This is a genomic window from Streptomyces sp. NRRL F-5727, from assembly GCF_000719555.1.
Lineage (GTDB): Bacteria > Actinomycetota > Actinomycetes > Streptomycetales > Streptomycetaceae > Streptomyces.
In genome coordinates this window covers 1-55,274 of the sequence record NZ_JOGX01000026.1, presented here as the reverse complement: position 1 = coordinate 55,274, position 55,274 = coordinate 1, and the positions used below count along the sequence as shown (strand labels likewise).

Below are 55,274 nucleotides of genomic sequence, written 5' to 3'. Positions count from 1 at the left end.
CCCAGGCCGGCCTGCGGGCCCGTTTCGGCGAGACCCAGCTCATGGCCACGGCCGTGACCCGTGTCCTGCGTGACGAGGGCCTGGTCGCGCTCGACGGGTTTCCCGGTGTGCGGGCCCTCGAGCCCGCAGGCCGGCCGCAGCGCCGCACCAGCACCGCGACCGACCTGGTCGTGGAGGCGATCCGGCGGCGGCTCACCGACCACACCTACCAGCCCGGCGAGCGAATGCCGTCCCAGCAGTCCCTCGCCATCGAGTTCGACACGTCACGGACGACGGTTCAGGTGGCCTTGGTCCAGCTGAGGCTGGAGGGCCTGCTGCGCCCGAACCAGACGTTCGAGACGCCCGGGACGTACGTCCTCGACCCTTCGCGGGAGGCCCGGGAGGCTCTTCTCCTGGCCGACCTGCGGGCAGCGATGCGCCGGGGCGGGTGGACGCGGGCGGAGTACCCCGACGTCGTCGAGCGCGCGCTGCACGTTCTCGTCGGCTCCGCCGGACGAACGGGGGGCGAGCCGTGACCGACGCCTTCACCGTGGTCGTCGCCCTGCTGCCGCTCGGCCTGACCGGGCTGAGCGTCCGGCTCAGGCAGAAGAAGCCCGCGGCGGCCGGACCCCGACGAGACCGCCGGCTTCCTCGTCTACCGCGCCGCCTCCCCGTTCTCGACTTCGGAGTGACCGTGCCTCTTCTCCCTCTCCGCCGCCCGGCGGACCCGGCCGTCGCACGGACGGCGACCATGCTGACAGCCGACATCGACGCGCTACGGCCGGTGACCGGCCGGCGCACCGACTGGCCGGTGGAAGCCATCGAGGGTGCCTTCCACCGCGTCTACGCCTCGACGCAGCCGTGGCTCAGCCTCGCCCGGACCCGGCGCGACACGACGGACTCGCCGGCCGACCGGGCCCGGTGGGACGTGTGGATCGCGGCGCTCACCCCTCCCGAGCAGTCGGTCCGGGGCACCTACGCCCAGGCGTGCGTCCTCGTCGGCCAGGGCCGGGAGATGCTGCGGGCGCTGCGCGAGACGCTCGCCCCCTGCCCCTCGGTCGGGTCGGTCGCCAAGGAGATCGAACAGCTCATCCAGACAGGGGCGCTGAAGCCCGCCGCCCGGATTCCCCGCCGACCGCTGGCCAGGCGTCTTCGGGTGCCGGCCGCGTACGTCGACCTGGCGCTCGCGGACCTGGCCGAAAGGAAGCTGGTGGAGCTCCGCGCCAGCGGAAGCGCCGTCGCACTGGACACCGGCGCCCGCGCGAGTGCTCCCGGTCTCCAGCAGAGCCCCGCTGTAGATGAGACCGCGGCGGGAGCGGCATGACCGCCCTCACGCCCTCGCTCGTCACGGCTTCCTTGCCTCCCCTGGAACGGCAGGTCCTGGAGCTGATCGCCGACGGCCACAGGGACCCGGAGGTGGCGGCCCGGCTCGGGCTGGGAACCGTCGCGCGCGTGCGGTACCGCCTCGACCAGATCGCCCGGTGCTTCGGTCTGGAGACCGTGGTCCGGCCGCATCTCGTCCACCACGGCTACGCCTGCGGCGCTGTGCCACCTCCCCCTCTGCTCCACCCGCTCCTCCTGGACGCGGACGGGTTCGACGTGGTCCGTGCGCTCGCCGCCGGCAAGACCCTCACCGCCTACGCACGCCGGCGGGCAATGACCTCCTACCAGGCGACCTACCTGCTGGAGAAGACCTCCGCCAGGCTCAAGGCCACGACGCGGCCCTCGCTGATCCGGCACGCCTGGCAGCGGCAGATCCTCGGCAACGTCCCGTTCGCCGCCGACCTCGCCGCCCTGCACGCCCAGCGTTCGCGCCTGCCAGAGACCGGGCGGGGGCTGATCGTGCCCCTGCTCAGCGGCTACCGCCTGGCGGCCCCGGCCACCGGGCGCTCCCCCACCCGGCACCTCGACATCGCCGACGGCGAGGAAGCGCTCGTCGCCGCCCGCTTCCTCGCCGACCGCGAGGGCTACGCCCCCCTGTGGGTCACGAAGCCCTCGCAGCCCGGCCGACCGTACCGCGTGAGCTGGGGCTGGCGGGACGCGGCGTTCCAGCCGCGGCACGGCTTTGCCGCCGACCCGATCCTCGGCCCTGATCGTCGCCGGTCCGCCTGATCCCCGGCCGCTTCCGGCCTCGCCCGCCTCTGTCCTCTTCCCTGCTCCTTCTCGCTCAAGGACTGCCGCATGTGCCAGCACCAACCCGCCTGCCCCACCGCCGACTCCGCCGACCGGGAGGCGGCCCGCCCGACCGCGTCCCACCCCGAGCAGGGCTGGACCCTGCTGTGCAACGGCGTGCTGCTCTTCGAGGACACCGGCGAGCTGCTGCCCGACGGCCGGATCATCGCCCCGCACCGCCCCACGACGGCGGTGGCCGCGTGACTGCCCTGCCCTACATCCCCCGCCAGCACACCGCCGGCCCCACGCTCGCCGCCGGTCCGCGGATCGAGGACCACGGGCTGCTGGGCGACCAGAAGGGCAGCGCCTTGGTCCGCCGGGACGGCTCCGTCGTCTGGCTGTGCATGCCGCGCTTCGACTCCCCCGCCGTCTTGGCAAGCCTCCTGGGCACCGAGGACCACGGCTTCTGGCAGATCGCGCCCGCCTGCCTCATGGACGCCACCGCCGTCCCGGGCTCGAGCCGCCGGTACGTGGGCGACTCCCTTGTCCTTGAGACCACATGGGTCTGCGACACCGGCACGGCTGCCGTCCGCGACTTCATGGTGCCCGGCGGCGGGTCCCCGCGCCTGGTGCGGATCGTGACCGGCGTGACCGGCAAGGTGACCATGCGGTCGCTGCTGCGGGCCCGCCCGGACTACGGACGCACCGCGCCCCGGATCACTGCCTTCGACCACCGGCACGCCATCGACCTCCCCCAGGGCGAAGACGCCCGGCTGTGGCTCGACGCCGACGCCCGCGTACGCATCGAAGGCTCCGATCTCGTCGCGGACTTCACCGTCGCGGAAGGTGAGACGGTCGCCTTCGGGCTCTCCTGGCGGGAGGGCGTGGACAGTCCGCCGCCCGTCCCCGTCGACGACGCCCTGCTGCAGTTCACGCTCGACTTCTGGGAGGCGTGGGCGGCCCGCTGCACCTACACCGGTCCGGACCGCGAGGCGGTCGTCCGCTCCCTGCTCACCCTGGGCGCCCTGATCTACGCCCCGACGGGCGCGATCGTGGCCGCCCCGACCACCTCCCTGCCGGAGGAGATCGGCGGCACCCGCAACTTCGACTACCGCTACGGCTGGCTGCGCGACGACGCCTTCGCCGCCGGCACCCTTCGCCGGTACGGATACCTGCGCGAGGCGCTCTCCTGGGCGATGTGGGCGGCGCAGGCCATCAGCGGCGCCGGTCGCCTGCAGATCATGTTCGGTGTCGGCGGCGAGACGGAGCTTCCCGAGCGGGAGCTGGACTGGCTGCCGGGGTACGAGGGATCGAAGCCGGTCCGTATCGGCAACGCCGCCGCGGGCCAGCTCCAGATCGACGTCTACGGCGAACTCTCCATGGAGCTCCACGAGCTCGCCCTGGCAGACGGCAGCTGGGCCCGGCGTCTCGGCGCTCTCGTCGTCGCGCTCGCCACGGAACTGGAGCAGGTCTGGGGCCGGCCGGATTCGGGCATCTGGGAGATGCGCGGGCCCGAACGGCACTTCACCCACTCCAAGATGATGGCCTGGGCGACCGTCGACCGGGCCGTCCTCACCATCGAGGCCGGCCACGCCGACGGCCCCCTGGACCGGCTCCGGGCGCTGCGCGAGAAGATCCACGCCGAGGTGTGCGAGCACGGATACAACTCCGACCTCAACGCCTTCACCCAGTCCTACGGGTCGCGGGAGCTGGACGCCTCGCTCCTGCACGGCCTGCTCGCCGGCTTCCTGCCCGCCGACGACAAGCGCTTCATCGGCACCGTCGAGGCGGTCCAGCGCGAGCTGGGCACCGACGACGGATTCCTCCTGCGCTACCGGACCCACGCCGGCGAGGTCGGGGCCGATGGCTTCGCCGGTGAAGAGGGGCGGTTCCTCGTCTGCACCGGGTGGCTGTCCGAGGCCCTCGCCGCGATCGGCCGGCCCGACGACGCCCGCATCGCCCTGGCCAGCCTGCTCGCCATCCGCAACGGGCTCGGCCTGCTCGCCGAGGAGTACGACCCCGCCACCGGCCGCCAGCTCGGCAACTTCCCGCAGGCGTTCAGCCACATCGCCCACCTCGACGCGACCGCCAAGACCGCAAGCCCCGAAGCCTGCGGCATCCCCGAGCCGGCGGGAGCGGAGTCGTGACGACCAGGACCCGACCGCGTCCGGCCCTGAGCCGCTGGGACATGCCGCACTGGATGCCGGACAGCAGCCAGACCCTGCCCGCCCGCTGCGGCGAGGACTTCACCGCGATCCGCGTCCCAGCCGACCTCGCCCGCCCGGCACTGACCGCGCTGGGGCCGCGCACCGGCCCCGTCCTCGCCAACCGCACGACGCGGGCCTGGCACTTCCTCCTGCCGTCCGGCTCCGTCCTCCCGGAGGACTGGCCCCACGGCGTGCGGGTCATGCCGAAGGGCCGGTCCATAGGCATCCCCCCGCTGACCACGACCGGCGGCCTGGACGTCCACTGGGCCGTGCCCCCCGGCCTGGGCTCCACCTCGCCCGCCGACCTGCACCGCGTGCTGCACGACCCCCGGCTCCTGACCGCCCGCGATGCTCCCTCGCCGGCCGAACCGCCGGGCACCGCGGCGGCGCTGGTCCGCGCAGCCGCCACAGTCACGCCGCGCCCGCTCACCCCGGCCCAGCGGGACGTCGGGCGGCTGCTGCTCACCGGGGCGTCGGATGCGCAGATCGCCGAGGAGCTGAGCCTGCCTGTCGGGATCGTCCGTCGGCACCTGACCTGGATCGGCCGCCGCTTCGGCGCCCCGACCGCCGCCCGCAGGGCCGCCGCCCTGCTCGCGGGCGGCCACGTCTCTCCGCCTCCGGTGTCGATGCTCGCCCCTGACCTCGCCAAGGCCGACCCCACCGTCCTGCGCGTCCTCGCCGGTCTCGCCACGGAGGACGACCTTCCCGAAGACCTTCGGCCCGCCGGCCCGTTCCTCGACCGCGTCGGCGAGCTGCGTGAGCGGTGCGGCGCCCGCAGCGACACGCACCTCATCGCCCTGGCCGCCGTCTGGGAACTCCTTCCCGGCCTCGTCCACCCCGCTCCCGAAAAGGAGCAACTTCCGTGATCCGCAAGGCACGCTTACCCGTTCCCGCCTTCAGAGGCGGGTGGTCCGCCCTCGATCTCCTCGAAACCGTGCCCGGTCTCATGCTCCTCGGCGTGAATGCCGCTGGTCTCGCCCTGACCGGAAGCCTGGTCGCCGACGAGTTCGACAGGGTCCGCGGCCTCGCCGCCGCGTCCGTGCCGGACCTGGAGCCGCACGCCGAAGAGCAGCCGCACGACGCGGCCAACGCCACGGCAGGCACCAGCACCCGCACCTACCGCTACGCGCCCGACGCGCCGGGGCCCGCCCACCAAGACGTTCCGCTGACCGACGGCGCCGTCCGCGGGGAGGGCTGGTCGTGACCCCTGATCCGTTCGCCCCCTACATCGGCGACCGGCCGCCCACGCTGGAGGAGCTGGACCGGGAGCTGGCGAAGACCGCCGCCGAGCACCCGGCCGTCTGCACCCTCCGCGAGATCGGCCGCTCCCGCGCCGACCGCGCCATGACCATGTTGACCCTGCCCGGCGGCCCCAAGCAGGTCCTCGTCATCGGCGCCCCGCACCCGAACGAGCCGATCGGGCTCGCGGCGATCCCGGCGCTCGCCAGGTACATCGCCGAGCACCCCCAGGCCCGGGAGGAGGTCTCCTGGCACCTCGTGGGCTGCGCCGACCCCGACGGCGTCGCCGCCAACCAGGACTGGTGGTCGACGACCTGGCCGCCGACGCTGGAGTCGTACCACCGCGGCATGTACCGGCCCGTGGCCGCCGCTCAGCCCGAGTGGACCTTCCCCTCCCCCGCCTTCGACGCGACTCTGCCGGAGACCCGCGCCCTCATGAGTGTGATCGACGACCTGCGGCCGGCACTGACCGTCTCGCTGCACGGCAGCGACTCCGGCGGCGTGTGGGCGATGGCCTCCCGCGCCGAGCCCGCCCTCCCCCAGACCATGGCGGATCTGGCGGCACGGTACGGCCTGCGTGTCGAGGAGACCCCGTCGGACTGCATCGGTCTGCCCTCCTTCGGAGCAGGCGCATTCCTCTTGGCGCCGCCGGCCGTCACCGAGACGGACGGTCCTCGCGGCGGGGGCGACGACCGCGAGTGGGAACCTGCCGGATCCAGCAGCGCCCACTACACCGCCCGGCACGGCGGCTTCGGTCTCTTCCCGGAGGTCCCGATGTGGGCCTCCGCCCCCATCAGGCTTTCCCCCCAGGAGACCATCGGGATTCTCGAGGACGCCCGCTGCGTACTCGGCGACCTCATCGCCGAACTCATGGCGGCTTCGGACCAGGAAACCGTGTTCCTGGCCTCCGCGAAGGAGATCTGCTCGATCACTCGCCTGATGGTCCGGCAGATCCAGGAGACCCCTGAGGCCAGTCGGGAGCAGGACCTCGTCCTCCTCATTCCGGCGCGCGCCGCGGGCATGCTCCTGCGGCACGCTGACCAGTTCCTCGCCGCCGCTCCGGACTGCGAACAGCGCCAGGCTCTGCGAGCGAAGAGCGAGGCCGTCCTTCTCTCCTGGTGCCACCGGGCGGAGAAGTCCCTCAGGCCCCGGCCCATGCCGCTGTCGCGTACGGCCGGCTACCAGGCCGAGATGGTCCTGGCCACGGCGGGACTGCTCTCAGCAGTGCCTCCTGGCGTCCCTGGACCGGAGGGCTGGGCGTGACCCGCCGCACCGTGATGGCCATCGGCGTGCTTGTCCTCTTGCCACCCCCGGGGATGCTGTGGCGCGCGCTCGCCCGGCGCCTGCTGGGAAGGGGCGTTGGGGGTATCGCAGCCGTTCAGCGAAGCTCAGTGAACGGCTGGTGCACCGGGCAGCGCGTGCTGCCACTGGGCTGGTTCCATCGCGGTGGCGGCGTCCGCGAGGCTGCGGGCGGAGTCGGTCTTCAACGCGGCGTGACACCTTTCGATCTTGCCGTCGGTGCGGTATCCGATCGCCCGGTACTCCAAGGCGCGATAGAGGCAGTCCAGTTTGTCGGCGTCACGGGCACACCTGGCTTCGAGGGTCTCCCCGGCTTCGAACTCCTCGACGGCCGCTGTCACAGCGTCTCCGAAGGCCGGGTGGGCCCCGGCCACTTGGTCGGCTGTCACCTTCCGGGGGTCGGCGGTCGTGACGTAGCGGCGGGTGACCGGCGTCTGGTCGCCGATGCGGGTCTCATGAAGGTCGTGGAGCGTGCACAGCAGGGCGGTGCGGGCGGGGTCGGCGCCTTCCATCGTGGCCAGTGCGACGCCGATGACGGTGGTGCGGTGGCTGTGCTCGGCGACGGTCTCGGTGGCGGAGAGGGGGACGCCGTCGTAGGGCCAGCCGGTGCGCGGCTGGTTGCGCAGGGCTCCGGCCTCGAAAAGAAGGGCGGCTGTTGCGGCGGTCTCGGCGTCGGTGGGTGCGGGTTCGGGCACGTCGTGGCTCCTGGCGGTGCGTCAGTTCGTCTGCTGGAGACGGTAGTGGACCGCTTCGACGTCGTGGCGCGATACCGGCGACAGGACCCTGGCGTCGAGCAGTTCGACGGCGCGGTCACTCAGGTGCCGGGCGGAGGCGGGATCGGCGAGCGGAAGCCAGGGGTGGAGGCGGAGCAGGGTGTGGAGGGAGTGCACGTACAGGTCGACGGTGCCGGGTGCGTCGTGGAGCGAGCCGGTCAGCTGCTGGAACAGGTGGGGCGGATTCCACGCGGTCGGGTCCGGTCGGTGGAGGAAGTCGTCGTCCGGCTGGGTGGGTGGCATGGAGCCCAGCCAGTAGGCCCAGTAGGCGAGGTTGGCGAGCTCGCTGTGCTGGTCGGCGGCCAGGGCGTCGACGAAGTCGTACAGGGGCACGGGGTCGCCCCGGCGGGCGGCGACCGTCGCGGCGGTGCGGGCCTCGATCCACCGTGGCGTGTAGTCGCGCAGTGCCAGGGCCGGGCGCATGGTGCGCAGCGCCTGCTCGGCCCAGTCCTCGGCGTCGGGGGCGGGGTCGTAGGAGGCGAGGTAGAGGCTCTGGCGGCGCAGGAGCAGTCCTCGTTCCCCTGCTCGACCGGCGCTTTCCGCGGTCCGGCGAAGCTGGGCGAAGAAGTCCGCCCGGTCGGCGGCCGAGAGCTGGGGGCCGGCAGGAGCCGGGCCGCGGCGCCGGCGGTTGGCGTGCGGCTGCAGGGCGGGCGGGATGATGCCACGTACCGCCCAGGCGACCAGGTGCGCCGTCTCGCGGGACTGAACCCAGCCCGCCAGCGGGTGGTCGGCGGGGTCTGCCGAGGGGTGCAGCACGGCGGTGAGGATCCGGTCGGCGTCCATCGCGGCGTCCAGCCAACAGAGCAGGGATCCGTCGGCGCCCAGGGGCGCCAAGGTCCGGCGCAGCTGCAACAGGTCCATCGCGCGGACGTTACCGAGCGGCCGGCGCCCGCTCTCCCAGCCCTGGACGGTACCGAGGTCGATACCCAGACGCTCGGCCAGAACGGTCTGCGGAAGGGGGATGCTCTCGCGCAGCATCCGAAGGACGAACCCCGAGACCACGCCGATGCCGGTCCGACCCCCGCTCCCCATGGCGGTCCTTTCCGATCGCCCCGGCTGTACCCGCAAGGGCAAACCCGTACCGGGAGTGAGTCTTTTTCAAATTGCGCTCTTCCTAGGCTAGTTCGGCGAGCCGGACCGCCGTAGCGGTTCGAAGCATCGGCCGATGCGCGCAGCGCGATGCCGACCCCGTTCGATGCCCGGTCGTCCGGGTGCCGTTACCCGATTCCCTGTTCCTGCTTCCGGTCCGTCGTGCCCGTACGGGCAATGACCGGAGCGATCGTTCGAGAGGAGATCGACGTGCAGTCTCCGTTGGACCAGGCGAACTCCGCGCCGCCCGTCCCCGCCAGGCCCAGTGGGCCGACCTGGCTGGTGACTCCCGGTATCGCGCCCGCGCGTTTCGACACGGCAGTCGGATCCGGCGCCGAAGTGGTGCTGCTCGACCTGGAGGACTCGGTGCCGGCCGGGTCCAAGGCCGATGCCCGGGCGGCCGTGCTGGCGTTCGCCGGTGCCCGGACGCGGAGGTCCGACGGGCCGCTACTGGGCGTACGGATCAACGCGGTGGGCGGCGCCGAGGGCCTGCGGGACCTTGCCGCCATGGACGAGGAGAGGCGGTGGCCGGACCTCATCGTGGTGCCCAAGGTTGAGTCGGGCCGCGAGATCAAGGCCGTCGTGCAGGCCACGCGCGGGGCGCCAGCGCCGCCGAAGGTCTGGGCGCTGATCGAGTCCCCGCAGGGGGTCGTCAGACTTCCCGGCATCGTGCACGCCCAGGGCCTGGCGGGCGTGCTCTTCGGCGCGGCCGACTACGCGGCGGCGGCCGGATGCCAGCTCACGTCCCGGGCGATGTGGTACCCGCGCGCTCAGCTCGTCACTGAGGCAGCTGCCGCCGGGATTCCTGCCGTGGACTCCCCCTTCTTCTCCCTCGACGACCAGGACGGGCTGCGTCGGGACGCCCTGGAGGCGGTCGAACTGGGCTTCACGGGCAAGGTCGCGGTCCACCCGCGCCAGCTGAGCGTCATTGCGCAGGCATTCGCTCCGAGCCCGCGCGAGCTGCAGGCCGCTCGTGCAGTGCTCGCCGCCGCCGCCTCGGCGGCGAAGGCGGGTGGCGCCGTCACCACGGCGGACGGCGTGATGGTGGGGCCGCCGCTCGTCGAGGCCGCCCTCGCCGTCGTCCGCCGAGCCGGTCACCGCCCCGCCGTCACCACCACCTCTGTCACGAAAGTGAGCTGATGATGCAGAAGCAGCAGCCCTCGTTGCCCGTCCCGGCCGGGTTCCGCCAGGTGGAGGACGGCCGCCTCCGGGAGGTCGTCGGCCTGGGCCTGGACGACCTCGTCCCCGGCCTGGTCATCGAGCACCGGCCGGCCAGGACGGTGACCGAGGCCGAGCACGTCCAGGTCCTCGCGCTGATGGGCAACGAAGCGCCCATCCACTCCGACATCGAATACTGCCACAGCACCGGCCACCCGCGGGTTCTGGTGTGCGGGATGCTCACCCTCAGCATCGTGCTCGGCATGACGGTCCGCACGACCAGCGGCATGACCACCGGCAACCTCGCCCTGGACGAGGTCAGGTGGATGGTGCCCGTCCACGTCGGCGACACCCTGTCCGCGCGCAGCACCGTCCTGTCCGCCCGCCGCTCGAACAGCCGCCCCGACCAGGGCATCGTCACCTGCCGGGTCGACGGGTTCAACCAGCGAGGCGAGCTGGTCGTCACCGGCACCCGCACCTTCTTCGTCCCCGCCGACCCGGACGTCGTCCGCGACGCCACCGGCTACTAGAAGAAGAGGAGAGCCACCATGGACGTGGAGTTCACCGCGGCCGACGAGGCCCAGTGGGAGGAGTACAACGCTCTGGCCCGCCGCGCATACGGCCAGGCGGTGCCCGACGTCACCCGTCTGGGGCCGTACGCGGACCGACGGGTGGCGCTGCGCGGCGGCCGGGTCGTCGCCGGGGGCATGGGCATGCTCGTGCCGCAGTGGTTCGGCGGCCGGCCGGTGCCCGCCGCGAGCATGGGCTGCGGCTGCGTCGCCCCGGAGGAACGAGGCGACCGCCTCGCCGCCCGCCTCGCTCAGGAGCGGATGCGCGCCCTGCGGGACCAGGGCGCGGTCCTCGCCACGCTGTGGACGGCCTCCAACGGCTACGTACGGCGGCTGGGCTGGGAGGCCCCGGCGCAGGTGTTCTCCTGGACGGTGCCCACCGCCGCCCTCAAGCAGGCCGCCGCCGACACGATGGAGATCACCCACGGCGACACCGCGCAGCTCGCGGAGCTGCGGGACCGGCTGGCCGGGCGGTGGAACGGGCCGTGGCAGCGCCCCGCGTGGTGGGGCGCCTGGCAGCAGGAGCGGCATCCGGACCTGGAGACCTACGCGTTCGCCGGGCACGGGCGGGAGCCGAGCGGTGTCCTGGCGACGGCGACGCAGCGCACCCCGGGCGGCCGGCAGCTGGTCGTGCACGAGTTCTGGGCCGCCGACGCGCCGACCGCCGACGCGATGCTCGCCTTCCTCGGACGGCACCACGGCCGCACCGCCACCGTGATGTTCGAGCGCACCGGCCTGCCGCCCGGCCCGGTGCTGCAGCAGCGCCTCCCGAGCGTCGGCACGGCGACGGCCAGAGCCTGGCATCCGTGGATGCTGCGCGTCCTCGACCCCGCCCGCGCCGTCGAGCTGCGCGGCTGGCCCGGGCACCTGGACGACGAGATCGTGCTCGACCTCGCCGACCTGGACGGCGCCGGATTCAGCCGCCACACCTTGAGCATCAGCGCAGGCAGCGCCCGCCTCACTCCCGGCGGCGCGCAGCGCGGCCGTACCGCCGACGTCACCCTGACCATGGGGCAGTTCGCGCTCTGGTACGCCAGCGGCTACCGCAGTCCGGCCGGCGCCGCGCTGGCGGGCCTGCGCGGGGAGGAGGCCGTCCTCGCTCGCCTGCTGGCCGCCACCGTCGACCGGGAGCCGTGGCTCGCCGACTACTTCTGACCCTCGCACCCCGCCCGGCATCCGGCCGTTGAACCGGCAGGAACCGCCGCACGCCCCGCACACCCGCGTGTACGGCCCCACCGAATCCACCCGCTCCACGCCCGTTCGGAGACCGCACTTCATGACGACCGCCAAGCCCACCAAGCCCTTCCCGTCCGAGCTGCGCGACTGGGTCGCCGGCCACCTGCCCGGCCTGGACGCGAACGAGGACCGTTCCTGGCCGCGCAGCACCTCCCTCGTGTGGCGCGTGAGCGCGGCCGGCCGGGACGCCTATGTGAAGATCAGCCCCAGCGACCTCGACTTCGAGCGCGAGGTCGCCGGATACGCCTTCACCGCGGCGCACCTGGGCGAGACGGAGGCGCCGCGGCTGCTGGCCTGCGACCGGGGCCTGCGCGCGATCCTCAGCACGCCGCTGCCCGGCCGTGTCGTACGGGACCTGCCGCTGGAGGCCGGCGCCGAGCTGCGCCTGTACGAGGATGCCGGGCGGCTGCTGCGCCGCTGGCACGACGCGTCCGAGCCCGGTACGGACGCGGACCGCGCGGCGGTGCGGTCCGACATGGAGGCCAAGGCCCGGGAGGCCGCCGACTGCCTGGAGGAGGTCGCGCCGTACCTGGCCGCCGACCGGCTCGCCCTGGTCGAGGCCGCGTCGAAGGAACTTCCCGGACTCGCCGAGCAGCTGCCGCTGGTCTACCGGCACGGCGACTACGAGACCCGGAACTGGCTGTACGACGAGGACAGCGGCCATCACGGCCTGATCGATTTCGCGATGGCCGCGCACGGCGTCGCCGCGTCCGAGTTCGTGTGGCTGTGCGGCGCGGTCTGGTCCGTCCGCCCGGAGCTGCGTGAGGCGTACTTCGCGGGCTACGGCCGGCCGCTGACGGCCGAGGAGGACCGCCTGCTGCGTCTGCTGACCGTCCGCCTCGGCGTGTCCTACCTGCGCAACGGCCTGGCCAAGGGCCGCGATGAGCTCGTGGCGCGCGGCCACCTCGTCCTGGACCGGATGGCCGCACCCCGGCCGTAGTCCGCACGGCGCGCGGACCCGGCACCCGCCCGGGTTCGGGTCCGCGCTCTTTCTTCCTCTGTCTCGCAGCGATCCGGATCAGGAGGTGCTTGGTGAATCTCGTCCCCGGCCTGCCCGCTCACGCCGCGTCTGCCGTGTGGGGCGGCGTCCCGCAGCCGCTGCGCGCCGCCGTCGAGTCCGCTGCCGGACCCGTCCTCAGCGCCGTCGAGGCTCCCGCGGGCAGGACCGCCTGGCTGCGCCTGTCCCTGGATGTCCCCGGGCGCCGGCTGTTCCTCAAGGCCACTCCGCTGTTCCACCGCCACGCGCCCACTCTGGACACCGAGGCGTGCCTCGCACCCGCCGTCCGCGCGCTCGCGCCCCAGCTGCTGCACCATGGCATCGCCGGCGCCTGGCGGTGGCTGCTGTTCGAGCACGTCCCCGGCCGGGCCGCCGACCTGTCCCCGGGCTCGGCGGACCGCGACGCCGCCGCCGGCACCCTGCGACGCCTCGCGGCCCTGTCGGCCCCCGCCGCCGCCACGCTGCGGGTTGAGGACCGCTGGGCGCACCTCGGCGCGGGCCTGGACCTCGGTCTGCTGGCCGGTGACCGGCTCGTGCACACCGACCTGAACGAGGGGAACATCCTCGTTCAAGGCGGCAGTGCCGTCCTGCTGGACTGGGCATGGCCCGGCCGGGGAGCCGGGTGGCTGAGCGCCGGGTTCCTGCTCGCGCAGCTGATCGACGCCGGTACCCCCGCGGCGGACGCCGAGGCGTGGGCCCGCCAGGCGCTGCCCGGCTGGGCCGCCGCCCCCACCGACGCCGCCGACACCTTCGTCACCGCGCTCGTCCGGCGCCGGGCCGAGCAGGTCGCCACCTGTCCTCCGGCTCGCCGCGCCGAGCGGGAGGGACAGCTGCGCTCCGCCGTGACCTGGCACCGCTCCCGCACCTGAACCGCTCCCCTTCTCCCGCCCCGTCGAACGGAGAACCATGTCCCACACCCCCGTCCGCAGGCCCGCCGCCGAACCGGCGAACGTGCAGGTGCCGATCGCCTACGTCGAGGACCTGATGGCCCGGGCCTGCACGGCCGCGGGCGTCGGCGACAGCGCGGCCCGCCTGGTGGCCGCCCACTTCCTGACCGGAGAACTGCGCGGCAAACCGTCCCACGGGCTGGCGAAGTTCGCCTTCGAATCGCGGTTCTTCCCCGAGCGGCAGGCCCCGCCCGAGATCGTCCGCGAGCGCGGGGCGTTCGCCGTCGTCGACGCGCACCGTGAGATCGGACCGCTCAGCGCCGGTTTCGCGACCACTGCGGCCATCGAGCGGGCCCGTCGTCTCGGCGTCGGTCTGGTCGGGGTCATCAACTCCCAGCGCTACGGCGTCCTGTCCACGTTCACCGAGGCTATCGCCGCACAGGGCCTGGTCGGCATCGCCGCCAACACCTCCCGGGCCGAAGCCGTCCCGGCCGGCGGCGCCACCCCCGTCCTCGGCGTCAACCCCCTCTCCTTCGCCCTGCCCACCCTCGGCGAGCCCCTGAGCGCGGACATGGGCACCACGCTGGCGCCGATGGGCGTGCTGTGGGAGCACCGCCGCTCGGGCCGGCCTCTGCCCGAAGGGTGCTTCGTCGACGCCGGCGGCCGTGCCACCCGCGACCCCCACGCCGCGTCCTCCGCGATCGTCTTCGGCGACCACCGCGGCCTCGCCCTGTCCCTGCTCGTGCAGGCTCTGACCGGCTCCGTGTTCGGCTTCCCCATGGGAGACGACGTCGACTCCACCTGGACCACCGGATACGCCTTCCTCGCCCTCGACCCCGCCTTCGCCGCCCCCGACAAGGACGCGGCCGTCGCGAACACGCGCCTCGCCGACCGGCTGCGGGACGCGGCGACGGCCGACGGCACGTGGCGCGTGCCCGGCGACCAGGGCCGCGCCCTCGAAGCCGCCGCCCGCGAGAAGGGCACCATCCCCGTCCCCGGGCCGCTGCTCGCCCGCCTGTCCGCCCGCGCGGCTGGCGACTTCACCTCCGGCTGAATCCCAGGAGACCGACTTGACCCGCTTGCAGTTCCACTGGTTCCTGCCGACCGGCAGCGACGGCCGCACCCTGACCACCGGGATGCGCGGCGTCCACGGGCCCGGCCACGACACGACCACCGGCACCGCCCCGGGTGCCGACCGGCACCGCGCCCCCGACCTGCGCTACATGGCCCAGATCGCGCAGGCCGCCGAGCACATGGGGTTTGACGCGATCCTCACCCCCGCCGGCACGTTCAACGAGGACCCGTGGGTCACCTGCGCCGCCCTCGCCCAGGCCACCGAGCGCCTGAAGTTCCTGGTCGCGCAGCGCCCGGACTCGATATCCCCGACGCTCGCCGCGCAGATGGCCGCGACGTTCCAGCGGCAGACCCGGGGCCGGCTGCTGCTGAACGTCGTGACCGGCGGCGATGCGGCCGAGCAGGCCCGCTTCGGCGACCACCTCGACAAGGCCGCCCGCTACACCCGCACCGACGAGTGGCTGACCGTTCTGCGCGGCGCCCTGTCCGGCAAGCCGTTCGACTTCACCGGCACGCACTACGACGTACGGGGAGCCACCGTCTTCTCGCCCCCTGGCCCGCTGCCCGGCGTGTACTTCGGCGGCTCCTCCGCCGAAGCCGCCCCCGTCGCCGCCCGGCACGCGGACGTCTACCTCACGTGGGGCGAACCGCCCGCCGACGTCGCCGCCAAGCTGGACCGCATCCGCGCCCTGGCCGCCGACGCCGGTCGCAGGGCGCCGCGGTTCGGGATCCGGTTCCACGTCGTCGCCCGCGACACGAGCGAGCAGGCGTGGGCCGCTGCCGAGCGCCTGCTGACCGGCATCGACCCCGAGCACGTCGCCCGGGTGCAGGCCACCTTGGCCCACAGCCAGTCCACCGGGCAGGCCCGGCAGAGCAGCCTGCACGCCGCCTTCCGGGACAGCGGCCGGACCTCCGACCTGGAGGTGTGGCCGAACGTGTGGGCGGGGGTGGGGCTGCTGCGCGGAGGCGCCGGCACCGCGCTGGTCGGTTCGCACCGTGAGGTCGCCGACCGGATCACCGAGTACGCGGACCTCGGCATCACGGAGTTCATCCTCTCCGGGTTCCCCCACCTGGAAGAGGCGTACGAGGTCGGCGAGGGCGTCCTGCCGCTGCTCGGCGCCGGCATCGGCCGCGCGGCGGTGGGCCGGTGAGCGGCGCCGTGAACGTGCTGGTCGTCGGGGTCGGGCCGCACACCCGCCTCAACCACCTGCCCGCGCTGGCCGTCGCCCAGGACGCGGGCCTCGCCGGCACCGTCACAGGCATTGACCTGCCCGACGCGGCTGCCGCCGCGGTCGAGTACGGCACGCCGGGCCGGCCCCGGCGGATGCTCATCGTTCCCGTCGAGCCCTTCCCCGTCTCCCGCCGGGCCCTGCCCGACGGGGTGCGGGGCGTGCTGGAGGGCGTGGTGGAGCGGGAGCGAATCGGGGCGGTCGTGGTGGCGACCGAGCCGTCCGTACACCTGCCCTACACGCTGTGGGCGATGGAGCGGGACCTGCCGGTACTCCTCGACAAGCCGCTGACCGTGCATCCCGGCGCGTCCACCGACCCGGTGGCCGCGCAGGCGATCGCCGACGACTTCGACACCCTGCTGGACGCCTACCGGGCGGCGCGGCGGCGCGATCCGCGGATGGTGGTCAGCGTGATGAGCCAGCGCCGCTGGCACCCCGCGTTCCGCCGGGTGCGGGAGCTGATCGCCGAGGTCGCCGAGGCCACGAACTGCCCGGTCACCTCGGTCCAGTCCAGTCACGGCGACGGCCAGTGGCGGCTGCCGGACGAACTCGTCGACCTCGGCTATCACGGCTTCGACCGCGGGTACGGCAAGGCCGCGCACTCCGGCTACCACCACTTCGACACCGTGCCGTGGTGGCTGTCCGCGGGCGAGCGACCTGGCAAGGAGATCGACGAGATCGAGGTCCACGCCGCGTGCACCCGGCCCGCCGACTTCCTCGCCCAGCTCACCGTCGCCGACCACGCCCGGCTGCTGCCCGGCTTCGCCGACCGCAACTCGTACACCGAGCAGGACCTGGACCGGCTCACCGCCGGATTCGGCGAGGTCGATGTGTTCCTCAACGTCACCTACCGCAGCCGCGGCCGGGTGATGGCGCTCGGCAGCCACAACCTCGCCCACACCACCTTCTCCCAGCGCGGCAACCTCCACGCTGTGGCCGGCGGCCTCTACAAGGGCAACGGCCGCATCGGGCAGGAGGTCCACCTCATCCAGCAAGGGCCCTTCCAGGCTCTGCATCTGCACGTCCTGCAGACCCTGCACGGCGACGAGGACGGCATCGACGAGCGGGCGGCGGGCGGCGCGGACCACATCGAGCTACACGTCTTCCGCAACGACCGCCTGGGGCTGGGCTGGGAACGCCACCGCGCGCTCGGCTTCACCGACCTCGTGGAGGACTGCGGCGACCAGACGGTGCTGCCGACCCAGCGCTCGGCCCGCACCTGCGCCGTCACCGAGTTCCTCGCCCACCTGGCCGGCCGCGTCCCCCGCGCGGAGCTGGCCTCGGACCTGGCCGACCATCGGCGCCCGGCCCGGTTGATGGCAGGCGCCTACCTGTCGATGTCCCGCCGCTGGACCGCGGCCGGCCGGCCCGCCGACCCCGTCGTCCTCAGCTTCCGCCCCACCGCCCCGGCCCCGCGCGCCGGGCACGCCCTCGCCTCCCTGGGAGCCATGCGATGACCTTCCCCCTCGCCTCCGGCCACATCGCGCCCGGTCTGGGAGCGGTCCTCGGGCCGCACCTGCAGCAGGTCCTCGCCGCGTGCCGCCCCCACACCGGACGCCTCACCAGCGTCGAGGAGTGCCTCGGCGGCAACGTCGCCCACGTCTTCCGTGTCCGCGGCGAGGCGGGCAACGTCGTCGTAAAGATCCGCGGCCACTGCTTCGCCAGGATCCGGCACATCGCGACCGACCCGGTGCTCATCGCGGTCGAGCACCGGGCCCTGACGCTGCACCACGGCCTGCTGCCTGACCTGTTCCCGCAGGTCCTGGCGTTCCTGCCCGACGCACACGCTATGGTGATGACCGACGTCTTCCCCGACGGCCGGACCTGGCGCGAGCACCTCGACCAGCGCGCCGCCACCTCCGAGGAATGCACACGCCTGGCCACCGCCCTGACCCGCATCCACCACGCCACCGCCGGCCTGCCGCCGCTGCGTGACGGCGACGGCGACGGCCTCTTCCGCGCCGAGCACGCCTACGGCTACTGCCTGCGCTCCAGCGGCCACCCCGTCCTCGACGAGGCGTGCCGCCACCTGGACGCTCTGCCCGGCCGGCAGCTGATCCTCGGCGACGCCTGCCCGAAGAACCTCAGCCTGGCGGCAGGACGGACCGCGTTCGTCGACCTCGACAACGTGCACACGGGCACGCCGCTGTTCGACCTCGGCTACCTCCTCGCCCACCTGGTCCTGCACCACATCACCCGGCCGTCGCGCCTGCACCCGCTCGCCGGCGCGTTCCTCGACGCCTACACCTTCCCGGGCCCCGCCCGGCCCTGGCGCGACGACGACCTCCTCGCGGCGGTGGCCGCCGGGGTGCTGCTGTACCGGCTGGAGGCGCGCACCGTCCCCTACCCGGCGACCGCGCCGCCCGCCGCTGCCGGCCGTCTGCGCCACAGCCTGCGGCGCCTGCTGGATGCCGGGCCGTTCACCGTCCGCGACCTGCTGGATGCCGCCGCCGGGCCGGTGACGTCGTGAACGCGCCCTTCGCTCCGCCCGGCGGCACGCCGGAGCAGGACCCGCTCGCCGAACTGCGTGCCCGCGGCATCCACGTGCCCAGCGTCCAGTCGCTGGCCCGCGACCAGAGCCCGTTCGCCTGCCCCGCCCCGGCACGGACGCTCATTCTCGCGCCGGGCGTCGTCCTCACCGCCCGACCGATCGGCCTCGGCGGCGGCTGCCTGACCAATGCCTACACCCTCACCCTCGACCTCGACCGCGCCGACTGCCGGCCCGTCTCCTGCCCGCGCGGCTTCCACCTGCGCCGCCTCGTCACCGGCCCCGTCGCCGCCGCGGTCTCCGGCACCTTCGCCTACATCTCCGACGACCCCGCCTACCAGCCCGCCGAACCCTGCCTCGACCTCGCCGTCCGCGACCACGACGTCGTCAGCCTGCCCACCGTCACCAAACCCGCTCTCCTCATCCACCACGGCCGTCCGCTCGTGCGCACCCTGGCCGCCACCGGCACCCTCACCGTCGCCGGCCACCCGCACACCTGGACCGGTTCGAAGGACCCCACGCCGAGCCCGGCTCCGGCCGGCCACCTCACCGTGTTCGGTGCGGCGAACTGCCGCATCCGCTACCACGACGATCCCCGCACGGGCTTCCGCCGTGACGTCGACCCGGCCGCCAACACCACGCCCCGCGATCCGCAGGCCCTCGACTGCACCGTCTCCCTCTCCCCCGCCGGGGCCAGGATCACCGCCCTGCATCCCGGCGGCGGCGCCGACCTGTTCGCCGGCGCCTACATCCTGCGCGCCCACCACCCCTGGCCCGCCCACCTCGTCACGAACGCACCCGTCCGCGTCACGGCCGTCGACGCCTTCGCCACCGCCGGCATCGAAAGCGCCCTGTCCCTGGGCCCGTCCGCCGCCGACGCCGCCGCCGGCCGCACCGCGCCCTGGGACCAGAGCCTGGGCACCAGCCCGTTCCGCCCCGGCGTCCGCTACGCCCGTACCCTGCTCGCGCTCGGCGGCCGGCATCTGACCCTGACCGTCCTGGACGGCGCGCCCCTCGCCCCCGCGTTCCAGGGCGTCACCGTCCAGGAGGCCGCCGAGCTGTGCGGGCGGGCCGGCCACGACCCGGCGGCGGTGTTCCACCTCGACGGCGGCCAGACCTCCAAGATCGCCTACCGGCACGGGCGCGGACCGGCGGATGCCGTCGGCAGCCTCCATTACCTGCGCTGGCCCCGCGACGAGCACGAGCCCTTCCGCTGGCAGGGCCTCGACGGCCGCCGTCTGCACAGCGCCCTGCAGATCACCCCCCACGAGGAGTCCCGTTGACCGCCTCCCGGTCCGTCCTGGTCGTCGTCGCCCACCCCGACGACGCCGAACTCGCCATGGGCATGCGAATCCGCGACCACGTCCTGGCCGGCGACCGTGTCCGAGTCCACTGCCTGACCGCCGGACGCCCCGGCACGGCCGAGGCCACGAGGCGCCGCGACGAGTGCCTGGCCGCCGCGAAGGTCCTCGGTATCGGCGGATACACCTTCTCCCAGATCCCGGACACCCGTCTCACCGACCACCGCGGCGCCGTCAACGCGGCCTTGTTCGACACCTTCGCGATCGAGCGTCCCGACGTCGTCTACACCCATCACCCCGACGACCAGCACCTCGACCACGCCGTCACCGGCGAAGAGGCCACCACCGTCGCGATGCGCGAGGCCGCCGACCTGATCCACTTCCGCTCCCCCTACAGCCGGCACTTCGAGCCGAACCTCTACTTCGTCGGCACCCCAGAGCTCCTGGCCGCCAAGCAGGAAGCGCTGGCCTGCTTCTCCTCCCAGGAACAGCTCGACATGAAGGTCTTCAGCGGGCTGACCGAACTGGCCTACCGGCAGCACGTGCACCACCGCGTCGTCGAGCGCTTCCCCGACGGCGCCCACGGCGCCGAGATGTTCCGCACCGTCCGCCAGATCCTCCATGCCTTCCGCCCGTAGACGAGGCCACCGACGCCCCTTTTCCACCCCCCTGCCGACCGCATGACCAGGAAGACACACCTGATGGTCACTCTCACGCACAGCTTGGGACCGCCTGCTCCAGGCCGCAGCGACAGACGGGTTCTACGAGCTCAAGCGAAGCCGGGACAGCAAGCCCTCCTTCGACTGATCGAATCCGCCCCTACCGTTTCCGAGCACGAAGGCTGACATCCATGGTTCGGCAGCGAGGCGAGCACGGTCGCCGACGTGCTGACGAGTGCGCCCCTGGCACGAGCGCCCGGGACCACCGGTGCTCAGGCACAGCGCATCTAGGCCGGTGCCGTGACCGCTCGCCTGATGCGGTGTCCGACAAGACGCTCGGCTACATCCAGCGGGTACCAGCCAGCGCCGGCCACCTCGGACTCCTGAATGCGTCCGACGTCACCGCGGACCGTGGTGAAGGCGTATCCGATGTCCAGGTGGTAGTGCTCCGGCTCGTCCTTCTGCGGCCGGGCCGGCACCTTGCCGTACTCGACGTAGACGGGAGTCGGGGACACCACGGAGACCTGCCGGGGGTCCATGCCGGTCTCCTCGGTCAGCTCGCGCACCGCCGCCTCGACCAAGGTGGTGTCGGTCGGCTCAAGGTGACCGCCGGGCTGAAGAGTGAGGCCGTAGGCGAGGTGCTCGATGAGGAGGATCTCGGCGTCCTCGCGGACGAGCAGGGCACCGACGGTCACGTGCATGGGGAACCTGCGCCGCGAGGCGAAGTCCCGGCCTTCCGCCAGAAGGCGCAGAGGCTCCGACAGCTGCTCGGCTTCGTCCGGGTGGCGCTGCAAGTAGGCACCGAGAGCATCCGAGATGTCGGAATCAGAGATTGCCACGATTCGACTCCAGCGAGGGGTACGTGCGGGGAGGGTCGCACTCTACAAGTCCGGCGGGGGCCGTGGTTCACCGCCGCGCCCGCCTTCACCATAAAGGGTTCGCCCTCGGCGTTTCGGCCAACCCCCTTGCACAGAAGGTCCGTTGGGGGGCCTGGGTGGGTGCATTCCCCACGCTCCGACACGCGCCGAATCTCGGGGAACCAACAGCGTCCGAAAGACACCAGTTCGATATCCCGGCGGGGTCGTTGAGCTTCACGACCCGCGCCGGCCGACCGCTCAGGAGGAACCGCCGTTGACCTCGAAACCCCTGAACGAGCAGCAGAACACGCCCCCTCCGCCGCCGCCGGCGGAGATCACCTACACAGGGCAGTACTCCATCAACCCCCTCGCCGAGGTGTCCTTCCGGCGGATGTGCGCGCAGATCCCCGCCGTCCTGGGCCGGATCGCGCGGCTGTCCTGGCGGATCGACCGGGGGGCCGTGCAGCTGCTTCTCGGCTGCCAGCTGGTCACTGGCGTCTCGGCCGCCGTGCTGCTGACGGCCACCGCCCGCGCCATGGAACCCGTGCTCGGAGCCGGGTCCGCCGGAGACCGCCTGCAGGGTGCCCTGCCGGCGCTGCTCGTGGTGACGGTCGCCGCCGCCGTGGCTCGGACAGCGAAAGCGGTGGCCTCGTACGCGGGGCGGCGGATCACGCCGCGGTTGACGACGGAGATGGATTCGGCGCTGGTCGAGGCGGTGTGCCGGGTGGAGGCGGCTGCGTACGCGGAGGACGGTTTCTCCGACCGGCGTGAGGCGGCCGAGATGGGGGTGATGCGCACCCACGTGATGGTGGCCGACGCGCAGCAGTTCGTGTCGGCGGTGATCCGCATGGCCACCGCCGGTGGCGTGTTGTCCGTGCTGAACCCGCTGATGCTGCCGCTGCTGATGCTCGCCGTGCTGCCGGCCGGTGTCGGGGCCGTGCTGAGCGCGCGGGTGGACTACGAGATCCACTACGGCAACATCGCGGACCGCAACAGCCGCGGCATGATGCGCTGGTGGGCCACCGAGTCCAAGTACAGCGACGAGGTCCGCGCGAACTCCATGGTCGGCTATCTCGTCTACTGGTACCGGGCCCTGTCAGATCGGTGCGACCGGCGCACCCTGGCCGCCTCGCCACGAACCCTGCGGATCGCTCTGTTGTCCGCGCTCGCCGGCGGCATCTGTCTGGCGGCGACGTGGGGTGCACTGGCGTGGCTGGCGGTCTCCGGCCGGATCGACCTCGCCGTCGCCGCGACGGCCGTGATCGCGGTGCAGACCATGCTCGCCGCTCTGACCCAGGTCGTCACCGCCGGCGCCGCGGTCTTCCACACCAGCCTGTACCTCGGTGACATGCAGAGCTTCCTCGCCGAGGCCGCCGACCGCGCGCCCCAGCGGGGTCCTTGCCGTCTGGCCGCGCCGGTAGCCGAGATCCGTCTGGAAGAGGTCGTCTACCAGTACCCGGGCAAGGACAAGCCCGCCGTCGACGGCGTCTCGCTGACCCTGCGGCGCGGCCAGATCCTCGCGATCGTCGGGGCGAACGGTTCCGGGAAGAGCACCCTGACCCGGCTGCTGACCGGCATCTACCTGGCGGACAAGGGTACGGTCTCGTGGAACGGCACCGACCTCGCCGACGCCGACCCGGCCTCGGTCTGGCGCCTGACCGGCCTGGTGCCGCAGATCTTCGGGCAGTGGCCGCTGCGCCTGCGCGAGAACGTGACCCTTGGTCAACCCCACAGCTACGACGACGCCCCGGTGTGGGAGGCGATCGACGCGGTCGGTCTGCGCGATGCCGTCGAAGACCTCCCCGCGGGTCTCGACACTCTCCTCGCCCGAGACCTCTGGGGCGGCACGGAGCTCTCCGGCGGTCAGTGGCAACGCATCGCCTGTTCCAGGGCCCTGTACCGCCGGCCCGAACTGCTCATCCTCGACGAGCCCACCTCCCAGATGGACCCCCGAGGCGAACACCAGATCTTCGAACAGATCAAGGCCATCGCCGCCGACCGCATCACCATCGTCGTCACCCACCGCCTGGAGAACACCAAGATCGCCGACCACATCATCGTGATGGAGCACGGTCGGATCACCGAGCAGGGCCGGTACGACGACCTCGCCCACGGCGGCGGAACCTTCGCCGAACTGCTGGAACTCTCCCAGGACCGCTGACCGACCTGCCCCCTGTCGCGTCCCGCCGGGCGGACAGGCCACATCAAGGAGGGCCCATGCACCCGTCCCCCGCCACCAGCGCCGCCTGTGACGTGCGCTCCTCGTACGCGTCGCACCCGAGCGCAAGGTGCACGGCGTGAGGCAGACGAAATCCCTGCCCGTCGCCGTGCAGCGCTGGGCGGAGCAGTTCACCGGGCCGGTCGTGACCGTGCACGACGCCTCGCACGACTGGCATCGCTCCCGCGTGTGGGAGCTCACCGGCAAGGGCGGGGCCCGCTGGTACGTGAAGGTCTCGCCCTCGGTGAAGTTCTTCGCCCGTGAGACCCGGGCCTACCGAGGAGTCGTTCCCGCGCTCGGGCACAGCCGGGCGCCCCGTCTCCTCGCCAGCCGCGCGGACGACTTGGCACTGCTGCTCAGCGTGGCGCCCGGTGGCCCGGCACCTGGGCTGGGACTGACCGCCACCGAGTGGCGGGCCGTGCACGCGCAGGCCGGCCTGCTGTGCGCCCGGCTCCATGACACCGGCGCGCTCGACCCCCGCGACCGCACGGAAGCCGAAGCGTCGCTGGTGGCCGCGGCCGATGGCGCGGAGAAGTACCTGGGCCGCGCTGGGGACCGGCTTACCTCGGACGAGCAGCAGCTGGTCCGCGACTACGCGGCTCAGCTCCGCCGCGTCGGACCGGTGCCGCTCGGCTACATCCACGGCGACAACCAGCCGAGGAACTGGCTGTGGTCCGAGGTGGGGCTCGCGCTCGTCGACTTCGAGCGCACCCGCCCGGCCGCCCGCGTGCAGGACCTCGTCATCCTCGCCGTCACCGAGTGGCTCGACCACCCGGACCGCGAGAGAGCGTTCCTCCAGGCATACGGGCGCGACCTCACCGGCACCGAACGGCACGCACTGCGCTGCCTGACCGCGCTGGACGCGGTCAACTGCCTGGCCTGGGGCCCGGACAACGACCATCCCGAGGTCACCGCCAGAGGCCGGCGGACCCTGGAGCGGCTCATGAAGGAGGACCGGCCGTGAGCAACGTCCATCGCAGCATCACGCACGTCATGGTCCTGCTACGCCACCCAGCCGACGGCCGGGTTCTCACCGTCCGGCACCAGCCGCGGTCGTGGCACTCCCCCGGGCTGCTCACCGTCGTCGGCGGCCGACTCGAAGCCGACGAGTTCTTCGACGAGGGCGCCGCACGCGAGCTCGCCGAGGAGACCGGTATCCTCATCACCCCGGACCGTCTCGAGTTCTGCCAGCTGGTCCACCTTCACGCCGCGGACGGGGAACGGGTGGCCGGCGTCGTCTTCCTGGCCCGGGAGTGGGAGGGCGAGCCGTACAACAGCGAGCCTGACACCCACAGCGAGCTCGTCTGGGTCGATCCCGCCAGCCCGCCCGACGACTGCCACCCTTTCACCCGCGAGATCCTCCGCTTCTTCGCCGCCGGGCACCGGTACGCCAACGTGATCGCCCCCGAGCTGGCCGTCGGGGATGAGCCCCGGTGACGGTCACCGCCGGGACCCGTAAGACGACCGCCTGGGCGACCCCGGCCTACCGGTACCTGCTCGGAAGCGAGGCCGTGACCCTGGCCGGGTCGGGGGTGAGCGCCGTCGCTCTGCCAGCGCTCGCGGTCCTGGAACTGCGCGCCACCGCCGGCCAGGTGGCGACACTCGCATTCCTCGGCCAGCTTCCCAGCACGCTCGCGCTGTGGGCCGGAGCCTTGTCAGACCGGCACGCCAAGCGTTTCCAGCTCCTCGTCTCGGACCTGGTGGCCGCCGCGGCGCTCACCACGATCCCGGCCGCCGCTCTGGCCGGAGTACTCACCATCGGCCAGCTGTACGGGGTGACGCTCGCGGTCGGCACGGCGAAGGTAGTCCGTGACGCCGCGGCGATCAGTCTCCTGCCGGCCGTCGTCGCCCCGCAGCTGCTGCACGAAGCCAACTCCCTTCTGGGTGCGGCTTCCTCGGTGGCCGACAGCGCGGGCAGCAACGTCGGAGCCGCGCTCGTGGGCGCCGTCGGCGCCGCCCGGTCACTCCTCGTCGACGCCGCCTCCTTCCTCGCCTCCGCCTGTCTGGTCTGGCGCATCCGCGCGCCTGAACCACACGCGCCCCGCGTCGGAGCCGAGAAGCAGCGCGGCCTCCACCGGGACATCGCCGCCGGCGTGCGCTACGTGATCGGGCAGCCGACGATCCGCACGGTGATCGCGGCCCTGGCCGTGCTGTCCTTCGGCCTCGCGCTGATGAACACCTTCTGGGCGTACTACCTGCTCACCGCGCTCGGTGTCTCCCCGACCGCGTTCGGGGTGATCATGGGTGCCGGAGGTATGGGCAGTCTGGCCGGTGCGCTGCTCACCTCACGGATGACGGACCGGTTCGGCGTCGGCCCGGTGATCATCACCGGGTTCGCGGTCAGCCCCCTAGCCCAGGTGCCGCTCCTTCTGGCCGGGCCCGGCCGCGGCTGGCAGATCGCCCTAGCCGCGACGCTCACCGTCCAGTTGTTCTGGGCGACGGCTGCGGGAGTCAGCCAGCGCACCCTGCGCCAGATCCTGTGCGACCCGGCCTTTCAGGGCCGGATGCAGGCGGTCAGCACCACCGTGACCGCCGGAAGCCGCCCCCTGGCCGCCGCGACCGCCGGCACACTCGCGCTCGTCCTGGACGTGCCGGCCGTCCTCGCCGTCGGCGCTCTCCTCCAGGTCGTGCCGGTCCTCCTGCTGCTGGCCTCCCCCGTACGCGCTCTGCGAGCCATGCCCGTCCTTCCTGTCCCCGCGGCCGTGCCGCCCGCCCGAGAGGGAACCTCGTGACCGCCATCGCATCAACCGCGAGCCCGACCTACTGGGAGCCACTCTGGGCCGAGGACGGCCGGCGCTACCGGCCGCTGTGCCAGGCCGAGAAACAGCTGATGGCCGAGCACCTCGGCCCCGGCGAAGGCAGCCCCGCCCTCGACATCGGCAGCGGCGACGGCGGTCTCGCCCGCCACCTCCACCACGAGCTCGGCTACCGCACGACCGGCATCGACTGCTCCCCCAGCGCCATCGCCCTCGCCGCCGCCCAGGACACCACGCCCGGACCGACGTGGCAGTGCGCGGACATCGCCACCGGCGACCTCACGACGCTCACAAACGCGGCCTACGCCCTCATCACCTGCCGCCTGGTCTACCGATGGATGGACGACAAGCCCGGCTTCCTCAGCCGTGTCCGCCGCCTCCTCGCGCCCGGCGGAACCTTCTGGGTCGTCACCGAGATCGCCGGCCGCCGCACGACCACCAACCCAGCCCTCCTCGGACTCGGCATCTCGCCCTCGGACGCCGAACTGCTCACGGCCGGCTGGTCCGTCGCGCGGACCGCCGACCTCGACGTCCTGCGCTGCTACGCCCTGCGCCCCTGATCATCCGCCCGCGAACGAAAGGAAGTACCTCGTGCCGGACGTCGAGAATGCTGGTAGTTCCGGCTATCAGAAGTTGCGCAATGGGCATGGGTCAGTGGCTGCGAGGGGCGTACATGATCACGGCCATGCCGGCGAGGCAGACCAGGGCGCCGATGACGTCGTAGCGGTCGGGGCGATAGCCGTCGGCGACCATGCCCCAGGCGATCGATCCGGCGACGAAGATGCCGCCGTAGGCGGCGAGGATGCGGCCGAAGTTGTCGTCGGATTGGAAGGTGGCTACGACCCCGTAGAGGCCGAGGGCGATGACGCCGGCGCCGATCCAGATCCAGCCTTTGTGCTCGCGGATGCCCTGCCAGACGAGCCAGGCTCCTCCGATCTCGAAGAGGGCGGCGACGGCGAACAGGGCGATGGAACGAGCGATGGTCATGGAGGGCGACTCTACCGACGGCCCGTGTCCGTGATCTTCATCAGGTTCTCGGCCTTCTGGCAGCCGCAGCTGTCCTTACCTGCGGTCTCCGGCGCGCAGGAGCAGGGGCGGCGGCGCTGGCCGAGCCACCACGTTCCGGCAGCGAGCACGGCCAGGACGACCGCGACGGCTGGCAGCCAGCCCACCATCGCCCCGGCGCCGGCGCCGACGACTCCGGCTGTGATCAGAACAGGCAGCGCGCAGCACGCCACACAGGCCAGGGCGGCCAGGCCACCGAGTGCCTTCGGGGTGCGGTGGGGACGGGGGTCAGCAGCAGGGGCCGGCATGGCGGTTCTCCTCGGCGAGGTCGGTGAAGGGGATGGGGCAGCAGGAGTTTCCGGCGCAGACGGTCAGGTCGTCGCAGCCCGCTTCGACGGCCGCGGCCAGGGCGGTGCGGATGGTGGTCAGGTCGGCGATCTTCGCGTCGACCTCGGCGAGCTTGGCCGCGGCCCGGTCCTGGAGCCCGGCGACGGGGCGGCCGTGGCGGTGGCGGCCGGCCTCCAGCAGCTCGGCGACCTCCTCCAGGGTGAACCCGAGCCGCTGGGCGGCCTTGATCACACGCAGCGTGGTCACCGCCTCCTCGTCGTACAGGCGGTGACCACCGTTGCTGCGTTCCGGCTCGGCCAGCAGGCCGCGCCGCTCGTAGTAGCGCAGGGTCTGGATGTTCACGCCGGCGGCCTCTGCGACCTGGCCGCTGCGCATGCCCGTGCTCACTGCTGCATTCCGGCGGCGCGTGCGGCGAGGGCGTCCAGCACCGCTTCTCGTGCCGGGTCCACCGCGATGTCCAGTCCGATCAGGTCTTCGCTCGGGGTGGTGGTGAAGGTGAAGAACGAGCAGCAGCCGCTCTCCCGTTCCGCCAGGTCACGTACCCGCTGCTCGATGCCCGGCCCGCCGGCCAGGTCCAGGCGGAGCCGGAGCGGCTCGGGTCTCGACACCGAGGTCAGCCGCTCGGAGAACAACGTGTCCCATTCCGCGATCCGCAGGGGCTGCTCCTCGGTGGGCAGGGTGCAGGACTGCGGCACCCACGCGATCTCGCTCATCGTGCTCACTCCCGTCGTCGCGTCCCGCCGGGTGGGGACATCTTCGACGGTAAACCTGTACCTGGGTATCGGTTGCAAGCCCGATGCTCCACGGTCTGGGCGGCCTGCGGCGCGTGACGGGGGCTTGCGGCATGGCGCCGGAGGCCCCCGAGGAGAGTGCGGAGGGTCAGCTGCAGCAGTCGCTTCCCGATCGTGCTCCGCACGCGTTCGGCTGGGCGTCGCCGGAGTGCATCTGTGTGGCGTTGGGTGCGCAGCAGCCCTTTCCCTGCCAGGCGTCGCGGCCTTCCTTGAGGGCGATGGCGGCGATGACGAGGGCGGCGATCGGGTCGGCCCAGGACCAGCCGAGGGTGGCGTTGAGGACCAGGCCGACGAGAAGGACGGCGGACAGGTAGGTGCACAGCAGGGTCTGCTTGGAGTCGGCGACCGCGCTGGCGGAGCCGAGTTCGCGGCCCGCTCGGCGTTGGGCTGCGGACAGGAAGGGCATCACGGCCAGGGACAGGGCGGCGATCACGATGCCGGGCAGGGAGCGGTCGGCCTCGCCGGTGCCGGTCAGCGCGCGGACGGCGTCGATGCCGACGTACGCGGCGAGCGCGAAGAAGGAGATGGCGATGATCCGCAAGGTGCGCTGTTCACGGGCTTCGCGGACGGCGTGGTCGCGGGCGGAGAACTGCCAGGCGACCGCGGCGGCGGAGGAGACCTCGATGACCGAGTCGAGGCCGAAGCCGATCAAAGCGGTGGAGGAGGCGAGGGTGCCGGCGGTGAGGGCGACGACAGCTTCGATGACGTTGTAGGTGATGGTCGCGGCGACGAGCAGGCGTATGCGCCGGGTGAGGATGTCGCGGCGAGCGGAGCTGGGGCCGAGGGATATCGCGGTCATTCAGCAGCAGCCCTTCTCGTCAGCGTCCGGGCAGGTCTTGTCGGCCTCGACGGCGACCACGGCAGCCCGCAGGTCGTCGAGCGCGTGGCCGAGGCGCTCGTCGGCGAGCTCGTAGCGGGTGCGCCGGCCGTCGGGCACGGCGACGACCAGGCCGCAGTCGCGCAGGCAGGCCAAGTGGTTCGACAGCCGGGTCCGGGAGATCTCCAGGGCGTCGGCGAGGTCGGCCGGGTAGGCCGGCGCCTTGCGCAGGGTGAGCAGGATGCGGCAGCGGATGGGGTCGGCGAGGGCGCGGCCGAACCGCGCCAGCACCTCGATGTCAGCGGCGAGTGTCAGCACACCACGACAGTACAGGTGATCCTGAATTCAGGGAATCATGGATTATTGGCGGTGGGTGATGTCCGCCGCGTAGGCGTGATCCTGCCCGGCGAGGCGCTGCCGCGTATCGGCGGTGCTCTGGTGGATGCCGAGCAGGCGGCTGACAACGACCGCTGGCAGCTCGGAGGCGAGTTCGATCAGGGCGGTGTTGCGGGCCATCCGAGAGTGGATGCCGAGCAGCCGGAGGCGTTTGGCGAGCCGGCCCGAGCTGAGGTGCTGGGCGGGGAAGCGGCTGGGGAACAGCCACCGCTCTGCGGCGGTATCCCTGGCTATCGCCTCGGCGTGGAGCGTACGGAGGTAGCCGTCCAGGGGCGGGGGCATGTGGTCCAGCCCTCCAGCATCGCGTCGAACACGGCATCCTCAGGGTGCAGCAGCGTCACGCCGATCAGCAGCACCAGCCGGGCGGAGCCCTCGCTCAAGTCCGTCGTCGTCACGCAGCCTCTTCCGCAGAGTGCGCGAATCATGCATCAGATGAACGATCCACAGCAAGAGTGCAGGTCAGGAGCCTGCCTCGTTCGTCCCCAGGAGGTACGTTGATGCCGCAGGTCCCCAGCTCAGACGCCCCGGGTTCACGCATCGGATGCAATTCCCCGGAGTCATCCATCGGCGAGATCTGGGCCCTCTACGGCCGCCATCAGCTCAGCCGGACCTTCGACCTGCCGGAACTGGACGGCTGGGCCTGGGACATCCCCCAGGCCGACCTTGGCATCGACGTGTTCGGTGATGTGGCCGGCCTTCGCATCCTGGACCTGGGAGCCGGGGTCGGCCGGCACGCCGCACGCCTCGCAGCGCTCGGCGCCGACGTCACCGCCGTCGACGCCTCCCCTACGCAGCACCAGCGCGCCCTCGACCGCTACCCCGACACACCCGGCCTGCGCCTGGTGTGCGCCGACGCCGTCGGCCACCTACGGGAAGCCGACCCCTACGATCTGATCTACTCCGTCAGCGGCGTGCCCTTCGTGGATCCGCACCGCCTTCTGCCCGCCCTGGCCAACAGCCTCAGGCCCGGTGGCCGGCTTCTGTTCAGCGCGCTGCACACGAACTCGAACGGCGACGGTCCCTCCGACTCCGTCACAGCCCGCCCCGAAATCCTGCGGCTCCCTGGCACGGACGTTGAACACCAGATGCACATGTGGGTTCTCGAACCGCGGCTGTGGGAGGACCTCCTCGTCGACCACGGCCTTGTCATGGAGACGGTCACGACGATCGACTCCCCGCAGCCCGACCAGCCCCTGTCGTACCGGCTATACGCAGCTCGCCGCCCGGAACGGATCCGCAGCCGGCCCCGGACGCCGGCGCCGCCCGCGCCCCACGCAGCGCTGGGGGTCGGCATCATCGTGCACGGCCCGGACGGCGTCCTGCTGGGGCGCCACCGGCTCGGCACGTGGGAAGTTCCCGGCGGATCGCTGGAGCCGGGCGAGACGTTCGCCGAGGCCGTGGTCCGAGAGCTCGCCGAGGAAACCGGCCTGATCGCGCAGCCCGGCGACGTGCAGGTGCTCGGCACGCTTCTCGACCATGTGGGCGGCGTCCTGCGGCTCACGGTGCCCGCGCTGATCACCCGCTGGTCCGGCACACCACAGGAGTTGGAGAAAACCATCGGGTCGTGGCGGTTCTGGAGCCTCGACGCGCTGCCCCAGCCCCTCTTCGTGCCAAGCAGCCAGTGCCTGACGGCGTGGAGGCAGGAACTCCCCCTCGACCACCCGCCCGCCGACTTCCAGCCCTACAACACCCCCTCGCCTAGCCCGGTGGCCATCACCTCAGGAACGGAGCACCGTCATGACCCAACCGTCGCGTCCTTCACTTCTCGCCGTCTTCGGCCACCCAGACGACGAAGCGCTGCTGGCAGGAGGCGTCCTGGCGCAGCACGCCGCCGCGGGAGCGAACACGGCCGTCGTCACCGCGACGTGGGCCTCCGGTACCCGTAGAGCCACGGAGCTGGCCGATGCGTTGACCGTTCTCGGCGCCGGGCAACCGCGGATGCTCGGCTACGCCGATGCGCGCGTCCCCGAGTCGGCCCCCGGCCGGCCGCGCCTGTGCGACACGCCGATCGACGAGCTAGCCGAGGCGATCGTCGCCCACATCAGAGCGGTACGCCCGCAGATCCTGATCACCCACGACGCGTACGGTCAGCTGACCGGGCATCCCGATCACGTCCGCACCCACCAGGCGGCCCTCCTCGCCTTCCACGCCGCCGGACTCGAACACCGTTACCCGGACGCGGGACCGCCCTGGCGCCCCCAGGCCCTGTACGCGGCCACGCACCCGCACTCGCGTGCCGGCACTCTGAGCGCGCTCATGAAGCGGGTCGGCAAAACGACACTGAGCGTCCCAGACGAGCAGGTCACCACGGCGGTCGACGTGGGCAGCCATCTCGACCAGAAGTGGCGGGCCATCCTCGCCCACAGGAGCCAGGTGACCAGGGAACGCCCCCTGCCCGGCATCCTCTCCCGCCTCGCGCCCGTCGACCGCGAACCACTCATCCGGACCGAGTACTTCACCCGCCTCTCACCCGACCACATGCCCGGCATGCGGCCGAACCTAGCCATCTGACGATCACAATGACCACGAACCGAATCAGTGTCGCGCTACGCGCACCGGACCCAATCTCGCAGGCCGGAGTGACGAGTCAGTTACGAACCCGCCCCGAGATCACCATCGCCGACTGGAACGAGAACGCCGACCCGGCGCCCGAGGTCGTCGTGCTCGTTGTGGACACCGTCGACGAGGACGTCCTGCAGCTGCTGCGTCGCATCCGGCGCACCAGCCCGGCCCGTCCCGTCCTCGTGACGACGGGCATCGACGAACAGAAGCTCGTGAGCGCGGCGGAGTGCGGGGTCGCCGGGGTGATCCGGCGCGCGGAGGCGACCCCCGAGCACCTGGTGCACGTCATCGGCACGGTCGCGAAGGGCGCCGGACACCTACCCTCCGACCTGGTGGGGCGCCTCCTGGAGGAGGTCGGCCGGCTCCAGGGGCAGGTCCTCGGCCCGCGCGGACTGCACTTCACCGGCCTCGCGGCGCGCGAGGTGGACGTACTGCGCCTGGTGGCGGAGGGGTACGACACGGCAGACATCGCCGCGAAGCTCTCGTACTCCGAGCGGACCATCAAGAACGTGCTGCACGCGGTGATCACCCGCCTGCAGCTGCGCAACCGGTCGCACGCGGTGGCGTACGCGATGCGGCAGGGACTCATATGACCCAGCCCACCATGACGCACGCCAGCGCTCCCGTTGGCGAACGCTTCCCCTGCAGAGACCAAGGAGTTCCGTTGTGAGCACTGTCCCGTGGCAAACCATCGGCCGACTGGCCGAGCTCTTCACCCGCCTCGACACCGCGCGCGGGATCCCCGCCGAGCAGCAGTGGACCTTGCAGGTCCTCAAACTCACCGAGGAGGTAGGCGAGTCGGCCCAAGCCGTGATCGGCGCCTGGGCCACCAACCCCCGGAAGGGGCAAAGCCACACCTGGGGCCATGTCCAGGAAGAGGTCGCCGATTCCGCGATCACCAGCCTGGTCTCCTTGCACCGGATGCTGGGTGACCAAGCGCCGGCCTTCTTCGAAGCAGTGCTCGTCCGGAAGGCCGCGAGGTTCCTCGACTTGGACGATGACGCCAGCGTGCCGCCTCTCGAAGGGGCGTGAGCAGCTCACGAGGGTCGTCGATGATCTGGGCCTTGCCGATGGTGCCGTGGGCGTGGCGGACGTAGCCGCGCAGCGTGCGGGCCAGGACGGAGGCGAGCACAGACGGCTCCTTCGGGTGGCGCCGGCCGGGGCCGGGAGTCCTGCCCCGGCCGGCGGTGACAGACTGCCGGGAACGACGGTAGAGGTGAGGGAAGTTGATGGTGGTCGAGAGCAGGACCCCGACGGTCTTCCTGCTGGTGGGACTCACCGGATCGGGGAAGACGACCTACGCCCAGCGGGTGCTGGAGCCTCAAGGGGCGGTGCGGCTGTCGGTCGACGAAGTGGTCTTCGAGCGGCACGGCCGGTACGGCGTCGATTACCTGGAGAACACGTACTTCTCCAAGGAGGCTCCGGTCGTCGCCGAGCTGCACGAGCGGCTGGCCAAGCTGGTCGCGGAGGGCCGGGATGTGGTGTGGGACCACGGGCTGTGGCCGCGCAAGGACCGCGAGGGCATGAAGGCTCTGGTGGAGTCGGCCGGCGGGCGGTGGCGACTGATGTACTTCCCCGTGGCCCATGACGAGCTGCTGCGCCGGCTGGCGGAACGTAACGAGAGGGCGGACGCGAACGCGCTCGTCGTGACGCCGGAGGCGCTGGACGACTTCTTCGTGCGGTTCGAGGAGCCTCAGGGCGAGGGCGAGGAGATCGTGGAGCCGGGCTCGTTCTGAGGCGTCGGCGGGTGCCAGGCGGTGGTGATCATGGCTGCTTCGGCGGCCTGCCCCATCTCCCGCAGCGCCGTCCAGCACGATCTCGACGCCCCCTTCGACTGGGCCGATGACAGCACCTTCGACATCGTCCTGGTGGCCCTGGTCATCCACTACGTGCACGACCGCGTCGCCACCCTGGCCGAGCTCCGCCGCCTTCTCCGCCCCGGCGGACGAATCATCGTCTCCAGCAGCCACCCCACCGCCGACTGGATCGCCGCCGGCGGCAGCTACTTCGAAGCAGGTCACGTGGAAGAAACCTGGTCGGGTGGCATGACGCACCGCTACTGGCGACAGCCCCTCCAGGCATGGCTCGACGACTTCGCCTCCGCCGGCCTCGCCCTCGAACGGCTCGTCGAGCACCAGCCGGCGCTCTCGATGGCCCACGAGCACCCGACGACGTACGGCAAACTGGCCCGCGAGCCCGGCTTCATCGCCTATCGGCTCGCCGCGTCAATCCCCGCCAGCGCTTAGCCCATCACCTTCGCGAAGGATCTGTCGTGCCTAACCGACCCACGCTCCTGGTCATCAGCGGCCCGCCCGGCACGGGGAAGAGCACGCTCGCCCGCGTCCTCGCAGAACACCTCGGCTGCCCGGCGGTCATCCGCGATGAGATCAAGCAGGGCATGGTCCTCAACGCCGTCCCGTCACCGGACGGGACCGATAACCTCAACTTCCCAGCTCGCGACGCGTTCTTCGACACGATCACCGTGCTCCTGAAGGCCGGCGTGACCGTCGTCGCGGAGTCCGCTTTTCAGGACCGCCTGTGGCGTCCCGGCCTGGAACCCCTTACCGAGATCGCCTCGATCCGTGTCATCCGCTGCACGACACCCACAGGAACGATCGTCCAGCGCATCACCCAGCGAACCGAGGACGACGCACACCGCGCGGCCCACGCCGATCACAGCCTCCTGGCAGAAATCGCCGCAGGTACGTACGTCCCCGACGGCTTCGTCGGCATCTCCCTCGACCTGCCCACCCTCCTCGTTGACACCTCCGACGGCTACATCCCCGGTATCAAAGAGATCATCGCCTTCGCCCAGCCCCCCAAGGGGCGATAGACCACGAGAAGGGCCTACTGGTCGTCGCAGAATGCCACGGTGCTGTGCCAGGCCAACGACCGCGGGGACCTACTCCCCATGCAGTCGGGACCGGCCTGAGCCGCTCCCATGGAAGCGGATCCCTGCGGCCGTCCTCTGGCTCTACACCGAGGGCCACGCGTATTCGCTGTAGAGGAGACCGGTGGCGATGTTCCGCAGCGCGACCGCGAGGTAGGGCGCCATCGGTTCAGGCAAGGCCGCTATCTTGTGCCAGGTCCAGTCCTCGCACTTGTCCGGTTCGGGGTTGCCGATCTCGCCGTGCCACCGGTCTGTCTCGAAGAAGAACGCGATCCGCTGGTCACCAGCGTGCGTCGATACGTGGTGCATCAGGTGCACGAACCGGACGTCGGCCGGGTCGACGGCGGCGCCGGTCTCCTCGGCGAATTCGCGGGCAGCCGCCACAGCAGCGGGCTCACCCTCTTCCAAGAGTCCGGCCGGCACCTGGAACATGCCCGGGAATACGCGCTGCGCCTCCACGCGGCGACTCATCAGGAGCTCGTCCCCCCGGCGGACGAGCAGATGCACGTCCGCGTAGTGCGCGGCGTAGGAACGGCCCGGCGGGGTGGTCTTCTGCGGCATCAACTTCCCTTCCTGTCCTGCAAGGTAGCGATCCAGGGGTGTGGCCCGTACACGACAGAAAGTGCCTCGCCCAGCCACGCCCGCGCCTCGTGGTCGAGGTGAGGTAGGACCTCGGTGAAGTCCTGCTCATCCTTCGGCCGGGGAGCCTTCGCCTTGTAGAACAGCTGAACCTCCGGCGCCAGGAACGGCGTACCGTCAGCGGCTGTTAACCCGAGTCGCTTCACAGGTCGGCGGACCCGGGCGTCGCGGCGGGACACCCAGGTCTCGCCGTCGGCCTCATCAAGCATCACCTGGATCCGCCACGGCGCACCCGGACCGGGCCGGCACCACACGTCGTGCACGCTGACCGGCAGCAGCTCTCCGGACAGCCACCGGCGCAAAGAGCCCGGCGGGTCCGCAGCCCACCACTCCCATCCGGCGAGGACCTCTTGAACCGCGAGCTGGTCTTGGCGCAGCAGCAGGACGTCAACGTCGTCGTGCTCCCGAAACGGTCGGCCCACAGCAAGTTCCACGGCGTAGCCGCCCGCAACCCACCAGCGGCGGGGCGTCTTCGAGAACAAGGTGACGACTTCGGCTAAGTCGGCGGGCTCCCAATCCCGCCCGGCTTGTTCCTCCCGCTTCACCGCGCCCTTCCCCTACAGCGAGCTCCATCGTGGACGCCGAACCCTACCGCTCGGCCACGGAGGACACGCCAAACTCCTGCAAGCCCCGCGGAAGCTGGTCGCCGGGGTGTTCAGAGGCAGGACGGCGGCGACGGGCTCCTCCAGGCGCGCGGTGCGGGTCGCACCCAGTGACTCTGCCACGGCTCCTCAGGCAAGGGCCGTCAGCAGCGTGGGTGCCGTCGCCTCCATGGCGGGGGTCAGAGGCCCGCCCTTTCCCGTCCTGCGGTGGGCCCTAGTCACGTTCGCGCAGAGCATCAGCCGGGAGAGCCGACCGGCGCGGGTGTCGAGGACGTCGGCGAATTCGGCGAGGACACGGTCCGCCAGGGTCGGCACCGGCAAGGAGGCGGACCACAGGCAGGCCGCGTCCCAGCCGACAGGCGCCGTCCCCCAGTCCTCCCAGTCCAGAATCGTGAGCGGGGCCGCGGTGAGGTTGGCATACCCGACGTCCCCGTGCGCGCAAGCCCACTCCGAGACCGTGGTGTCGACCTGGTCACCGTAGACCTCGGCGATCCGCTGGGAGAGGTGGCTCTGCTGGACACACACCCGGCCGGTCTCGTACCGGGCCAGGGTTCCGAGGGCGGTGCGCAGGTCGCTCCACCACGTGTCCGTGAGGCCGGGGTCGCGGTCGATGGTCCCGGTCGGCGAGAGCGCCGGAGCGGAGGCCCGGCTCATCTCGTCGGCCCGCCAGACGACCTCGCGGCCGTGGTCGTACCACGTCGCGCCCGCGATCCACTCCGGCCGGGGGATGCCGTGGAGCGCGACCGACGCCTCCAGCCCGGTCCACGACTGCGCATTGAACGCGCCGGGCCGCACCCACGCCAGGCGCAGCCACGTCCCTGCCGATGTCGGGAACCCGGCCGTGCCGTTGTACCGGGAGTAGTGGGCGCGGCTACGGTCCAGGACGTGGCCGGTGCGCTTCTCCGCCTCGGCGAGGACGTCCTCGTGGTCGATCGTGGAGAGGTCATCCATTGTGGGAGGCATGGGCGGCTTCCTTTCCGCGACCGCCGGCCTGGTCCCTCAGCAGCCGGCGGTAGGCGTGGACCGTGTCGGTGCTGACCTCGACGCTGGTGGCGGCGGCGAGGTCGGCGAGGTGGTCCGGGTGGGTGGTGCCCACGGCGATCCTGCTGACGGCGGGGATGGCGAACGCTACGGCGAGCCTGGCCTGCGCGCTCGATACCGGTTCCTGCCCTGGTTCGAGGAACACTCCGGTGTCGAGGCCGGACCAGACGGGGTCTGACGGGTTGCCCGCAAAGGGTGCCATACCCCAGACCTCTCCGGCGGCCATCTTGATGGCGAGCTGCTCAGCGGCGTCGAGTACCGGGCCCGGCACCGCGAGCCCGGCCCGCACCATCAGCACATCGGGCCGGACCGTGACGAGGACTGCGGCGTGGAGTAGGGGCAGCGGGTTCCACGTGGCGACCCCCCAGGCCCGGCACAGCCCGTCGGCTTGGCAGGCGGCGAGCGCCTCGCACGCGGCGGGCAAGGCATCGGGATCGTGCTCCGGGTTGTGGACGAACACGGTGTCCGGCGCTCGCCCCAGTACGTCGCCGGCTTCTGCGACCGCCGCCCGCAGCCGGGCCGGCGCGAGGTTGTGTCCACCGGGGAAGTACCCCACCTTGGTGGAGACCTCGAACCGGCCAAGCAGGTCGCCCGCCGCCTCCACGAGCGCCCGGTGCCCCTGGTACCGGCCGTAGTTGTAGGCCGTATCGACCGCGGTGACGCCGACTTCTAGGGCGCGTTCGAGGACTGGGCGGGTGGGACCAGCCCGGTATAGCCCGAGCGCAATTCGTCGGTCAGCTCCGCGCACAGCCCCTCCCGGAGCAGGATGTCGGCGAGTTCCCCCGCATCGATGCCGGTGTCGATGGCCGCCCGGTCGACGTCCACCGGTGCGCCGGAGAGGAGCAGGCGCAGCGCGGGCAGGGCCTTGCCGTGGAAGGTGAGGCGCTTGCCCGCTGCCGTGACGGCCACGTGGTCGCCGTCAGACTCGAGGATCGGCGGGAACTCCGTCACGCACACCACGGCGGTCGGCGGCCCGAACAGGCCGGCGGTCTGCACATGCCGGGCGGCCGGGCGTTCCTGCTCCCGGGCGGCGAGGAAGGCGGCGGGCCCGAATTGATCGGCCAGACCGGCCGTCGCGGAGGTGAGCGCGGCGGTCTGCTCGGCCTGCGCCTCGGAGGCGCCCCAGCGGTCCAGGTCGGTGCGGAAGACCTCTTCGCGGCGGCACTGGTCGGCCAGCCAGGCCAGCCAGTTCACCCCGGTCCGCTTCACGAAGCCGAACGTCACGTGCAGGCTGTAGCCGTCCGCGCGGTCCGTGCGGGTGGCCCGGTGCCAGTGGCCTCGGGGGATGTGCATGACGTCCCCGGCACGCAGGGTGCCCTTCCAGACAGCCTCATCGGGCGGGGTGTTGTTCGGTTCGGCGTCCCGGTACATCGGTACCGACCGCGACGTTCCTCGCACCTCCCACGACTTCTCGCCGGCCACCTGGACGATCACGACGTCGTGGTCGTCCCAGTGCAGCGCGAAGCCGGCGGCGTCCTGCGTCGTCAGGTACGCGTTCACCTGGACGAGTTCGTGGGACCACCACTGCAGCGCCCGGCACGCCACCTCCAGGGTGGGGTCGAAGAAGTCGAGTTCGTCGAGGACCAGGGTGCAGCCCTCGCCCATCAGGGCGCCGAGTCGGGTCATGTTCGTGAAGCGGATGCCCTGCCCGCGCCGGGTGACGGTGTCGGTGAAGTACTCGCCGGGGTGGAGCTCGCGCCCGTTCTGGAACACACGGAACTGGGGGTTCGACAGGCCGCGGCGCATGACCGTGTCGAGGAGCCGGGCCGGAGTCATCAGCCGCGGCAGGAGAGCGGAATCGGATATACGGCCTCGGACGAAGGCGGAACCCATCGGGGCGGGGCCGTCCCAGCCGAGTGCGGTCTCGATGGCGTGAACGAGCTGGTGCTGCACATATCCTCCGGGTCTTACGACGGGCCGGGCCCGCCGCTCGGCGCGGCGGGCCAGGTTCGGGAAGCGGCGGTGGCCTACGCCTCGGGGTGGTTCAGGCCGTCGCGGTTCTCTCCGTCGTCGCCGGCGGACGTGCCGGTCGGGTCGGACTCCTGGGTGTCGAACCGGTCCTGCACGCGGGCCAGGTTTTCGACCGCGATCAGGAGCCCGGGGACCGCGTCGCTCGCGGGATGTTCCTGCCTTGCCATGATCGTCCTCGCTCACTTCCGACGAAGGGGCTGATGACGCACAGTGCTGCCCTGCGACGATGCAGCCTCGAACAGATGTGCACAAGGGGGCAAAGTGGCCTCTCTGCTGGCGCGATCCCCCTTACCGCCATGCAGCCGGGACTGTCCCAGCTCGCCGAGGCCGACCAGCAACTGGTGAGCCCTAGGGGTAGTCCCTCCGTTCCGGCCGGCCCTACCGCCCAACTTCGCCTGTCAACGACAGGTCCGATCTGGTGGCCCCTGAGGAGGACTCGCGTCCGCGAAGGCCGGAGAACGCCGGAGGCCGCCCCCCCGACTGAGGCTGACCTCCGGCGGTCCAACGGGCCCGCTCAGATCTCGTCGGTCGGATCCCAGATGTACGGGAGTGTCGGGTCCTGCTCGTACAGGTCCCGCCCGATCTGCTCCAGGAAGTGAATTCGGTTCCGGAGTTGGGGCAGCAGCTCCTGGATCCGTCCCGACGCCTCCTTGGGGTCGGCCGGCAGGTTGGCCCTGACCAAGGTCTTCATCTCCGCCCGGGCATCGGGTTCGGTGGCAGCGTGAGGAAGCTTTACGATCGCGGTGTAGACCGAGACCTCCGAGACGCTCCAGGCTCCGTCCTCCTCCTTCACCGCCCAAATGACCGACTGGGCAGAGGGGGACAGGGTCAGCTGGCACCCGTCTCCCATGAGCCGACTGAGCACCGGGAGGGGAACGGCGTCAGCCCCGGCCAGCGCGGCTGCTTCTTCTGCCGTGGGAACGGATATCCGTCCAGTAATCGCGTGAGCGATCCGACGTCGAGCTGCGGCAGCCGGCGGAGCCGGCGGCTGAACCTGCGACTCTTCTCCTGCAGCGCCGAGTGCGGTGTCCACGTCGCGCGCCTCCTCCTCGCCATCCTCGTTTGTCCACCAGGTGATTACGACCATGCGACAGTCGGGAAGTGCTGCCGGATACAAGACGTGCGAGACGACGTCGATCGGCTCCCAATCCATCGCCGGAATCGACATCCGGAAGATATGCCCGTCCCGATTCTCCGTCAGCTCGTTCGTCGCCTCCCAGATGCCCCGCACATCCGCGTCCTTGCAGACGTCGCCGATCAGTTCGATCAGTTCGGCCGAGTCGGTCCCGCGGGCGAGGGCGAACTTCAGCATGCGGACGTACTCGCGAGCATGACGTTCCCAGTCGTGATACTGGACGCGCGCCTCGCCTGACGTGAGCGCCCACTTCATGAGATTGGCGCCAGGCTCAAGGACCCAGGGCCACCACTGCGCCATCGCCGGGTTGAATCCGATGATGTTCCAGTGGGCGTCGCACAGATAGGTGGGAGCCGGCATCTGCTTGTCGATTAGCAGGCGCAGGCCACTGCGAACTCGCGGATCTACCGTGGCCCCGCTGTCAGCAGCAGCAATGGTCAGGTTGTTGTAGAGCAGCAGGGCGATGTACTCGTCCCGATCCAGCTGGAGCAGTTCCGCGAGGCTGTCGCACTGGGCGCGGTCGAGGCGATTGCGGCCGTCGCCGCGTTCGAGGGCTCGCCACCACCTCTCCGACCTGCCGACCGCGGTCGCGCACTCTTCTTGGGTCACTCTCCGGCCTCGACGGTGCCCGGCCGCCTTGCGCCAGGTCTTGAGCTGGCCGGCGAAGCCCATGACCTGTCCGGCCCACGGGGTCTCCTGCCCTTCGCGCTCCCTGCCAGCCGTCCGCTCCGCGCCTTCCCCGCCGCTCCCGGGGCCCGGGTGGAGGGGCTCAGTCGCGCCCATCCGCTCTCCTCGATCATCGTGTGCTTCCCCTCGCATTGAGGGCTAACTTCCCCGAGCGGAGGCAACAAAAAGAGGGGGGACCTTGCGCGATACGCGCCGGCCCTCCCCTGCCTCTACTCCAGAGTACGAGATCATTTTCGGTGGCCAGGATCACCTCCTTCCACAGGGTGACGCGCCCCACATCTACCTACGTTCCCGTAGGCAAAAGACCGAGGGGCAATAGAGACGCGATCCGCTCGAATCGGACAATAAACCGGCAAGGATTTTCCGGTTCCGAAACCGGCAATTAATTGCCGGTTTTTTCTCTCTGCGCACCCCCGGCGCCTTCACGACCTCTTCACGACCAACTCTCGACGACCACCCTCCCGCCACCCACCCTTACAGAAAAGGCAAGTTGACACCCAGACCGCTGCCCAGAACCTTCCGGAACCCCCCGTTTCTACGCGCGTAAACGTGTCCTGAGATGGCGTTGACGATGAATCCCGAGCGGGCTTAAATCCTGGACATCACCAGATCGGCGGCGCGATCGCCCCGCCATCGAGGCAAGGAGAAAGAAGATCATTTCCGTTGAGTGGTAGACGGAGGCGGGCACCTACGGCCCTGACCCCTCACCTCGGGGCACCGCGCCCCACACGGACAGTGACGAAAACTAGTGCAAAGTATGGACTTGCGCCGGTGCTCTACGTATGTTAGTCGTCCCCCGCCGGGCAGCCCGGCGACCGGCGAAAGAGCGACATGAGGATCCGAGCAAGCACCTAGAAACGCCGCGGCGCCCAGGAGAGCCAACTCCCGGGCGCCGGAATGCGAAGAGTCCTACCTTTCCGCCGAGCCAACGGCGGACAGGCGACCCGTCACCACCGCACCGGCCCTTCCTACGGGGCAACACCGGAGCGGCTTGTACTACAAGGAGAGTCTTGCATGAGCACGGCCCTGCGCGGAACCCCGTCTTCTGGGACCGGGCCCGTGGAGCCCACTGCGGACACGGCTGTCACGAACCGTCCGGCTCGCCGGCGCGGCGGTGAGGTCTGATGGCCCGCATCCGCACGATCAAGCCAGAGGCTTGGGAGTCGGAGGACCTCGCCTCCGTCCCCGTGACAGCCGTACTGACCTTCATCGGCCTGCTCACCCAGGCCGATGACGCGGGCCGGCACCGCGACCTGCCAGCCGTGATCGCCGGGCGGCTGTGGGCCCTGCGCCCCGACCACACCCCAGCGCACGTCGCCCAGGACCTGGAGCAGCTGGCCGAACGCGGCCTGATCTGCCGATACACCGGATGCGACGGAAAGACGTGGCTGCACATCGTCACGTGGGATCGTCACCAGAAGATCAACCGCCCTTCGGTGTCCCGCCTGCCGCGCTGCCCGCTCCACGAGGCCAAGAAGCCCTGCGGCGAATGCGGCACCCGCGCGTGCCCGGCGCAGGGCCACCTCGGCCGCCGCGAGGGCGACCTGGCGGCGCCCGCCTTCATGAGCCCTCACGACGACCTCATGCTGGCTGATCCGCCGGCCCCTGGCGCCAAAGAGGCCCCCATCACTCCCTCAACCCCTCGCGTGATGGAGGCCACTTCGCCGGAAGGGCCTGCCCTCTGGCGAGGATCCGAAAAAGTCGCAGTTCAGAGCGATATCGCTGGATCTGATGGCGTGACGGAGGCCACATTCACTGAGGGTTCCGGTACTGGATCTAGGATCTTGGATCCTGGATCTTCCCGTAGGGGGCGCGAGGCGCCCGCGCCGGTCCCCTCCTCGGAGCAGGTGCTGGAGTCCGCCGAGGCGGGCGAGTGGTCGGCGAAGCGGCTGATGGCGGAGTACCTCCGCGGATGCAGCCGCCGTCCGCCGAAGACGTTCCTCGGGCACCTGGGCAAGGAGATCCGCCAGCTGCTGGACGAGGGCTTCGAGCCCGATGCGCTACGACCCTCGCTCGACCGCCTGCGGGCCAAGGGCCTGCACCCGAGCGTCCTGCCGAGCCTCGTCAACGAGGTGGTCAACTCGGCGGCGTCCTCCGCCTCCGGCGCGGGCCCTTGGGCCGCCGCCGCCCCCGCCTACACCCCGTACCTCAACCCCACCGCCCCGACCGGGACCTTCGGAGTCGCCCTGTGATCCGCTCTCGCCTCGACGACCCTCAGACGGCCGCCGACAACCCGGCGATGGCCTGGATGCAGCGCAAGCTCGCCGAGCGGGGCATCGACCCGAACGCCACTGGGCCGCTCGCCGAACGTCCTGAGCCGAACCCAGCCCTGGACGCCGCCCAGGAGCGCATCCCGTACGAGTACCGCGCCGCTCAGACCGAGCATCCGGACGTCGCCCGCTGGGTACGCTCCATCGCCGACGCGGCGGTCGGCCACGCCGCCAACGCCCTCGCGCCCCACGTCGGCCGGGCCGGCCAGAGGGAGATCACCCACGGCCGCAGCCTGCTGCTGTGGGGGCCCACGGGCGCCGGCAAGACCCACGAGGCGTACGGGGCGATCCGCGCGCTGACCGCCGCGGGGTGCGGCGTGCGGTGGCAGGCGACGACCGCAGCGGACCTCTACGGCGCGATGCGGGCCCGGAACGGACTCGATCCCGAGTACCTGCTGCGCCGGATCGTCCGCGTGCCGCTGCTGCTCCTGGACGACCTCGGCGCCGCCAAGAGCACCGAGTGGACCGAGGAGATCACCTTCCGCCTGCTCAACTGGCGCTCGGAGCACCGCCGGCCGACGATCATCACGACCAACCTGCCGCCGGTCCGCACCGAGCACATGGACCCTCGCCAGCCCGTCCTGCGCGACAAGATCGGCGACCGCGTCCTCTCCCGCCTGTCCGGCATGTGCACCCCGGTCCACCTCGGCGGCCCCGACCGCCGCTTCCGCGCCGCCGCCTGACGGCCCCCGGAATCCCTCACCTGCTTCTCGCCGCCCGCCCCAGCCGCGCGCCGACCACCACCTTCGCGTGCCGCGCCGCTCCTGCCAACCCGGCGGCATCCCCTGGAGACACCCATGCGCCACATCACCACCAACGCCAGCAGCCCGACCCCGCCCGTACGAGGCATCGCCGACATCTCCTGGCACGCCCGCGGAGCCTGCCGGGACCTGGAAGCCGACGACGCCGACCGGCTGTTCTTCTCGGCGCCGCGCGCCCTCTCCGACATCGCCGAGGCGAAGTCGTTCTGCCACCGGTGCCCCGTCCGCCAGGACTGCTTCACCCACGCCCTCGACAACGACATCCGCTGGGGCATGTGGGGCGGACTGACCCGAGACGAGCGCCGGCCCTGGCACGCCAAGGTCGCCAAGCGCCTCGACTACGCCCGAGTGCGCGCCGCGATCATGGGCCGGGACGTGTTCCTCACCGCCGCCGAGCGAGACGCCGTCGCCCGCCATGCCTACGTCCGCAAGTGGACTCCCGAGCGCCTCTCCTACGTCCTCGCCGTCGACCTCGACCATGCCCGCGACCTTCTGCGAGACGCCGGCCACGCCATCACGGACCGCGACCGCTACTGGACGCCGGCGGACCCGGACGACGACGAGGCCGACGCCACGGAAGAAACGTTTTGTCCGGTCCCCCGACAGGCACAGACGGGCGACCTGATCGACGCCCTGCGGAAGGCGGCATGAGCCTTCCCAGCCGCCCCCTCCACGCTTCCACCACCGAACGAAAGGCACCTGTTGACCGAGGAGACCGCGGACCGATACGCCTTGACCGCAGCCGTGATGGTGATCGCGGTGCTGACGGGGTCCGGCTTCTGGCTCTCCTACGCGCACCTGGCGGAAGTCGCCGCACGACACGGCCTCGACAACTCCCCCATCAGAGCCTGGGCCTGGCCGGCCACCCTCGACGCCTTCATCGTGGCGGGTGAGCTGCTGATGTTCCGCGCGGGTCTGCGCCGACGGACGGACTGGTGGGCGATCGGCGTGACCGCCACCGGGTCCATCGGCTCGATCGCCCTCAACGTCCTCGGCGTCAGCGGCGCGACCCCAGAGCCTGTGCCTCACCTGGACTACGTCGTCGCCGCAGTCCCGCCCACCGCCAGCATGCTCGCCTTCGGGGTGCTGATGCGGCAGATCCACCAACGCGTCGCCCGTCCCCTGCCACATGAGGAGAAGGTCCGGATCTCCGAAGACCGGCCGCCGGGCCCGAACCCGGACCCCGAACCCGGACCGGAGACCGAACCCGGACCAACCCCGGAACCCGGACCAGCCCCGGACCACCGCCCGAACCCGGACCCCGGACCCGGACCGGAAGCCGAACCCGGACCAACCCCGAGACCTGTCCGTCGGCGGACGCGAAACGGTCCGGCTCGCCCGGGGACGGTGCACGCTCGGGTACAGGCGAGCCGGCAGTCCCGAACCGGGCCCAAGCGCCTGTCACACCAGCAGGTGGTCGAGCTGGTCCTCCCCCACGTGCCCGACGTCCTGAGAGAGGACGGCAACGCCCAGATCACCCGAGCCCAGCTCCGGAAGATCATGCGCAGCCACGAGATCCCGCTCAGCAACGAACATCTGACCCCGGTCCTGGCCCTCGTACGGGCCGCCACCCCGGCCTCTACTTCCTCCAAAGGAGCTGCTCGATGAAGACCTGCGACCGCTTCAACCGGATAAAGGCCGGTTTCAAGAATGACCTCGCCATCCTGAACAGCCACGCTGCCCAGCACGAGGGGAGCAACCCGGCGAAGGCGAGCAGCCGGATCGCCAAGGGCGTGAAGCTGAACATGGGACGGGCGCTCTCTCGCCACTACTCCCGGTGCAGGCTCTGCTGCTGAACCACGGCTCTCCCGATGGTGGCCCGGCCTCGCCGGGCCACCGCCCCGTTTACCCAAGCGCCCCGTCTCCGAAGGAACCCCATGTCCGCCACCCCTCCCTGCTCCGATTCCGGTGACGGCCGTCCGCTCCCGACGGCCGTGTCCTCACTTCTGCCGCATGGTTCGGCTGACGACAACTCGGTCTCCGACGGAGCAAGTTGGGGCGGAAGCAAAGCTTCCGCCGTACCCGCCCCCGAAGGGGCGGGAGAGGACCTGCACCAGGGGGCGCAGGTCCTGGAGGCTCCGACCGGGGGCGGATCGGAGCCGGGGAACGAGGAGAAGCCGAAGCCTCGCCGTCGCGAGCGCCGTGTCCGCCAGCGTCCGCGTCAGCCGCCCGCGAAGAAGCGCCGCCACCAGCCCTCGACGCGTTTCAACGACGACGAGTACGCGCTCGTCGTCGCCGCCGCCGCCCAGTGCAACCTGACCGTCGCCGGCTTCCTCGCCCGCTCCGCCCTCGCCGCAGCCCGCGACCTCGACCGCACCAGCGCCGAGATCGCCACCGAGCGCGACATGCTCACCGCGCTGTTCGACAGCCGGCGCAAGCTCGGCTGGGCCGGCAGCAACCTCAACCAGGTGACGAAAGCCCTCAACGCCGGTGCCGATGGCGCCGTCCCCCAGCTGGAGGCAAGCCTCGCAGCCGTGCGGCGGGCCGCCGACGCCGTGCACGCCGCCGCGACCTCCGTTCTCGAACGACAGCAGGCGGCATGATCCCCAGCATCAACCCGCCCGGCGACCGGACCATCGGCCTGCTCGCCTACCTCTACGGCCCCGGCAAGCGCGAGGAGCACGTCGACCCGCACCTCGTCGCCTCGTTCGACGGCATGGCCCCCGACCCCGGCCGCGACCCGAGCGCCACGCTCAAGGCCCTCCAACAGCTCCTGGACCAGCCCGTCCAGGCGCTGCCGGAACACGCCCGCCCCGCCAAGCACGTCTGGCACACCTCCGTCCGCACCGCGCCCGGCGACCGGATTCTGTCCGACGAGGAATGGGCCGAGGTCGCCCGCCGGATCGTCGCCGCCACCGGCATCGACCCCGGCGAAGGTCAGCCCGGCTGCCGCTGGGCCGCCGTACGGCACGCAGACGACCACATCCACATCGTCGCCACCCTCGTGTGCGAGGACGGCACCCGGCCCGACGACTTCCGCTCCGGCAAACGCGCCCAGGCCGAGGCCCGGCTCATCGAGAAGGAGCTCGGCCTGCACCAGGTCGCCCCCGGCGACGGCACCGCCGCCCAGCGGCCCACCAGCGCCGAACGGCACAAGGCCGAACGGCAGGGACGCGAGCGCACCGCCCGCGAGGAACTCCGCGAAACCGTACGGCGGGCCGTGGCCGGCGCCCAGAGTGAGGAGGAGTTCTTCAGCCGTCTGGCCGACGCCGGCCTCCTGGTGAAGAAGCGCGCCGCTCCCTCCGGGGACCTGCTCGGGTACAAGGTCGCCCTGCCCGACGACCGGAACAAGGACGGCGAGCCGGTGTTCTACCCCGGCGCGCGTCTCGCCCCCGACCTCTCACTGCCCCGCATCCGCGAACGCTGGGCCGGCGGCGGCCTCCAGGACAGAACCGGACTCGAGGCTCCGGGGGCGGCCGGGGCGCCTGCCACCGCGCGACGGCGCACGGCGGCTGCCGCCTGGCAGGCCATCCTGGTCGTCGAGCACGGCGAGGACAGCCTCGCCGCCGCGTACATCGCCGCCGCCGGCGAAGTCCTCGACGCGCTCGCCAAAACCTCCGCCGCCCATACCCGGCAAGAACTGCGAGAAGCCGCCTGGGCGTTCGAGCGAGCCTCCCGGTCCCACGTCCGCGCCGTACGCGGCCACGACCGGGCCCTGCGGCAGGCTGCCCGTGACCTGGTCCATGGCGGGTCGGCCCTCGGCCGCGGCGAGGAGGGCGCGACCACGGCCATGGCGATCGACATGCTGTTCTTCCTCATCACCGCCGCCGCGCACTGGCACGCCAGGAAGGGCCACGCCCAGCAGGCCGAAGCCGCCCATCGAGCAGCTGAGCACCTGCGAACCGCCTACCGGGCCGCCGCCGAGTACCCGCTAGCCGTCCTCCACCAGCGTGGCCGTCGCCTCGCCCGCCCTCTGCTGCGGCGCCAGGCCGAGGCGGTGCACGCGGCGATCCCCCAGCTGGCCGAGCAGGTCCTGGCCGAGCCCGGCTGGCCGGCCCTCGCCGCCACGCTCGCCGAGGCCGAGGCCGCCGGCCACGACCCCGTCACCCTGCTCTCCGAAGCAGCCGGACACCGCGAACTGGGCACCGCCGAGTCGATCAGCGACGTCCTGGTCTGGCGACTGCGCCGCGCCGCAGACCTTCCGGCTGACGCCGCGAGCGCTCCCGTTCCTCAGCGCATGCCTGGCACAGCCTCGACTCAGCCTCGCGACCGAGACCGCCGGCGACACCGGTAGCCGGCCCCGCCGTTCACGGATTCGAAAGTTGCCCGACGTCCCACCCGTGGGGCACTCTCGTCGTCCGCTGCCGGGGCGAGGCAGCCGAATGCGAGGGGAGGCCGTATGTTCGGGCGCAGGAAGGCGCGGAAGAGCGAGGGCGAGCTGGGGCCGGCGGGTGCGCCGTGGTTGAACTACCCAGCGCCGACATGGCCGCAGGAGGCCGCGCCCGTCGAGGAGACCTCGGCCGCGCCGGCGGGCGAGGACTTCCTCCCGGCGGACCTCCGGCTCGATCTGAGCACGAAGCGCTTCCTGGTATGGCGCCGGCCGCTGGTCCTGGGGGGCGAAGTCCGCTCCTGCCCGCAGTGCGCGGCGTACCGCGACTGGGCCATCCTCGCGGTGGAGGGCCAGATCTGGCTCCGGTGCCCTGCCAAGCATGTGACGCCGGAGCCTCGCCTGAGTCTCGAATGGTTCAACCGGAACGCCGGTCCCACCAGCTCGACGTACGGGTCCCTGGACGAGGGCTTGGACGACTTCGGCCTCTGAACCGGTGACGTGGTCCCGCGCCCTGCTCAGCCGCCCCGGGTGAGGCTGGCTTCCCGGGCCGCGAGCTCGCCGCCGGCCTCCACGCCGCTGAGGGTATGCGCCGAGCCGGTCCGGAGGAAACCACGTGCCGGGCGGCCCGACCTCCCGGAAGAATCCAAGGATGCTCGCCAAAGGGCCCGGTGCCAGGTCGAATGACCTGGCACCGGGCCCTGTTTGTGCTGCTGTGTGTGCTGAGGGACGGCTGTTGGACTCGAAAAGGTACGAGGCCCTGCTGGCGGCTGGCCCCGGGGGTCAAACGGTAGGGCGCAGGGAGAGTTGTCCCTCGCTGTCGCCGGGCAGGGTGTGCCGGAGTACAGGGTCGGGAGAGGCGAGGGAGGCGGCGAAGGCGGCGACGAGGTCGTGCGGAGTGCTCGCGGAGAACCCCGTGGCCCAGAGGTAGCCCCGCCCGATCCGGGGCTCACACCAGGCTAGCCAGCCGGTTTGCTCGGCGGTGGGGTCGAGGCAGAGGGGGTCTCCGTCCTGGAGGTACTCCGGGAGGAGGCTCAGTGCCATGCCCGCGGCCAGCTGCGGATCGGAGAAGGCAGTCGGGTTGTCGATGTCGCGGACCCAGCCGCGCTCCGCGAGCGACTCGAAGACCACGTGCGGGCCTGCATATCCGTGCGCCGGATCCGGACGGGCCTCCAGGGCGAGCAGGAAGTCGGCGACGGCTTCGGGCGGGACGCCGGTGGTGAAGTAGGCAGTCCACTCAGCCAGCCCGTCCGCGGTCGGGCGGGCGGAGACGGTCCACGCGACCGGCAGGTCTCCGAGGATGATCGGTTCGTCGGCAAGCACCCACTGGGCCCAGCGGAGTCCGTCGGGAGCGACGTACAGCACGGTGCTGCGAACCACCTGCTGGACCGCGTCCGGATCGTCCGGATCAACAGGTTCACGACGGCCGCGAGCGAGTGTCAGGGAAGTCCAGCCGGCGGCGGAGAGGTGGGAGGCGACGTGGTCTGCGAGTGCTCCGTCGTCACCGGCAAGGTGGCGCGGGGTGACCCACCAGGCGGGAAGGGCCGGAACGTCGGACGGATCGGAAGGCGTGGACGGGCGCAGAAGTGCTCCTTGTCGTACGGGCGATCAGGGGGAGACGGCGCGCAGTCTGCGGCGCGAACTCGTCGGCGGGTCGACCGGCGGCATCCAGGTCAGCGCCTCGGCGACCGGCCGGGGCAGGTAGCCGTACTGCACGGCCTCGGCGTCTTCGGCGAGGTACACCACCGGCTGTCCGTCCAGGTCCTCCCCGACGAGGACGTCAGCGAGACGGTGGGCCATGGGGAAGAAGGGATTGATGGCGAGGCGGACGGAGGTGTCGGGATCCAGGGCGGCAAGGCGGTCGATCAGGTGGCGGACGGTCATGTCCGATGCAGATGCGGGCATGTGCACTCCTTGCAAGGCGGGGAAAGCAGAGGCGCGGGGACAACAGGAACGCCGGGGCGGTGCCACCGTCAGAGACGCTTGGCCGTAGCCAGAACCTCGGAGACGGTCCTCGCGACCAGGTGGGCCGGCGTGTGGGGATCAAAGACGATCCTGCAGCCGGGAGTCCGAGCGGTGCCGGTGACCGCGAGTACCCAGCCCTCATGCTCGGCGCCGGGGCGGCCGGCGGGAAAGTGGCCGAGGTAGAAGCGGCCGTCGGCGGAAGCGATATGGGTGTCGGCCCGGTCGTCGACGATGAAGTGGAAGTCGCCGTTCGCGGCGGGGAAGGTGTCAATGACCTCGGTCGCCTGTCCCGGCCCCAGGAGCCAGTCGTGCAGCCTCAAGCGCTCGGTCGTGGTCCGGAATCCTGCGGAACTCAGCTCCACTGTCACGACATCACCTCTCTGACCTGCTATTTTCCGGGTTTCCCGGAAAGGGTCGTCTAGGTTGACATGCCCCTGAAGCGTGTACCAGTCCTTTCGCGATCTTTCCTGTCTGCCAGAGGCGAACTGGCATGGCGAGCCCTCCTGTGGGGTCTCAAATCTCGCGGCACAATCTCACGATCTCGGCATCGAACGGCGGCATCGAACAAAGAAACCGCAGTTCAACGGCTCGCCGGGTCCGGCGAGTCGGCCGAGGCCGTAGGAAACGCCACGGCTCGTGAGACTGGGCGGCTGTGCCATCGACCTGAGACAGATGAAGAACCGCAGATCAAGGGACACCGCCTGTGCCACGAGCGGCGAAACCCTACACCTCCGCGGAGGAAGCGGCGGCGGTCCTCAGGTCCAGCAGCGAAGCTGTCCCCCGACGAGACCGCAGCTTCACCCACCCCCAGGTCGGGGCGAGATGTCGTGGGCTTGGGTGCGGCGCCAGACAAAGCCGAGGTCCGCAAGTCGCCCTCTCATTGCCCCGCGTTGCTCCTCCAACTCCAACGAGGCCGGCGAGAGGAGGTAAACGTTCCCCTGGTACTGCCGGAACCCGACGAGCTCCCATCCCCTGGCGATCTTGGCGGTCACCCGGTCCCACTCCGTCCGATCCCTCAGGCGGTCGCTGCTGAGGTCGGTGACGCCCGGCGAGCATGCGATGGCGCGGCAGCCGGCCATGAGCCGGTGGATCGCCTCAGTGGCGAGGATGGCGCCGAGGCCGTGCCCGCGCCACGGCTCGTCCAGGGTCACCCTGTCCATGACGAGCAGAGAGGACCCCACGTACGGAAGCGAGCTGCTGGCGTCCTCGGTGAAGTTCCCTGTGCTCGGATCCAGCAGGGCCTGGGCGATCTCGTCGAGTTCTTCGGATTCCTCCTCCATGACCCGGACGGCGTTCATACCCCGGTCGAGGTGTACCCGACAGAAGGTGATCGATCCCACCGTCTTCTCCTCATGGAGGACGGACACGTCCCACCGCTCCAGGGTGTCGGCCTGAGGGGTGTCGGCAAGGTCATCGGTGTAGGAGATACACAGGCGCAGCTCGGACGGGTCGCCGGGCAGGGTGGACAGTTCGGTCACTCCCAAAGCCTAGCTACGCCCAGCAGCCCGGAGACGGCGGCGGGCAGCCGTCGGGCGACGGCCGGAGGCCCGCGGCCCGGTCCTGGGAGCGTCCAGGCTCGTGCCAGGGTTGTCTCCATGACGCCGATGATCCCCGCGCACGTCCCCGACGAGCCGCCGCTCACTTACGCCGACAGCTTCGACATACCGGTCCTGTTCCGTAACGGTCCTGCGGACAAGCCCTGGAAGCAGTGGCGGACGGCCAAGCACAAGGCGTGGAGCGCGACGGACGGGTTCCCGAAGGCGGACGGCTGGTACGCCCCGACCACCACGTGGCGGGAGATCATCAAGGCGGCCACCGAGGTCGGCCGCGACATCACCCCGCACCTGCAGAACCAGCCGCGGTACGCACACGGAGAACTCGTCGCCCGCGTCGCCCCGCTGTATGCCTACCTCGGTGGGCACCCCTTCAAGCACCAGCCCCCCGTGCCGGGCGCTAGGGGCCGGCGCCTGACGCTGAACCCGGTCTACGCGTACGGCACCGAGCGCACGGCGAAGAGCGCTGCCGCCTACCGGCTGGGCATGACGATGACCGAGTGGGCCTGCCGCTCGCTGCTGGGTCTGGGGCAGACCGAGCACCTCGAACTCGGCGGCCCCATCCCCGCCCTGAGCGCCACCTTCAAGGACCCCAAGAGGAAGCTGCCGGACCTGTGGGGACGGCACGAGGCGGAGAAGGTGTACTGGCTGATCGAGGCCAAGGGTGGTATCTGCGACGTCGGCACCCTCCGCAAGGGGTGGGCGCAGCTGGAGTCCGGGAGTAAGGTCCTCGGCTCGTACGCGCACCGCAGCGTCCTGGTCGGAGCCGCCGTGCGACCCGGGGACGACCTCTTCCTGACCATCGACCACACGCTGCACCCCGGCCAGCCGCCCCTTCCTCCGGCCGGATCCGACGGCGAGGCAGCGGCGGGCTCGGGCAACCTCGAAGACCACCTCGGCGACAACGACGACGCGCTCATCGGCGCGGCCCGCGCCCAGATGCTCGTCTACCAGGCGCTGCGCTCCGCTCCCGCCTCGCAGTTGCGCACCGTCCCGGTGCCGGCCGACCGTACTTCGCGCCACCGACGCCACGGACTGACCACACCGCTGGAGGACGACGACCACACCCGCGCCATGCGAGCCGACCTCCGCGGAGCGGCACTTCACGGCGAGGCGCACTTCACGCGTGCCCAAATCCGCTCCTGGGGGATCGATGACTTCCTCACCTGCCGTATCCCCGGCACCGAGGTACATCTCGGCATGTCCCGGAAGCTCTTCGCCGTCTGCGCGCGCCTCCACGAGGAAGATCTCGCCATCGCCCGGCGCACCCCGGGGCTGCGCGCCGAGGACCAGCTGGCCGTCGACGAGCGGGGCAGCGAAGAGGCTCAGGAAGAGCAGCGGCTCGCTCAGCGGCGGATTTTCCACGAGCGGCAGGAGGAAGCCCGCCCCCGGCTGCGCTCCCTGCTCCGGGAAGCCTACGAGCGCGGAGAGACGAGCGACTGGCGCGACCTGCTGCGCCGTCCGGAGGAACCGGAGCTCGACCTGGCGAGTGACGAAGGGCTCCTCGAAGCGGCGACCCCGGAAACGTACCTGGCCGTCAGCCGCTACGACCTGCCCCCGATCCACGCCTAGCTAGCAGTCAGATCTGGGGCCTGGATCCAGCGCGCCGTCCATAAGGGCCTGGATAATCCTTTCGGTGCGGGCACGCGTCTCGGGTCCGTGGCCGGCGAGGTTGTGGTCGAGTTCGTGCTGCTGCATGTCGAGCACCGGCTTCATCTCGCCGATGAGGTCGGGCCATGGCGCAAGCGAGTCGGTCAGTTCCTCGACGTTGCCGGACCAATCGGCCCTGCGTGCTCCCAGGGCGAAGGCGAGCAGGAGGACGGCGAAGAGGGGCTCGCTGTCGAAACCGGCGAGCACCCCGAGCCCTGCGGGGTTCTCCTTGCCGGTGTGGGCGGCGATAGCCCGGGCGACAATGGGGAGCTGGAGGAAGAGCGCCGTGGCCACCGAGCGGGCTTCCTCCCATTCGGCGTCGGCGGCTTCGGCGAGCGCTTCGGTCATTCGCGGCAGGGACACGAAGTCGGCAGCGCCGACGAGGAGGCTCGCCGGACCGGTCAGCCACGGCTCGGCGTCTTCCACCCGCTGCCGTCTGCCCGGCGAGACGCCGAGGACCTTCTCGATCGTCCCTGCCTGGTCTTCCGTCACCTCGGGCCGCGTGCCCAGGGCGAAGATCTGGAACATGTGCGCGACAGCCGTTGCCCGGTCGTCGGCCGGGACACGGATCGGGCGGGGCAGCGCGTTCTTGCCTCGCATCGCGGCCATGGTCGCGGCGAGGGCGCCCACGACCGTGTCCTGGTCGTCGACCGGGTCGAGGCCCTGGCGGGATGCCTCGGCCTGAAGGAGCTGCTCCAGCTCGCGCGACAGGTCGTCCACCACGATGGTCGCGGAGGTACGGACGGCGTCGAGGTCGAAAGGGAAGCCCTCGACCCACAGCACGACGCGCAGCAGGTTCACGTCCCGTGTGCGCTCGCGCCAGCGCAGGAGCTGGACCAGCTGACGGTCGCTGTCAGGCGGGTAGATCCAGACCGGGCGGCGTCCGTCGTTGCCAGCTCGGGTGGGATGGGGCATCAGGCCGTTGCTGATGAAGCTCTCCAGCTTCCTCGCGGTCATGGTGCTGAAGCCGGCGGATGTGGCGGCGCGCAGAAGGTCGGCGCGCTGTAGGAGACGGGGTTCGACTGCCATGCCGGGCAGCGTAGGGGCGCTGCGGCACGCCGCGCGAGCCGAGTACTCCCACTCCAGACCGGTCTAACTTGCAAACGGGCCGACCCCCGTTGCCACCAGCAGGTTTGCGCTGCTTCTGTGGGTGCGCGGCGCCAAATCGGACGCTGCTCTCCCCTCTCGAAAGGACTTGTCCATGTCCAGGAATACGGCAGCGGCGGTGACCGGAATGATCGTGCGTTCCCTCGCGAAGCGGTGGGCCGACGCGAACGGCCTCAGCAGGGAGCAGGGCCTGCTCCTCGCATGGGCGGCCGGCACCCTCGCGTCGGTGGCCGTCATGCGCGTCTGACGCTGTAGCGGAGCGGGAACGGGCTCCGCAGACATGGCGAAGGCCCCAGGAACCATGGTGGTTCCCGGGGCCTTCGGGCTGGGAGGGGCTACCTGTGCCGAGTACCCGCTCCTCGGCTCCTGACAGGTCCCTCTGATCAGCCGGTGGTGGGAGTCTCCGCCTCGTCCTGCGTCTTCTTCCGTCGTGCCGCGATCAGCGCCCCGCCGCCGGCCGCGATCAGCAGGCCGCCGGCCGCGAGGAGCCACGCGTTGGAGTCGGCGCCGGTATGAGCGAGGGAGCCCTTGGAGGGCGGGGCGCTCGGGGTTTCGGTCGGGGGCACCGGTGCGGTGGAGGTGGACCGGGTCGGGGTCGGGGTGGTCGGCGGGGTCGTCGCCGGTGTGGTGGGCAGGGTGCTCGGGGTGACCGGCGGGGTGGTCGGCGGGGTCGTCGGGGGCGTGGTGGGC

64 protein-coding genes (1 of these 64 running past the window's edge) are annotated in these 55,274 nt (G+C 71.6%); 41 read left to right on the top strand and 23 right to left on the bottom strand.

All coding sequences use genetic code 11. From position 1 onward, the window contains the following. From IF73_RS37770 to IF73_RS0119115, 8 genes are all read left to right on the top strand, one after another. Positions 1-515: the 3' portion of a GntR family transcriptional regulator gene (locus tag IF73_RS37770; protein WP_037879685.1), read on the top strand. Its footprint begins 61 nt before the window's first position; only the last 515 of its 576 coding nucleotides appear in the window; its start codon lies off the left edge, out of view; its stop codon occupies positions 513-515. Beyond that, positions 512-1,303 (top strand): GntR family transcriptional regulator, encoded by a 792-nt coding sequence (locus IF73_RS0119145; RefSeq protein ID WP_031009564.1) that lies wholly within the window; start codon positions 512-514, stop codon positions 1,301-1,303. Before IF73_RS37770 ends, IF73_RS0119145 begins: the two co-directional genes overlap by 4 nt. Further along, complete coding sequence (locus IF73_RS0119140; protein WP_031009562.1) at positions 1,300-2,091, top strand: hypothetical protein; 792 nt, start codon at positions 1,300-1,302, stop codon at positions 2,089-2,091. Before IF73_RS0119145 ends, IF73_RS0119140 begins: the two co-directional genes overlap by 4 nt. A gap of 69 nt (positions 2,092-2,160) precedes the next feature. Further along, complete coding sequence (locus tag IF73_RS0119135; protein WP_031009558.1) at positions 2,161-2,355, top strand: DUF5999 family protein; 195 nt, start codon at positions 2,161-2,163, stop codon at positions 2,353-2,355. Between the two features lie 5 nt (positions 2,356-2,360). Further along, the gene (locus IF73_RS0119130; protein ID WP_234338279.1) at positions 2,361-4,238 is read left to right on the top strand and encodes a glycoside hydrolase family 15 protein; all 1,878 of its coding nucleotides are present in this window, start codon (positions 2,361-2,363) and stop codon (positions 4,236-4,238) included. Further along, positions 4,235-5,164: a helix-turn-helix transcriptional regulator gene (locus tag IF73_RS0119125; RefSeq protein WP_234338275.1), complete on the top strand. Its 930-nt coding sequence runs from the start codon at positions 4,235-4,237 to the stop codon at positions 5,162-5,164. The genes IF73_RS0119130 and IF73_RS0119125 overlap by 4 nt, the downstream gene beginning before the upstream one ends. A gap of 92 nt (positions 5,165-5,256) precedes the next feature. After that, entirely contained in the window at positions 5,257-5,502 is a 246-nt protein-coding gene (locus tag IF73_RS0119120; protein WP_234338274.1) for a hypothetical protein, read from the top strand. Next, complete coding sequence (locus IF73_RS0119115; protein ID WP_051716996.1) at positions 5,499-6,800, top strand: M14 family zinc carboxypeptidase; 1,302 nt, start codon at positions 5,499-5,501, stop codon at positions 6,798-6,800. The genes IF73_RS0119120 and IF73_RS0119115 overlap by 4 nt, the downstream gene beginning before the upstream one ends. A gap of 125 nt (positions 6,801-6,925) precedes the next feature. Here the strand turns inward: IF73_RS0119115 and IF73_RS0119110 are convergent, their stop codons facing one another. Together IF73_RS0119110 and IF73_RS0119105 are read right to left on the bottom strand one after the other, a co-directional pair. Next, entirely contained in the window at positions 6,926-7,531 is a 606-nt protein-coding gene (locus tag IF73_RS0119110; RefSeq protein WP_031009544.1) for an HD domain-containing protein, read from the bottom strand. 21 nt (positions 7,532-7,552) lie between these two features. Next, the gene (locus tag IF73_RS0119105) at positions 7,553-8,641 is read right to left on the bottom strand and encodes a helix-turn-helix domain-containing protein (protein ID WP_063833446.1); all 1,089 of its coding nucleotides are present in this window, start codon (positions 8,639-8,641) and stop codon (positions 7,553-7,555) included. Between the two features lie 234 nt (positions 8,642-8,875). On the opposite strand from IF73_RS0119105, the gene IF73_RS0119100 reads away from it, so the two are divergent. From IF73_RS0119100 to IF73_RS0119050, 11 genes are all read left to right on the top strand, one after another. Further along, on the top strand, positions 8,876-9,838 hold the full coding sequence (locus IF73_RS0119100) for an HpcH/HpaI aldolase/citrate lyase family protein (RefSeq protein WP_158822050.1): 963 nt from the start codon (positions 8,876-8,878) through the stop codon (positions 9,836-9,838). After that, positions 9,838-10,386 (top strand): MaoC family dehydratase, encoded by a 549-nt coding sequence (locus IF73_RS0119095; RefSeq protein WP_234338273.1) that lies wholly within the window; start codon positions 9,838-9,840, stop codon positions 10,384-10,386. The genes IF73_RS0119100 and IF73_RS0119095 overlap by 1 nt, the downstream gene beginning before the upstream one ends. Before the next feature lie 18 nt (positions 10,387-10,404). Then, the gene (locus IF73_RS0119090) at positions 10,405-11,580 is read left to right on the top strand and encodes a GNAT family N-acetyltransferase (protein WP_031009529.1); all 1,176 of its coding nucleotides are present in this window, start codon (positions 10,405-10,407) and stop codon (positions 11,578-11,580) included. A 121-nt stretch (positions 11,581-11,701) separates the two neighbouring features. After that, positions 11,702-12,601, top strand: coding sequence for an aminoglycoside phosphotransferase family protein (locus IF73_RS0119085; protein WP_031009526.1), 900 nt, complete (start codon positions 11,702-11,704; stop codon positions 12,599-12,601). A gap of 92 nt (positions 12,602-12,693) precedes the next feature. Further along, entirely contained in the window at positions 12,694-13,527 is an 834-nt protein-coding gene (locus IF73_RS38705; protein ID WP_051716992.1) for a hypothetical protein, read from the top strand. Positions 13,528-13,564: 37 nt separating this feature from the next. Beyond that, positions 13,565-14,599, top strand: a complete 1,035-nt coding sequence (locus tag IF73_RS0119075; RefSeq protein ID WP_078868132.1) for an Ldh family oxidoreductase — start codon at positions 13,565-13,567, stop codon at positions 14,597-14,599. An 82-nt stretch (positions 14,600-14,681) separates the two neighbouring features. Continuing rightward, positions 14,682-15,770 (top strand): LLM class flavin-dependent oxidoreductase, encoded by a 1,089-nt coding sequence (locus IF73_RS0119070; RefSeq protein WP_420706566.1) that lies wholly within the window; start codon positions 14,682-14,684, stop codon positions 15,768-15,770. Then, on the top strand, positions 15,767-17,305 hold the full coding sequence (locus IF73_RS0119065; protein WP_107049285.1) for a Gfo/Idh/MocA family protein: 1,539 nt from the start codon (positions 15,767-15,769) through the stop codon (positions 17,303-17,305). Before IF73_RS0119070 ends, IF73_RS0119065 begins: the two co-directional genes overlap by 4 nt. After that, positions 17,302-18,318, top strand: a complete 1,017-nt coding sequence (locus IF73_RS38700) for a phosphotransferase family protein (protein ID WP_051716989.1) — start codon at positions 17,302-17,304, stop codon at positions 18,316-18,318. Before IF73_RS0119065 ends, IF73_RS38700 begins: the two co-directional genes overlap by 4 nt. Continuing rightward, positions 18,315-19,619, top strand: coding sequence for a hypothetical protein (locus IF73_RS41060; protein ID WP_051716987.1), 1,305 nt, complete (start codon positions 18,315-18,317; stop codon positions 19,617-19,619). The genes IF73_RS38700 and IF73_RS41060 overlap by 4 nt, the downstream gene beginning before the upstream one ends. Beyond that, positions 19,616-20,275: a PIG-L deacetylase family protein gene (locus IF73_RS0119050; protein ID WP_031009512.1), complete on the top strand. Its 660-nt coding sequence runs from the start codon at positions 19,616-19,618 to the stop codon at positions 20,273-20,275. Before IF73_RS41060 ends, IF73_RS0119050 begins: the two co-directional genes overlap by 4 nt. A gap of 308 nt (positions 20,276-20,583) precedes the next feature. On the opposite strand, the gene IF73_RS0119045 is transcribed toward IF73_RS0119050, so the two are convergent. After that, positions 20,584-21,135 carry an NUDIX hydrolase gene (locus IF73_RS0119045; protein WP_031009510.1) on the bottom strand — a complete coding sequence of 184 codons (552 nt, stop codon included), beginning with the start codon at positions 21,133-21,135 and terminating at the stop codon, positions 20,584-20,586. 409 nt (positions 21,136-21,544) lie between these two features. Here IF73_RS0119045 and IF73_RS0119040 point away from each other — a divergent pair, with 409 nt between their 5' ends. The 5 genes from IF73_RS0119040 (at position 21,545) to IF73_RS0119020 (ending at position 26,687) form a co-directional block, all read left to right on the top strand. Then, on the top strand, positions 21,545-23,314 hold the full coding sequence (locus IF73_RS0119040; protein ID WP_107049289.1) for an ATP-binding cassette domain-containing protein: 1,770 nt from the start codon (positions 21,545-21,547) through the stop codon (positions 23,312-23,314). Positions 23,315-23,450: 136 nt separating this feature from the next. Continuing rightward, positions 23,451-24,335 carry a phosphotransferase gene (locus IF73_RS0119035; RefSeq protein ID WP_037879680.1) on the top strand — a complete coding sequence of 295 codons (885 nt, stop codon included), beginning with the start codon at positions 23,451-23,453 and terminating at the stop codon, positions 24,333-24,335. Then, complete coding sequence (locus IF73_RS0119030) at positions 24,332-24,808, top strand: NUDIX domain-containing protein (protein ID WP_031009504.1); 477 nt, start codon at positions 24,332-24,334, stop codon at positions 24,806-24,808. The genes IF73_RS0119035 and IF73_RS0119030 overlap by 4 nt, the downstream gene beginning before the upstream one ends. Then, on the top strand, positions 24,805-26,103 hold the full coding sequence (locus IF73_RS0119025; RefSeq protein WP_031009503.1) for an MFS transporter: 1,299 nt from the start codon (positions 24,805-24,807) through the stop codon (positions 26,101-26,103). Before IF73_RS0119030 ends, IF73_RS0119025 begins: the two co-directional genes overlap by 4 nt. Further along, positions 26,100-26,687: a class I SAM-dependent methyltransferase gene (locus IF73_RS0119020; protein WP_031009501.1), complete on the top strand. Its 588-nt coding sequence runs from the start codon at positions 26,100-26,102 to the stop codon at positions 26,685-26,687. The genes IF73_RS0119025 and IF73_RS0119020 overlap by 4 nt, the downstream gene beginning before the upstream one ends. 91 nt (positions 26,688-26,778) lie before the next feature. Here IF73_RS0119020 and IF73_RS0119015 read toward each other — a convergent pair whose 3' ends face one another. The 7 genes from IF73_RS0119015 to IF73_RS0118985 form a co-directional block, all read right to left on the bottom strand. Further along, complete coding sequence (locus tag IF73_RS0119015; RefSeq protein WP_031009500.1) at positions 26,779-27,114, bottom strand: YnfA family protein; 336 nt, start codon at positions 27,112-27,114, stop codon at positions 26,779-26,781. Between the two features lie 11 nt (positions 27,115-27,125). Continuing rightward, positions 27,126-27,440, bottom strand: a complete 315-nt coding sequence (locus IF73_RS41055) for a hypothetical protein (RefSeq protein ID WP_158822048.1) — start codon at positions 27,438-27,440, stop codon at positions 27,126-27,128. Then, positions 27,421-27,855: a MerR family transcriptional regulator gene (locus IF73_RS0119005; protein ID WP_234338272.1), complete on the bottom strand. Its 435-nt coding sequence runs from the start codon at positions 27,853-27,855 to the stop codon at positions 27,421-27,423. The genes IF73_RS41055 and IF73_RS0119005 overlap by 20 nt, the downstream gene beginning before the upstream one ends. Positions 27,856-27,863: 8 nt before the next feature. Next, the gene (locus tag IF73_RS0119000; RefSeq protein WP_031009496.1) at positions 27,864-28,193 is read right to left on the bottom strand and encodes a hypothetical protein; all 330 of its coding nucleotides are present in this window, start codon (positions 28,191-28,193) and stop codon (positions 27,864-27,866) included. A gap of 166 nt (positions 28,194-28,359) precedes the next feature. Continuing rightward, entirely contained in the window at positions 28,360-29,070 is a 711-nt protein-coding gene (locus IF73_RS0118995) for a cation transporter (protein WP_031009494.1), read from the bottom strand. Further along, positions 29,071-29,406 (bottom strand): ArsR/SmtB family transcription factor, encoded by a 336-nt coding sequence (locus IF73_RS0118990; protein WP_031009492.1) that lies wholly within the window; start codon positions 29,404-29,406, stop codon positions 29,071-29,073. Between the two features lie 42 nt (positions 29,407-29,448). Next, positions 29,449-29,766, bottom strand: coding sequence for a hypothetical protein (locus tag IF73_RS0118985; RefSeq protein WP_051716986.1), 318 nt, complete (start codon positions 29,764-29,766; stop codon positions 29,449-29,451). 215 nt (positions 29,767-29,981) lie between these two features. Between IF73_RS0118985 and IF73_RS42735 the strand changes: the two genes are divergently transcribed. The 7 genes from IF73_RS42735 (at position 29,982) to IF73_RS0118950 (ending at position 34,879) form a co-directional block, all read left to right on the top strand. Further along, positions 29,982-31,370 carry a bifunctional class I SAM-dependent methyltransferase/NUDIX hydrolase gene (locus IF73_RS42735; RefSeq protein ID WP_078868131.1) on the top strand — a complete coding sequence of 463 codons (1,389 nt, stop codon included), beginning with the start codon at positions 29,982-29,984 and terminating at the stop codon, positions 31,368-31,370. Continuing rightward, entirely contained in the window at positions 31,282-31,995 is a 714-nt protein-coding gene (locus IF73_RS0118975) for a PIG-L deacetylase family protein (protein ID WP_234338278.1), read from the top strand. The genes IF73_RS42735 and IF73_RS0118975 overlap by 89 nt, the downstream gene beginning before the upstream one ends. Positions 31,996-32,063: 68 nt before the next feature. Next, a complete protein-coding gene (locus IF73_RS0118970; RefSeq protein ID WP_234338271.1) occupies positions 32,064-32,639 on the top strand; it encodes a helix-turn-helix transcriptional regulator in 576 nt (191 codons plus the stop codon). A gap of 73 nt (positions 32,640-32,712) precedes the next feature. Then, positions 32,713-33,078: a MazG-like family protein gene (locus IF73_RS0118965; protein WP_031009485.1), complete on the top strand. Its 366-nt coding sequence runs from the start codon at positions 32,713-32,715 to the stop codon at positions 33,076-33,078. Positions 33,079-33,275: 197 nt separating this feature from the next. Beyond that, complete coding sequence (locus IF73_RS0118960) at positions 33,276-33,782, top strand: AAA family ATPase (RefSeq protein ID WP_031009483.1); 507 nt, start codon at positions 33,276-33,278, stop codon at positions 33,780-33,782. A gap of 30 nt (positions 33,783-33,812) precedes the next feature. Next, a complete protein-coding gene (locus IF73_RS0118955; protein ID WP_078868145.1) occupies positions 33,813-34,292 on the top strand; it encodes a class I SAM-dependent methyltransferase in 480 nt (159 codons plus the stop codon). 26 nt (positions 34,293-34,318) lie between these two features. Further along, on the top strand, positions 34,319-34,879 hold the full coding sequence (locus IF73_RS0118950; protein ID WP_031009478.1) for an AAA family ATPase: 561 nt from the start codon (positions 34,319-34,321) through the stop codon (positions 34,877-34,879). A gap of 141 nt (positions 34,880-35,020) precedes the next feature. Here the strand turns inward: IF73_RS0118950 and IF73_RS0118945 are convergent, their stop codons facing one another. The 7 genes from IF73_RS0118945 to IF73_RS0118915 form a co-directional block, all read right to left on the bottom strand. Continuing rightward, on the bottom strand, positions 35,021-35,497 hold the full coding sequence (locus IF73_RS0118945) for an NUDIX domain-containing protein (protein ID WP_051716982.1): 477 nt from the start codon (positions 35,495-35,497) through the stop codon (positions 35,021-35,023). Continuing rightward, positions 35,497-36,120 carry a nucleotidyltransferase domain-containing protein gene (locus tag IF73_RS0118940; protein ID WP_031009474.1) on the bottom strand — a complete coding sequence of 208 codons (624 nt, stop codon included), beginning with the start codon at positions 36,118-36,120 and terminating at the stop codon, positions 35,497-35,499. Before IF73_RS0118940 ends, IF73_RS0118945 begins: the two co-directional genes overlap by 1 nt. Positions 36,121-36,306: 186 nt before the next feature. After that, a complete protein-coding gene (locus tag IF73_RS0118935) occupies positions 36,307-37,140 on the bottom strand; it encodes a hypothetical protein (protein WP_031009472.1) in 834 nt (277 codons plus the stop codon). After that, positions 37,121-37,966 (bottom strand): aldo/keto reductase, encoded by an 846-nt coding sequence (locus IF73_RS0118930; protein ID WP_031009469.1) that lies wholly within the window; start codon positions 37,964-37,966, stop codon positions 37,121-37,123. The genes IF73_RS0118935 and IF73_RS0118930 overlap by 20 nt, the downstream gene beginning before the upstream one ends. Continuing rightward, positions 37,888-39,111, bottom strand: coding sequence for a JmjC domain-containing protein (locus IF73_RS0118925; protein WP_031009467.1), 1,224 nt, complete (start codon positions 39,109-39,111; stop codon positions 37,888-37,890). Before IF73_RS0118925 ends, IF73_RS0118930 begins: the two co-directional genes overlap by 79 nt. 74 nt (positions 39,112-39,185) lie before the next feature. Continuing rightward, positions 39,186-39,356, bottom strand: a complete 171-nt coding sequence (locus IF73_RS41460) for a hypothetical protein (RefSeq protein WP_199806670.1) — start codon at positions 39,354-39,356, stop codon at positions 39,186-39,188. 347 nt (positions 39,357-39,703) lie between these two features. Continuing rightward, entirely contained in the window at positions 39,704-41,107 is a 1,404-nt protein-coding gene (locus IF73_RS0118915) for a helix-turn-helix transcriptional regulator (RefSeq protein ID WP_051716980.1), read from the bottom strand. A 1,028-nt stretch (positions 41,108-42,135) separates the two neighbouring features. On the opposite strand from IF73_RS0118915, the gene IF73_RS40475 reads away from it, so the two are divergent. From IF73_RS40475 to IF73_RS39595, 8 genes are all read left to right on the top strand, one after another. After that, the gene (locus IF73_RS40475; RefSeq protein WP_051716978.1) at positions 42,136-43,203 is read left to right on the top strand and encodes a hypothetical protein; all 1,068 of its coding nucleotides are present in this window, start codon (positions 42,136-42,138) and stop codon (positions 43,201-43,203) included. Further along, on the top strand, positions 43,203-43,964 hold the full coding sequence (locus tag IF73_RS0118905; RefSeq protein WP_031009461.1) for an ATP-binding protein: 762 nt from the start codon (positions 43,203-43,205) through the stop codon (positions 43,962-43,964). The genes IF73_RS40475 and IF73_RS0118905 overlap by 1 nt, the downstream gene beginning before the upstream one ends. A gap of 114 nt (positions 43,965-44,078) precedes the next feature. After that, complete coding sequence (locus tag IF73_RS0118900) at positions 44,079-44,693, top strand: WhiB family transcriptional regulator (RefSeq protein WP_031009458.1); 615 nt, start codon at positions 44,079-44,081, stop codon at positions 44,691-44,693. Between the two features lie 81 nt (positions 44,694-44,774). Beyond that, positions 44,775-45,650 carry a DUF2637 domain-containing protein gene (locus IF73_RS42035; protein ID WP_420706565.1) on the top strand — a complete coding sequence of 292 codons (876 nt, stop codon included), beginning with the start codon at positions 44,775-44,777 and terminating at the stop codon, positions 45,648-45,650. Beyond that, on the top strand, positions 45,647-45,838 hold the full coding sequence (locus IF73_RS39600; protein ID WP_078868130.1) for a hypothetical protein: 192 nt from the start codon (positions 45,647-45,649) through the stop codon (positions 45,836-45,838). The genes IF73_RS42035 and IF73_RS39600 overlap by 4 nt, the downstream gene beginning before the upstream one ends. A 138-nt stretch (positions 45,839-45,976) precedes the next feature. After that, positions 45,977-46,585 (top strand): plasmid mobilization protein, encoded by a 609-nt coding sequence (locus tag IF73_RS42030; RefSeq protein ID WP_234338269.1) that lies wholly within the window; start codon positions 45,977-45,979, stop codon positions 46,583-46,585. Continuing rightward, on the top strand, positions 46,582-48,276 hold the full coding sequence (locus IF73_RS0118880) for a relaxase/mobilization nuclease domain-containing protein (protein ID WP_031009453.1): 1,695 nt from the start codon (positions 46,582-46,584) through the stop codon (positions 48,274-48,276). Before IF73_RS42030 ends, IF73_RS0118880 begins: the two co-directional genes overlap by 4 nt. Positions 48,277-48,381: 105 nt before the next feature. Beyond that, complete coding sequence (locus IF73_RS39595) at positions 48,382-48,801, top strand: hypothetical protein (RefSeq protein ID WP_051716974.1); 420 nt, start codon at positions 48,382-48,384, stop codon at positions 48,799-48,801. A 291-nt stretch (positions 48,802-49,092) separates the two neighbouring features. On the opposite strand, the gene IF73_RS0118870 is transcribed toward IF73_RS39595, so the two are convergent. From IF73_RS0118870 to IF73_RS38690, 4 genes are all read right to left on the bottom strand, one after another. Beyond that, complete coding sequence (locus IF73_RS0118870) at positions 49,093-49,689, bottom strand: DUF317 domain-containing protein (protein WP_324616090.1); 597 nt, start codon at positions 49,687-49,689, stop codon at positions 49,093-49,095. Between the two features lie 228 nt (positions 49,690-49,917). Beyond that, positions 49,918-50,214: a hypothetical protein gene (locus tag IF73_RS0118865; protein ID WP_037879676.1), complete on the bottom strand. Its 297-nt coding sequence runs from the start codon at positions 50,212-50,214 to the stop codon at positions 49,918-49,920. A 68-nt stretch (positions 50,215-50,282) separates the two neighbouring features. Further along, positions 50,283-50,642: a DUF317 domain-containing protein gene (locus IF73_RS0118860; protein WP_031009437.1), complete on the bottom strand. Its 360-nt coding sequence runs from the start codon at positions 50,640-50,642 to the stop codon at positions 50,283-50,285. Positions 50,643-51,071: 429 nt separating this feature from the next. Beyond that, positions 51,072-51,752 carry a hypothetical protein gene (locus IF73_RS38690; RefSeq protein ID WP_031009433.1) on the bottom strand — a complete coding sequence of 227 codons (681 nt, stop codon included), beginning with the start codon at positions 51,750-51,752 and terminating at the stop codon, positions 51,072-51,074. Positions 51,753-51,869: 117 nt separating this feature from the next. Between IF73_RS38690 and IF73_RS0118850 the strand changes: the two genes are divergently transcribed. After that, positions 51,870-53,399 (top strand): hypothetical protein, encoded by a 1,530-nt coding sequence (locus IF73_RS0118850; protein ID WP_031009432.1) that lies wholly within the window; start codon positions 51,870-51,872, stop codon positions 53,397-53,399. Here the strand turns inward: IF73_RS0118850 and IF73_RS0118845 are convergent, their stop codons facing one another. After that, positions 53,400-54,506: a hypothetical protein gene (locus IF73_RS0118845; protein ID WP_031009430.1), complete on the bottom strand. Its 1,107-nt coding sequence runs from the start codon at positions 54,504-54,506 to the stop codon at positions 53,400-53,402. It abuts the gene before it with no gap. A gap of 172 nt (positions 54,507-54,678) precedes the next feature. Here IF73_RS0118845 and IF73_RS41050 point away from each other — a divergent pair, with 172 nt between their 5' ends. Further along, positions 54,679-54,831 (top strand): hypothetical protein, encoded by a 153-nt coding sequence (locus tag IF73_RS41050; protein ID WP_158822046.1) that lies wholly within the window; start codon positions 54,679-54,681, stop codon positions 54,829-54,831. Positions 54,832-54,967: 136 nt separating this feature from the next. On the opposite strand, the gene IF73_RS0118835 is transcribed toward IF73_RS41050, so the two are convergent. After that, a partial coding sequence (locus IF73_RS0118835; protein ID WP_031009427.1) for an LPXTG cell wall anchor domain-containing protein occupies positions 54,968-55,274 on the bottom strand: 307 nt, incomplete at its 5' end.

What these genes read in the sequence shown, in the direction of transcription:
- IF73_RS0119140 (WP_031009562.1), top strand. Translation starts at nt 1,300, where the DNA reads ATGACCGCCCTCACGCCCTCGCTCGTCACGGCTTCCTTGCCTCCCCTG.
- IF73_RS0119135 (WP_031009558.1), top strand. Translation starts at nt 2,161, where the DNA reads ATGTGCCAGCACCAACCCGCCTGCCCCACCGCCGACTCCGCCGACCGG.
- IF73_RS0119105 (WP_063833446.1), bottom strand. Translation starts at nt 8,641, where the DNA reads ATGGGGAGCGGGGGTCGGACCGGCATCGGCGTGGTCTCGGGGTTCGTC.
- IF73_RS0119100 (WP_158822050.1), top strand. Translation starts at nt 8,876, where the DNA reads ATGACCGGAGCGATCGTTCGAGAGGAGATCGACGTGCAGTCTCCGTTG.
- IF73_RS0119095 (WP_234338273.1), top strand. Translation starts at nt 9,838, where the DNA reads ATGATGCAGAAGCAGCAGCCCTCGTTGCCCGTCCCGGCCGGGTTCCGC.
- IF73_RS0119090 (WP_031009529.1), top strand. Translation starts at nt 10,405, where the DNA reads ATGGACGTGGAGTTCACCGCGGCCGACGAGGCCCAGTGGGAGGAGTAC.
- IF73_RS0119085 (WP_031009526.1), top strand. Translation starts at nt 11,702, where the DNA reads ATGACGACCGCCAAGCCCACCAAGCCCTTCCCGTCCGAGCTGCGCGAC.
- IF73_RS0119075 (WP_078868132.1), top strand. Translation starts at nt 13,565, where the DNA reads ATGTCCCACACCCCCGTCCGCAGGCCCGCCGCCGAACCGGCGAACGTG.
- IF73_RS0119070 (WP_420706566.1), top strand. Translation starts at nt 14,682, where the DNA reads ATGCGCGGCGTCCACGGGCCCGGCCACGACACGACCACCGGCACCGCC.
- IF73_RS38700 (WP_051716989.1), top strand. Translation starts at nt 17,302, where the DNA reads ATGACCTTCCCCCTCGCCTCCGGCCACATCGCGCCCGGTCTGGGAGCG.
- IF73_RS0119040 (WP_107049289.1), top strand. Translation starts at nt 21,545, where the DNA reads ATGTGCGCGCAGATCCCCGCCGTCCTGGGCCGGATCGCGCGGCTGTCC.
- IF73_RS0119015 (WP_031009500.1), bottom strand. Translation starts at nt 27,114, where the DNA reads ATGACCATCGCTCGTTCCATCGCCCTGTTCGCCGTCGCCGCCCTCTTC.
- IF73_RS41055 (WP_158822048.1), bottom strand. Translation starts at nt 27,440, where the DNA reads ATGCCGGCCCCTGCTGCTGACCCCCGTCCCCACCGCACCCCGAAGGCA.
- IF73_RS0119005 (WP_234338272.1), bottom strand. Translation starts at nt 27,855, where the DNA reads ATGCGCAGCGGCCAGGTCGCAGAGGCCGCCGGCGTGAACATCCAGACC.
- IF73_RS0119000 (WP_031009496.1), bottom strand. Translation starts at nt 28,193, where the DNA reads ATGAGCGAGATCGCGTGGGTGCCGCAGTCCTGCACCCTGCCCACCGAG.
- IF73_RS0118995 (WP_031009494.1), bottom strand. Translation starts at nt 29,070, where the DNA reads ATGACCGCGATATCCCTCGGCCCCAGCTCCGCTCGCCGCGACATCCTC.
- IF73_RS0118985 (WP_051716986.1), bottom strand. Translation starts at nt 29,766, where the DNA reads ATGCCCCCGCCCCTGGACGGCTACCTCCGTACGCTCCACGCCGAGGCG.
- IF73_RS42735 (WP_078868131.1), top strand. Translation starts at nt 29,982, where the DNA reads ATGCCGCAGGTCCCCAGCTCAGACGCCCCGGGTTCACGCATCGGATGC.
- IF73_RS0118960 (WP_031009483.1), top strand. Translation starts at nt 33,276, where the DNA reads ATGGTGGTCGAGAGCAGGACCCCGACGGTCTTCCTGCTGGTGGGACTC.
- IF73_RS0118955 (WP_078868145.1), top strand. Translation starts at nt 33,813, where the DNA reads ATGGCTGCTTCGGCGGCCTGCCCCATCTCCCGCAGCGCCGTCCAGCAC.
- IF73_RS0118945 (WP_051716982.1), bottom strand. Translation starts at nt 35,497, where the DNA reads ATGCCGCAGAAGACCACCCCGCCGGGCCGTTCCTACGCCGCGCACTAC.
- IF73_RS0118935 (WP_031009472.1), bottom strand. Translation starts at nt 37,140, where the DNA reads ATGCCTCCCACAATGGATGACCTCTCCACGATCGACCACGAGGACGTC.
- IF73_RS41460 (WP_199806670.1), bottom strand. Translation starts at nt 39,356, where the DNA reads ATGGCAAGGCAGGAACATCCCGCGAGCGACGCGGTCCCCGGGCTCCTG.
- IF73_RS0118915 (WP_051716980.1), bottom strand. Translation starts at nt 41,107, where the DNA reads ATGGGCGCGACTGAGCCCCTCCACCCGGGCCCCGGGAGCGGCGGGGAA.
- IF73_RS40475 (WP_051716978.1), top strand. Translation starts at nt 42,136, where the DNA reads ATGGCCCGCATCCGCACGATCAAGCCAGAGGCTTGGGAGTCGGAGGAC.
- IF73_RS0118900 (WP_031009458.1), top strand. Translation starts at nt 44,079, where the DNA reads ATGCGCCACATCACCACCAACGCCAGCAGCCCGACCCCGCCCGTACGA.
- IF73_RS39600 (WP_078868130.1), top strand. Translation starts at nt 45,647, where the DNA reads ATGAAGACCTGCGACCGCTTCAACCGGATAAAGGCCGGTTTCAAGAAT.
- IF73_RS0118880 (WP_031009453.1), top strand. Translation starts at nt 46,582, where the DNA reads ATGATCCCCAGCATCAACCCGCCCGGCGACCGGACCATCGGCCTGCTC.
- IF73_RS39595 (WP_051716974.1), top strand. Translation starts at nt 48,382, where the DNA reads ATGTTCGGGCGCAGGAAGGCGCGGAAGAGCGAGGGCGAGCTGGGGCCG.
- IF73_RS0118865 (WP_037879676.1), bottom strand. Translation starts at nt 50,214, where the DNA reads ATGCCCGCATCTGCATCGGACATGACCGTCCGCCACCTGATCGACCGC.
- IF73_RS0118850 (WP_031009432.1), top strand. Translation starts at nt 51,870, where the DNA reads ATGACGCCGATGATCCCCGCGCACGTCCCCGACGAGCCGCCGCTCACT.
- IF73_RS0118845 (WP_031009430.1), bottom strand. Translation starts at nt 54,506, where the DNA reads ATGGCAGTCGAACCCCGTCTCCTACAGCGCGCCGACCTTCTGCGCGCC.
- IF73_RS41050 (WP_158822046.1), top strand. Translation starts at nt 54,679, where the DNA reads ATGTCCAGGAATACGGCAGCGGCGGTGACCGGAATGATCGTGCGTTCC.